The following is a 57,671-nucleotide window of genomic DNA, read 5'->3' on the forward strand; positions in this document are numbered from 1 at the left end:
GTTGCTCGGCTTTCACGAGTTAATTCATGCCATGAATCAATTTCAACCTTTTTTTCCTGATGGATAGTTTGGCTTTCTTGTTACTTCGTATTTCGGAGAGTGACAGAAGAGGGATATAAGTCCTAAGAAACACATTTTAGTGAGATCGCAGCTCATTCGTAGCTTGGATTGACGAAGGAAACGCATAACCAAGCGTCAAATTTCCAAATTCTTGAGAATTCCCGAATCACCAATCAGCAGTTTTGTTGAGAAACTGTGCCATTCTCTCGACAGCAGCTTCCAAAATTTCTGGTTCTTGCACCAGAGCAAAGCGGACATACCCTTCCCCAGCTTTACCAAAACCCGCTCCCGGCAAAGCTGCAACACCAGTCTTTTCTACTAGCTGAATACAAAATTTCATTGAGTTTTGCTGCCAAGGTTCTGGTAACTTTGCCCAAATATACATCGTTGCGGCTGGGGTAGGAACCTGCCAACCAATTCGGTGTAGTGCCTTGATGAACGTATCCCGCCGCTTACGGAAAATATCCACAGAGGCATTAACACCGTCTTGAGGTCCCTGCAAAGCTGCGATCGCACCTTTTAAAATTCCCTGGTACTGGTTAAAGTCAATTGCGGCTTTCACCTGCCGCAATGCCAGAATTAGTTGGGCGTTCCCGATCGCATAACCAATCCGAAATCCACCAAGATTGTAGGATTTGGAAAACGTAAAAAACTCGATTGAGACTTCTTTATCCGGGTCAGCTTGCAAAACTGAGGGGGCAAGTGATTGGGTTTGCTGACTTTCTATGCCATCTTCCGGAAACACCAAGTCAGCATAGGGGAAATCGTGAACGAGAACTAGGTCATGTTCACGGCAAAAGGCAACAGCTTTCTGGAAAAAAGACAAAGGTGCGATCGCTGTCGTGGGGTTGTGAGGATAACTCAACACCATCATCCGCGCTTGGGCAAGCACTGGCGATGGGATGTCCTCCAATACTGGTAAGAACCCATTTTCTTCCAAAAGAGGCATGGGGTAGATCTGACCACCAGCAAGGTAGACACCGCCAGCATGAGAAGGGTAGCCAGGGTCTTGCAATAGCGCAAAATCTCCTGGGTTGAGTACTGCTAGCGGTAAATGCGCGGTACCTTCTTGAGAACCAATTAGAGTTAGCACCTCAGTTTCTGGATCAACTGAGATACCAAATTTTTTTGTGTACCAGTCTGCTGCTGCCTGACGAAAGGCTTGAGTCCCATGAAACAGCAAATAGCCATGAGTACTTTTGTCAGACAAAGATTCTCTGATCGCGGCTAAGACATGCTCAAACGCAGGAAGATCAGAAGACCCTAGTGAAAGGTCGATCAGGTCTTGTCCAGATGCCTTAGCTTTTGCCTTTGCCTGATCCATATCGGCAAAGACATTGGCTTGCAGAGGTTGTAAACGCTTAGCAAACTGCATGGGATTGGTGGAGCTATAGGACTAGTTGAGTTGCACACAGGCGAACTGAGTTGCCTTAAGTGATCTCATTAGTGTGAAACTGTTTCTGGGAAGTTCCAGAAATTATGATGAAACTGAATTAGGAGTGATTACTGGTTAATACAACCAAGGTTCGATTAACTACGAAGAAGCTTCTCCCTACATTGATAAATTCTTAACCATTAGGTTTAGAAAAAAAGTAGGTTTCTTACCGCAAAATTCTAAGCTCAAGCCTCATGAACTCAGGTAAGTTTCCACCAGACTTTCTAATTTCTGCTTGCCAATTGCTCCTTCATGCATCCCCGCAACCTCACCATTTTTAAACAAGATGAGTGCTGGAACGCCTTCAACTTGGTACTTCTTCACGGTTGCAGGATTTGGATCGATTTCCATCTTAGCGACTTTTAAGCGATCGCTATAAGTGTCAGCTACCGAGTTCACGGATGGTGATACCAGGCGACAAGGTCCACACCAAGATGCCCAGAAGTACACGAGTACAGGCTGTTCGGCTTTTAAAACTTCGGTTTCAAACTCAGTATCCGTAATTGAAATAACGCTACTCACGACACCCTCCGTCAACACAACTGCTGCTGATTGGCTCACGCTCTATCTTTATCCAATTGCTTTGGATTTGACAGGAAAGCGAGCAAGTTCTCTTTTCACTTCACATTTATATAGAGTAGATCAGTCTCAGCGTTTGTGATGTCAAGTCCGACAGCAGCAATGAACCAAGAAAGGCTCCAGGGCAGAAGGCAGAAGGCTTTTATGGATTTATCCCGGTGCCGATGGTACGAAGGCTAGCTAACCTCTAACGGTGCGAATTTCTTTCCAAAGCGCTTGATACTCCTCATCTACAGCTTTGCGTAAGGGCTGAAGAAACTCACTTTTGTCGAGAACTGAGTTGTCTGGTAGTAGCACCGGATTCTCTCGAACATCTTGGGGTATGTTAGCCGGATTGAGAGTCGTGACAATCGGGGAGGCGGCGTTGCTGAATAGAGAGATTTCATTGGCTGGTTTAGGTTGCCAGCAAAAATCAATCCACTGCTGGATTAGAGACTGCTGCTCTTGTGTGCCTGTAGTATTAGAGTCAACTGCTGCTGAGGCAGGTTGCACCCATAAATCTGTCCAGAGAGCAGTTCCTGAAAGCGGAACTACGGCATCGATCTGACGATCATTTGATCGCACAGGGATTACATCCGTAGACCAACCCACTGCTACCCAAGTATCTTCCAACGCTAGAGGTTGTAGGTAGTAGTCAGAGCTATAAAACTTGACTTGTTGATGCAACGCCAACAGTTCTTCTTTAAGGTCTTGCACCTGGCTGAGATTGGTGGTGTTGTAAGAACGCCCCAGTTTTTTCAATGTTAGACCAATCACTTCTCGCGGCTGATCCACCATAGAAATGCGATCGCGTAACTCTGGACGCCATAAATCACTCCAATCCTTGGGTGTCCAACCCAACTCTCGAAATTTATCACGACGATAGGCAATCACCGTCGTACCCCAACGGTAGGGTGCGCCCCAAACTTCCCCAGTATTAGAGAGTTGACCTTGCCGATCGCGTTTTACAATCTCCTGCCAAGCTTGCGGCAACTGCTGCCATCCCCTCAACCCTTCCACCTGTAGGGGTTGAATTAATCCTTGCTGAATCGCTGATTCTAGCCAATAATCCCCCAATGTCACTAAATCCGGGACTGAGGTTTTTTTGGAACCCACAAAAGGAATAGACCACTGTGAATTGTCGTCTTTTTTTTCTGCTTGCTGCTTCCAGGCTTTCAGGCGCGTGAATAAATCTTGCAACTGTTCTTCTGGGTCAAACTTGACGGCGGCTGATTGATCTAATGCCTTACGAAACTCAGCCACCAATTGAGCGGGAATAGAATCTTGCAAAAGCCTTACCCTTAAGGACGCTTGCTGCCGACTGTTACACCCAGCTACTAGCTGACCCAAAGCCAAAGCACTAGTACCGTACAAAAAAGATCGTCGTTTCATCATTGCGAGTAGGAAGTAGGGAGGATAGTTATTTGTTGTTGGTTGTTGGTTGAAAATACAAACAACGAATAACTAATAACAAACAACATAAAACCTTTACATTGCTTGACGCCGCTCAACACCAAAACCCACTAGGTCAATCTCCGTTGGGGCACCACCTGATTCTGGACGCTGATAGGTGATAATCGTCCGGAGTCGTAAATCGGGTGCTACGAGGCGCATTTGGTCAACGGCAACTGAGCGCCGATAGTACGTCGTCATTTCTAACGTTTGGCGCGTCGGTAGATAAGTAAAGCGACTCTTCACTGCACCCGCTTCTGAGTATCCCTCATCCCGCAGATAATAGCCCTGAATCACTTCCTCTGTTGCTGGAATCTGTGCCGCCCCAGGCAAAGGGGGAGTCTCTACTGACATTTCCGGCGAGAGGACATAGGTATCGGGGACAAACAGCGCCTTGAGGTTCATCGAGACTTGTTCACCCGTTTCTGAAACTGTCTCAAATGCGATCGCAAACCCTGGACAGGCTGCTTCATTTGACTTAACTTGCGCCATATCAACGTTAATACCACCCAACGAGGATAGTGACAGAATTTGCTGTTTTTGGTCACCTGTTAAGGTTTCCACACGATATTCCGTATAAGAGCGTTCAATTTCACCCTGGAGAATCGAGTGGTAAGTCCTTTCTATTTTCCAGATCCCTGTACAAGCCCTAAAAAAATCTTGAAAATTAAGCATTTTTTAAAAGTGGACAAAATTTCTAGGAGATAAAGAAGATTGAGTTCTAACTTAGTGACTCTTTATACTTTTTGTTACTTCTTAGACAAATCGTAGAGCGCTAACTAGTGTATATCCACTTGGGTGGAAATTGAATCCATTACTACTGAGTCAAAGCGGTAGTTGATGAGTCCATATTAATGACTCAGTCCTTAGACAGGAACCTTTTTAGTGAACTTTTAATCGTTCTGTATTACCTACTTTCAACGTGTTTTACACTACATTAATATGTAAAGCCTCTTTGCTTAGGATGTGAGTGATCAATTCTTAATTGATGAGAAATATAAAGAAATTTAGTGATTTGCTCAAAAATTGGTGAATAGACTAGCCAAAAGAAGAGCAAGTAAGCCTATTGGAGATAGGGTCAATTTTCCCCAATTTAGCATTTAAAACTCAGAAAATAGGTGGATCGTGATTTTATCAAATAGTTAAATGAATCAGCACGGGATGTTCTTTTCCCATTAAAGTGACTAGCATGATAAAGAGAAAAAGTTATTGGAATTGCAAATCATATGGATGCCGTTCAAAAGCAAATCGTCGTTTTAAGTCATAAGATTGATGCGCTCTACCAAATCATCGATCAACTAAGTCGGAAAGTTTCAGACTCGCTGCACGAAATCAAGCAGACGCAACCTCAGTCACCCGAAGGTTCGCTACTAGCTACTAACGCCAGAGCGCACAGCTATCAGAGTCCAAGCTTGCTTGACTCTGTAATGGAACACAAAGATGTTCTGCTTGATCGCAATAGCGAGATAACCAATGGATATCCCAGTAGCGAGAAAGCTCTCACGGCTGATGTTCAAGTCCAACGCTTAACTGCCCAACTGACAGCAGCCTATAATCGCATTGCTGCCCTAGAAGAACAACTGCTAGCCCGGAGAATCCACTCCTAAATTACCGAAACATCACGGGTTTAAAGCCTCGTCAGGCAAGGACGTACAAGTAATACGAGCAAGGATGGGCAGGGCGTTGTCCATTGGGCTAGATAATGTAAGACGGGTTATGCCTGCAATCATTGTTTGAATCCAGAATCCTCACGCCTAAAGATGGGGAGTTCGTCAATCCAGTTCTTGCAAAAGTTTTCTTTTCTAACTCTGACAGACAGCATTCAACTTTGGCAGTAACGCTCTACCAAGCTTTCGATCGCTTGCAGTAATTGAATTTGGCTCCAACGTCGGTAAAGATGGGCAGCAATCGCACATCCTCCTGCACCTACACCCTCTTTGACATATCCCTGCTCATAAGCTTGTAACTGAGGATAACAAGACGTAGCAAAACTCAACTCTGTCGCCAAAAGCGGCACAGTGCCAATTTTTCGTGCTAAACCAACGGTGTCACCCGTAGAGTCTTCTGCAACCCAGCGAGTTGTTCCCACAACGACTTGTTCTGGTTGCAATGCCAAGGAATATTGATTCATTAAGCTTTTCGTCGATGCCAACGCCTCTGCGAGGGCATAGACCGCTAACATTTGCGTCCCACCAGCAAGCAACACACCACAACGACAACTTGCTGCGATCGCCATACCTGCCGCCACAATTTGCATCGGGTCTCCAACTGCTGCTACCAGTTGGAACGGGTCAACAGAAGATGATGAGGTGATGGGGTGATGAGGTGATGGGATGATAGAGGAAAGGTCTCTCCCCATCTCCCTTTCTGCCCATTTCCTCAACCCGATCTGAACAACGTCCCACTTTTGGGCATGATTGCAGTCGGGATGAGAACTGTTAACTTTACCGACTGCATCGATACCCAAGCCAGTGAGGACACTAAGAGCCGTTGTGGTTCCACCTACAACACATTCGCTGATAATTAGATACCCATCAGCAGCAATTGCCAGTTGTTGCCCCCACTTTACTCCTTGCTCAAATAGCTGTTTCACCGTGTTGAGGGGTAGAGCATTGCCTGAAGTAACACACTTCGCAGGAACACCCCCTAAATCAATAGCAGGTACAGCAAGAGGATGGAGTAAACCAGCATTGAAAAGATAAATAGGGATATCCAAAGCCTCAACAACAGCACGGGAAATCAGCACCGGAGAAGCCCCAGCCGTTAACGGTGGTAGGGGATATTGCGGCTTAGAAGTGACACCATTCACTAAGAATTCCGCATCAGCGATCGCAGTATATTCGCGATCGCTCGGTGTCGCACCAGCCGCAGAAATACCAGGAATAAGACCCGTAGCAGTAAATCCTAGAATGCAAGCCAACACAGGTGGGTGTCCCTGATACTGCTGTAACCACCGTTGCCCTTGGGCTAGCTGAGTATAAACTCGAATCATGAAGCTAATTAGCTAAAAGGAGAAACGGCGAGGCAGGGGAGGGTTCAGGGAGCAGGGGAAGAGAAAGTTAGTTTGAATAAAACTCGGTATTAGGGATCAAAAGCCCACATCCCTCTCTTGTGTCACCCATCATAATCCAGCAACACTTGCACCCAGTTCGGCGGACGAGGAATTGGATTGCCCAAGCGATCGAGCATCAGTAAAGCAACAAGATGCACAACGAATAAATAAACAAGATTGTTAATAAAAACCATCACGATCGCAAGTGCCTGAATCAGACTCAGACTAGGTTGATCAAGTAACCCCAGCCTCAAAAATCCCCACTCTGCTAATTGAGTAATCTGAGTTGTCACATAAACCCAGAGGTCTTCACCCAAGAGAATCGAGAGCAACCAAAACCGAAAAAAGAAGCCAAACGTACCCAGCAACGTACCCGTGAAAATAGAAAAGAGCCAGTTAGCACGACGACTCCACATTGCGCCCAACTGGACACCCATCAAGCCATAAGGAATAAAAAAGAGAATGCTACGAGTTGGCCCCATCAGCACCGAAAGTAGCAATCCTGAAACCAATGCCGACATCCAAGAAGCCCGGTTTCCCCAACGGAGGTAGACCAATGCGATCGGGATCGGGAAAAATATCCGCAACACTGGCCCCAAGGGAAAATAAAAATTTATCAGCCAAATCAAGCTGGCAGTACTCGCGAGAAACGCCGTTTCTACCATTGCCAAAGGCGCTTTTGCCCGAAGCGGCACTTCTCGTTTTGGAGTCGTCGGAGAGTAACTCCTTCCAGGAGGCACTGTCCCAACTGATGACCGGGAAAACTCATCCGTTTGGGCTGTTAATGCCGGTGATGAGGTATCTCGACTCGCTTCATCAGTCGAGTCCAAATCATCAATCCAGGGGTCATCTTCTGAATTCAAAGGCTTGTTTTTCCGTTCCTCTAAAGGATCGGGGCGAGAAGCTTGGGCATCATTATAAGAATCGCTCATTCAGATTTATTAAACGCTTGACCAATCTCAATTTAACCGCTCCTCCTAGATTGAAGGTGGGTTAATTACACCTAGAGAACGGTCATTCACGGCTGGAGGTGGTGGCTCAAGCTCTACTTCCTGAATGACTAACACTGAACAAGGAGCATGGTGTACCACATAATTACTCACACTCCCTAGCAACGCTTCCGTCAAGCCTGTACGACCCCGACGCCCAACTACAATTAAATCGGCTCCCCAATCTTTCGCCTCATCACACAGCCGATGACCTGCTTCACCAATTTCGTAAGCCGAAGTCGTTAGCACTCCTTGACGGGCAGCTTCTTCACTGTAGCGATTCAGTACAGATTGCGCCTCCTCAATCTGGTTGTCCATCAAGACTTGTTGAGTTTGGTAGTTATTATTCACAAACCCCATATTCAAGCTGGTATCAAGCGCAACCGGAGGCATTGGTTCACTGACAATCTCAGGAGCAATGGAGTGCAGCAGCTTGAGTGCCGCTTTGTTTGAATGCGCTAGTTCCAGCGCCGCCGAGAATACAGAAGGGCACAACGAGGACTCATCGATCGCTACAAGAATTTTCTGAAAACTCATAAACGTTTAAAGTAGGTAGAGTAGGCAGGAACATCAACGCACAGATGCACTGGTTCCTATAATCCTAGGCTACGCGATAATCCTCTCCAAAGCCGATACATCAGGGATAACCATAATATCGTTTTCCCGTACAATTAGCCCCTTCTTTTCTAACTTGGTCAGCACTCGTGTCACTGTCTCCCGTGCTAGTCCACTCAGGCTACTCAACTCTCGATGAGGTAGGTTAGGAATCTCTGTTCCTTGTTGCTTTAGTTTCCCTTGTCCCTCTGCGAGAAACAACAACGTATCAGCAACTCGCGAGGTACTATCCGACTCTCTAAGACGCAGACGCCGATTCACTTGACGTAGACGCTTTGCCATTAGCTGAGATAGACGGACACCTGCGAGTGGTTCATTATGAATTAACTGGACAAAATCCTGAGCCGGAATACTGCCAATCGTTGTGGGAGTGAGAGTAATGACATCGGTTGAACGAGGAACCTCATCCAGTGCCGCCATTTCACCGAATAATTCTCCTTTCCCTAAAATGTTTAGGGTTACCTCTTTGCCATCAAGGTTGTAGGTGCGAATTTTTGCCCAACCTTCCAAAATAAAGTACACAGAGCCGCCCCAGTCATTTTCCAGCAAAATGACTCGGTTAGCTGGATGGCTGCGAGTGACAACATGAGATGTAGCTTGCTCCACAGTGTTCTCCGGTAACCCAGTAAAAAACGGAGCCGCGCAAATCAACTCATTGACATTTGAGTTCATTTCGTGTGAGTTGTATCGGTCTTCCATGAGATCACGAGCAAATTGTAAACGCAATGGACAAATAAATGCTCATCTGTCCACTAGATTGAGACAGGAAGCGTTTCCTCAACCCATAACCCCTAAAGAGCAATCAGAGCCGCTGAGAACTATAAGGGTTCAGGCACCCCATCAACCTTTCAAGATAAGCGAGAATGGCGGATGCAGTGGTCGTTTCCTCACCCATGACAGGACAACAGCTTTACACATCGGAGGTGCCTTGGATCGCTAATCCTGTCAGAGCTTGAGGCAATTATCGGATAATAGGCACACAGTTATTATGCGCTATCTTGATTAGCCTCCAAAAAATCTGAGTGTAGGATACTGCACCTGCCTCGTTGTGAAGCAGTAATGAGTTTATGATGATGACAATCAAGCTAACTGTATATCAATTTTTCCAAATTCCTCGATTTATTAGTCAGGAATTGGGAAAGGGCTGTATCTTTAACCTGGGAATAGGGGAAATCTATATTCATCGCGTGCCGATGAAATGTTCTGACTAGCTTGGTCGCTCCGGCACTCTATCATTAGAGACCCGGAGATCACACCATATCAACCGTACAGCTCACTTCGTATCTTTGACGTTGTCGCTTTTTGTCAGTGGAAACAGACCAACAGACAAACAACCCAAGTCTATTAGCGAAGGAATGTAACGGACTTGATATCACGCCTGCGTTGTTGTACTTGTTTTCCTCAAGGGTTTCACCGTGACTTTTCAGAAGGATATTCAATCTCTGATTGCTGATATTGACGGCATCCTCCCTAAAGCAGGCTCCCGTCTACCTTGGTCTAAGCCAGGCGACATCGCCCAAGAGCGCCGGGTTTTAGAGAGAGTTCGTAGCTACTTAGTCTCGTTGCAGCAGAATGGGGCAGTACCTGAACAGCGACCAGCTAACCCCGCGTTGCCAGAAGGAGTAAAGGAGATTGTCGAAGCCGTCACTCAAGAAATGGACTTTCTTCGGGCTGACTTGCTGCACCCCTTGCTGGAAGATATGGAAGCGTTACGGCAAGAGCGAGAGTCTTTGATGCACGAAATCCAGCAACTGCAACGAACAAGGCAGCAGCTAGATTCTCCAACCTCGCGTCATCCTGCCCAACCACCAATGACGGCAGATTTTTCTCAAGAATTGATTAGCCGTTGTACTGAAAGCTTGACTTCTCAGATGACTCAGTTGTTCGCGAATCTGGAAGCTCGGTTGGCAAGTCCTGGTTCGGCGATCGCAATGAGTACACCTCAAGGCAAACTGGGGGGCGTACTCCAGTCGCAAGATCGTGTAGAGCAACTGCGACAGATACAAGACCAGTCCGATCAAATGTTGCTCACTCTAGACGCTAATCAACAGAAGATCTTTGAGACACTACAGTGCAATCTTCAGGGCTACCAGAAATCTATGGCTCAGGGATTGGAAAAGATGCATGGATTGAGTGTGCAAGGAGAGCTACTGTTTACCGCATTGGTGAATCGTTTAGCCGAGCAGTTGGGGCGAGAAACCACCACAACCAGTGACACACAACCAGAGACAGTGCTGCAGAGCAATGCTACTGGCCTTAGGGATAGCTCACTAACGCAGTTGCCACCACTCCCCCTGCACCCCCCAGAGACACTTTCCATCGCCCCAGAAAGTGCTACTGATTCATTTAGCAGCCCAGACGCACTGCCAAACCTATCCTCGATATCACCAACATCAGCACCAACGCTTGACCGATCAATTCAGCCGACACCTGAAGAGACTCTCCTAGAAAACCTGAATGATAATTGGGAAATCATCGAAGAACTAGAACTTAACTATCCCACTAACGAGCCAGATGAAGATGATGGTCTAGCAACCTTTATCCAACTAGATATCGAGCCTCCAACCGTACCCGCCTCAGTGGAGTCAGATCTAACAGATGAGAATCTGCCAATATCACCCTCAGCAGAAGAGACAGGAGTTGGTGAAGCTAGCGAACTAACATCTAGTTTCGATAGCCATGGCAGAGAAATTGATGATTTGTATGAAACTCTATTTGGTACAGACTCCTCAGCTAGCCGCTTAAGACCGACAGAAGCAGAGGTTCCCGTAGATACCGACTCCGTTAGTCCTGTCTCCTCTCAGGTTGAAAATGTCCTGTTTGAAGGGCTTACTGACCCAGCCGTTGAACCGACCGAGTCGCAGCCACTGAATTGGTCAAGACCTGATTCGTCAGACTCGTGGGAAGTTTTATTTTTTGAAGACACAGCGACTCAGCCCCCAAGTGAGTCAGAGTTGGCAGAAAACCAATATTCATCAGAACCTGCTAGCTCGTCAACTAACACAAACGGACGGCAAGGTGTTGAAACCATTGCTGCCTTGACTGATTTATTTGACGAGATGGGTTTGATTCACCGGCAACCGACTGTAGAGCCTCACTCAATACCTGAGCAACCCTCGGAACCACCTACTGCTGATAGTGAACCCCCAACAGTCGATGTCGTGGAGGATAACTATATTCCAGCCTTACCCGAAGAGGATTTGCTGGCAATGGATGCCTTAGAAACCGAACTTGACCCAGAAATTTGGTTGAATCAAAACGCACTTCAGCAGCTTCAGCAAGACTTGTCCCGTTTTGAAGGGTCTGAAGGTCAAGATCTTCAAAGCCAAGACGATGAGCGATCGCTTTTTGATTATTCACAAGCGCCACTAATTGCGCCAGAAATCCCTAACTCCCACCAGACAAACTATCGCTTCCTGGCATCGCAGGAGTTATTGGCGGAAGATTGGGAAGACTTTGTGTACCATGACTTATCCGATGAGGATGCTACCTCCCAAAATTTGGCAGACTCTGCTCAAAATGACAGTGGAGAAGAAATTGCAACAAGCACTAGCGATAATGGGATTACACAGCCTTCTCCGTCGGCAGCGCCTGACTCTATTGAATCTGATTTTGACCCAGATTTATTCCCTTCTGAAGCACTAGAGCTAGACCATGAGAATACTCTAAGCGCCAGCTCTGAAGCTCCTGAGGAGATAGGTGTACCTAGAGAGCTAAACGCACTTGAGGATGAAACCTTTGTCGAGATGCTCTGGGATGAGCCAGTAGACAGCACAACCGAGGAAATGATTAGCTCACCCGACTTGGAGTTTGAAACCAACGTTTTCCCGCAAACTCCCCAGGATTTACAAAGGGAGAACCCAGTCAATGACACTCTGAGTGATACTGAAGCAGAACGCGATCGCTCACAATCGAACCCATGGGATTCAGAGTTAATTGCTCCTGATCATGAAGCGTTGGATGAACCAGTAGTGGAAGGGAGTCCAGCCAAGGTACCACCTCAATCCAGTCCAGAGTATCCACCAGCAAATCCTACAGACTTAGGGCTAAATATCCTTAACAATCAAATCTTGAGTGCAGATATGTGGAATGATGCACCCAACAACACTCAAGAGATAGTCTTGCCTCCAGAACCCGTTGAAACTCAAGTCGATCCCTTGCGAGAAGCCTCCTTAGACGCTGGACAACAGGAAGCGGTAGCACAGCCTTCTGGCTCGGAAGACCCTGTAGTGTCTGAAGACATTGTGATGCCAGAAGAGCTTGTTGTGGCGGATAACGAAGCCTTAGCGGAAGTTGAGCTATCAGACAGGCTGGCGCAGGAGGCACAGACATCAAGTGAAACGGAGTTCGATACAACCTTACCTCAACCCAAAACAACAAACCCAGAGCAACCTGACAACCAAAAGGGAGCGGGAAGTGGGGAGTAGGAAGTAGGAGGAGCAGGGGAGCCGGATTATTCTTGCTTCCCCCTTGGCAAGCTACCGTGTACACACGAGCCGGCAGACCTCTCCCCAAACCCCTCTCCGAGGTGGAGAGGGGCTTTGAGATGGCGCCCCTTCCCTGCGAGGGAAGGGGCTAGGGGTTATATAACCTGTGATGGGACTGTTGACTTCAAGCTCTCTCAACAAGTTGACGAACTGCACTAACAATCAAATCGGGTTGCTCTAAGGGAATAAGGTGTCCACTAGTTTCGGCAATGATATATTGGCTATTAGACGAAAGTTTAGTTAAATCTAACTGAAGTTCCTGCCACCTCTGGAATCTTTCATCACTCATTTCTGGAGCTTTTGCACCTTGAACTAACACGAGCAAGGGCAAGTTATTCAATGATGTAACAGCTTGTAATTGCTCAAAGCTTTTTTCTAGGTTGGCATATTCGCTAGATACAGTTGCCCAATAGTGAGGACGATAACAGTAAGATTTGTAAGTATCAAACAAAGCTTGGACGGCTAGCGGATATTTTTGAATTTTTTGTTTAATCTCTTCAAGAATTGGCAACAAGTTGAGTTCCCCGATTAATCGCAACACACCAACTCGACTGGCAACCCTCATAACTTGATAAAGCCATAACTCTCTTTTTATACGTTTCCAGGTTTCGGATGTCATGTAGCTTTCTAGGGAGGAATCCACCAACACCAATCCCACCACATCTTCTGGATATTGACTTGCATATAGCCGCATATTGGCACCACCCAAGGAGTGTCCCACCAAAATGTAAGGAGGCTTAATCCCAGCCTTAGTCAGAAGTGTATGCAATTCATCAACGCTTTGCTGGCTCGTGCGCGGTGTTCTGAGATTGGGATCGCTCCAGCCCAAACCCGCTCGATCGTAAGTACACACACGGGTAAATTCAGCAATTTTTTGCGGAACCAAGCCCCATGTGATTGATGGGGCACCAGCACCAGCATCCATGACAACTGTTGGTGTACCCTGACCGATACAGTTGAGATGTAGACGAAATCCCCCAAGATCAACAAGCTGACCTAGCAGAGGGTATTTATGTCGAACAACAGCTTCACTAACTGTTTGGTAGAAAATTCCCGAAAGTAACCCGACGGAAATAATGCCTAGCCCAAGCCAAATTAACTTTTCCGTAATTGTCATAGTGAAATGTGCCAAGCTTACACGGCTGCACTCAAGTTTAGCTTTCCTACCAGTTGCGGTAACTCTCTCACTACCGTTTGATCAAACAAACCGCAGTGGGTAAGACCGAATAGGCAAGGGGGGACTGAGGGGGTAATTTTTTGACTTTTGCAAGAGACGACCATGAGCCTTTGCTCACGAACCTTGCGATGAAAATAGGTATAGGAACGATTTAGCGTTGTTTCAGCCTCCATTTTCTAGATAGGTCTATTGATAGGGCACAGATAACATCGTGACCCTGTCATCGAGGCTATGCACCTGAGAACTACCCAAAAGTCCCCTCATCGGGTAAATACTTATATATCTGCACACTCAACTTGATTGGAGGTCGCTATCAGAAACGCTGTCTGGTACCTAGGAATTGACTTCGGTAGTACAGGAATTTCAGCTACCCTATTGAACCGCTCGACTGCTGAGCAATACCCCATCTATTGGTCGAACGAACTACCAATGGTGAACCCTCAATCCGCTACTTATCGTTCTGGTGAGGGTGTCTTTCGTTTACCAGCAATGACCTACTCCGGTTCAGCGTGTCGAGATATTTCGCCAGAACAGCTTTACTATGTTCAGATGCCAGCGGCACCGATTGTTGTTGGTTCTTTGGCATCTACCTTAGCGGATAAGCAGCCTGGAATTTTCTTAGAGAATTTTAAACCTTACCTAAATCTTGGCATTCCCTACTATTGCCCTAGGCACTACGGATGGGAGCCAACAGTACAATTGCCAAATCAGCAGCAAGTTTCCCTATACTGGGTGCGACGCACTTTACAAGCCTTGTTCGCAACGCTTCTGCCCAAGGGTGATTCAGTGGATGCTGCAATGAAGGCAGGTGCAGTTGGTCTAGAGTCCGAAACGTTGAGAGATGTCTTGCCGCAGTTAGAGGGAGTTGTTCTAGGCACTCCAGCGGCTTGGTCCGATACTTATCGCTTAAATTTACGGGAAGCTGTCCTGGAATCAGGCTTAGTGAGGCACGCTGAGCAAATTTTCTTCCTAGAAGATGCGATCGCACCTATCCTTGCTAGTTTACACACTCAGTCAAAGGACTCTTCAAAACATCAGTCTCCAAAGGGCGGTACTCTAGTCATCAATGCTGGGGCAACTACAACGGAAATTGCGCTAGTTGATTTACCAGATAACCCGAAGGACTTAACTTACAGCGACTTTACTTTATGTAGTCTGCCGTATGCAGGTCATTTTATCGATCAAGATATTGTTTGCCAGTTGTTGTATCCTCAGCTATCTGAGCCGCAACGCCAGCAGTTATTACAGGAACGTGATTTTGAACTGCCGCTACCGGGTCAACCTGACTTGGAAAAACGCGATCGCTTAAGTGTCCTTCTACAAAATTCTCCTTTAGGGCAAGCGCTTCTGAAAGCGGCTGGATACCTGAAGGTAATTTTGCAACACAAAGAGGAATTTACCTTAAATGTCGGCAGTAGCCAGTGGAGCGTCAAGCGGCTAGATTTAGAAAACCGTGTGGTTCTGCCGTTCACTCAACAGCTTGGGTCAGAACTCAATAAGCTGCTGCTTAAAACAGGCATCTCTGAATATGGCGTTTATCAAGCCTTCTGTGTTGGAGGTACTGGTGTTTTGGCTGCACTGCAAACCTGGGTACGCCAACGGCTTCCACTCGCCACGTTGATTCAGGATAGCGATTCCTCAACAGGAAACTGGGTTGCGGCTGGACTTGCCAGTTTGCCGCTCTATCCTCAAGTCTTAAACCGACTTCAGCAACAGTACAGCGACTATTTCCTCCTTTCAGAACTGCTACGTGCTTTCTCTGAACCTGCACTAGATTCAGGCGAGTATCTCTATAGCCTTGAGGAAATCATGCAGCAATTGGAGCGTCAAGGTCTAAATACAGGTGCTTGTTATGAGCGTCTTATCCGCTTGGTGGAAGGTCAACTCCCTCCTGGTCTGGTGCCTTCAATTGAAAACGCTAGCTGGCTAGCTCCAGCCTCAAAGCAAGATCTACTCTACTCCGCTGATCCAACGAATACAGGAATTTTTGAGCGAGACGATGAGCAGCTCTATTATCCAAATGTTCGGCAGCAACAGCGGCTTCGCCAGTATCTCGATATAGTACTATCTGGAATTCATCAAAAGTTTGAGGAACCGCTGATCGTTAAGTTGGGTGTGGCAGATAGCTCAATTTAGAAAAGCTAACCTATATCACAAAAGCAGCAATATTGTTGTAAAAACCCAAAAAACTTATAAATTCTTTAAAAAAGAGTCTGCTTTTGTAAAGAGTTAGTAAAATAGACTGATTGTGCTAGCCTTCACGTAACGAACGCTCAATACTATTGGCAGAAAAAGATTAGTCGTAATGCTCAGAAGCTGTAACCAATTCTTTTCATTCCGTGTCTCCAACATCAGGGTCTCCTACTCCTCAATCAGTTGATTTACTGATTCTAAATCGTACTTCTCAGGTACCCGTAGGCGATCAACAAATGCATTATTCTGCTAATTGTAGGCGTAAGCGCTTATTGGACATTATTGGAGCATTAATTGGGTTAGTTGTTACTGCAATCATTGCGGTTCCAATTGCGATCGCGATCAAGCTCGATGATCCAGGCCCCGTTCTCTATAGCCAAATCCGCTGTGGTGTGAAGGGCAAGACCTTTCGAGTGTGGAAATTTCGCTCAATGATTGTGAATGCAGAGCAGTTGCAGCATCTAGTTAACAATCAGGCGCAAGGTAATATTTTTAAAAACAAAAATGATCCACGTGTTACTCGTGTAGGTCGTTTTCTGCGTCGCACAAGCTTAGATGAACTGCCTCAGTTCTGGAATGTCCTCAAAGGTGACATGAGCTTGGTCGGTACTCGTCCGCCAACAGTAGAAGAGGTGATGAACTACAAGACGCATCACTGGGAGCGATTGAATACGAAACCAGGAATGACAGGTGAGTGGCAAGCCAATGGACGCTCTAGTATCACAGACTTTGAAGACATCGTGCAGATGGATCTTGCCTATCAGCAAAAATGGTCGGTTATTTACGACCTCAAGTTAATCCTAAAAACGTTAATGGTAGTTGCGAAAAAAGATGGCGCTTTTTGAGGAGTCTAGAGTGTTGTCTGGGAAAGCCGATTTTCAGAAAACTCTAGTTGTTCGATTAAGTTGTCACTCGCAACGGATGACGGACAACAATGCAGCATTGGCGAGTTATAAGCTATGAGTTAAGGCAATAGCACCTTAACTCGTAGCTTTTTTTTATGAATTTACCCAACTCGATTACCTTTTCTCGTCTACTGGCGTTGCCGTTCCTCTTGTACGGTTTGAATAACCCGACTGAGCGATCGCGCTGGATTTGTTTGGTAATATTTCTGATCGCAGCTAGTACAGATTGGTTGGACGGTTATCTCGCTCGTAAGCTGAACCAAATCACCGAGTTGGGTAAGTTTTTAGACCCGTTGGTGGATAAGTTTTTGGTATTAGCACCTCTTTTGTCGTTGATTGAACTTGGACAGGTACCCGCTTGGGGTGTGTTTTTGATTTTGGCGCGGGAGTTAGTGATTGCGGGTTGGCGGGTTAACCCAAAGTTATCAGGGAGTAGTAGTATTAGCGGTGCCAATATATGGGGCAAGCTTAAAACAGTCAGTCAAATTGCTGCGATCGCACTATTAATTGCTCCGACACCTGATTCCTGGGAAACCCCTTCATTAGTGCTTTTCTGGATATCTGTCGCCCTCACTTGGATTTCTGGGGCAATATACCTTTGGCCACAAAAAAGTAATCAACCATCAGCCGTTTAACCGTAACAAAAGGTCAATAACTTATCAGTGATTTCTCGTTCGTTAGAAAGAGGAATCATTGTATAGGAATTTGTAATATGTCTGTACTATGACATAGAAATTTTTGGAGACAAGAGCATGGCTCTTTTTAAAATCGCGGATTTTAACCCAAACTATCAGCAAGACGCTTTTGAGGGTGAAGACATCAAAGGACTTGATGTCTATGCCGGGAGAACAGCAGAGAAAATTGGCACCATTGATGACGTACTCGTTGATGAAACCGGACGGTTCCGGTATCTAGTCATCGACACAGGGTTCTGGATTTTCGGCAAAAAAGTCTTGTTACCAGTAGGACGCTGTCATGTTGATACTGAGGCACACCGCATCTATGCCATAGGCATGGCTCACAAAGAGCAAGCAGAGAAATTACCGGAATACCATGACAGCATGACTGTTGATTACGACTACGAAGAGCGAGTTCGGAAAGTTTATCGCACTCCAGTCGCACAATCATCGGTACCAGTGGCGCTGGAACGACCAGTCGAGGCATCAAGAGTTGTAGGGATGACCTCTCAATCTGCTACACCACGACCTGCTTCTAATCCAGTCCGTCCTGCTGCTTATGACCACAACACCTACACCTATGACCATGAGCCTTCAATGTACCAGATGAATGAGCAGGAACATCAAAGACTCAGGCTCTATGAAGAACGGCTGGTTGCCAATAAACACCGTCGTAAAGCGGGTGAGGTAGCAATTGGCAAGCGGGTTGAAACAGAGCAAGCTAGAGTTTCGATTCCTGTTGAGAAGGAGCGAATTGTCATTGAAAGAACCACTCCTCAAGATGCTGGAAGTGCGGTTATTCCTGGTAATGTTGACTTCCGTGAGGGTGAAGTAGCTCACATGAGTGTCTACGAAGAGACGGCTGATGTTAGAAAGCAAGCCTTTGTGCGTGAGGAAGTCAACATCAGGAAGGAAGTTGAACAGGATACGGTAGATGCAACAGAAGTACTGCGTCGAGAAGAGTTAGATGTCAACTCTCAAGGACGTTCGATTGTCGATCGCTCTAATCAACGTCCCCATAACCGTTAAAGGAGTTCCTGGCAGCTAACTCGCTTGGATAATCTCGTCATCCAGAGAGAAATCGACCTCAAATGTGTCACGACCAGAAGCGAGATAATCGTTTTGAAAGGAATCGTTTAAACCACTCATGAGGTTGAACTCTGGCTGCCAGTTGAGTTGGGTTTTCGCTTTATCCACTGAGGCGAAGAAGTGCTGAACTCTCAAGGGGAAGGCTTTACGTTTGCCAAAATCAAACTGTTTTGGGTCGTAGTGGACTAACTTTAGAGCCTCAGCAGACTTACCAACCGCTTGGGCGCAGGCACGGGCAAGACCATCAAAGGTAACGAAGCGATCGCCTGATACATTATAAATTTGCCCAACTGCGGCTTTGTTTCCCAAAACCTGAGACATTGCCGTTGCTAAATCTTTGCAATGCCCAAACTGGGTAATATGCAGTCCATTGCCAGGGATCGGAATCGGGCGATCGCGTACAATTCGATCAAAAAACCAGGCTTCCAGGTCGTTATAGTTCTGGGGACCATATATATAAGTAGGGCGAATCGATGTCCAGGGTAATCCTAGCTGAGTAAGGTAAGCTTCTGTTTCATGCTTACCTTTGTGGCGGCTTTTTGGGTCAACGGCATCACCTTCGACATGGGGCAGTTGATCGGATTTTAGATAAACACCAGCAGAACTCATGTAGACAAAGTGTTTTACTCCGTCTTTGAAGAGTTCGGCTAGGGGTTGAGTGTCGTTGAGTTCTCGACCATTGTTGTCGAAGACAGCATCAAATTGTTCTTGCGATAATTGGTCTTTGAGTTGAGAAGCGTCAGTGCGATCGCCTTTTATCTGTTTTACACCGTCTACAGGTGCAGGTTTATTGCCGCGATTGAATAGCACCACTTCATGACCTTGTTCTACTAGGATTTTCGTTAAGTAGACCCCAATAAAGCGGGTGCCACCCATGATTAAAATTCGCATGATTTCTGTATTAACGCTTCGTTAGAGCTATATTACCGAGGAAGCGATGCTCTTTTTGCCTCAAAGTCGTAGCTGAGTGACGGCAATGCAACCAGAGAAGCAGACATCTACATCAGTTCCGGGAGTGCGCTTTCGTTTTCCGTATTCCCCAACGTAGTAATAGTTATCCCCTTCAACTCGGTAATTTACAGGTAACGGTTGCGTACAAGGTTGACAAAATACTACTTCTGGGTCTGGTGAACCAGGTTCTAGATGAGGCAAATTGACATTCCAGAAGGTTCCCGGTTCAATTGGGCGAGTCAGTAAGTCAGCCAACACCTTAGCCGTACACCGTGCGGCGACATCCCAGTCTACAATCAGTGGTCTTCTAATCCAGTGGGAAACGGCAATACCTGGAATACCAAGCATTGCAGCTTCACGGACAGCGGCGACAGTGCCTGAAATGTAAACATCAACCCCCATATTGCCGCCAGCGTTGATACCAGAGAGTACCCAAGTTGCCTCAGGACAAAGATGACTTAGGGCAAGACGAGTGCAGTCGGCGGGAGTTCCTGCGATCGCATATTCTGTATCTGAGCGACGCTGAACTTGGATGGGTTTAGTTGTTGTTACCCGATGACCACAGCCTGACCATTCTAGTTGCGGCGCGACAATTATACCTTTGCCATCAATAGCCTTGAGAAGCGATCGGATTCCGGGAGCGTCTATCCCATCGTCGTTAGTGAGAATTAGGGTCATAGATTTTTGTTGAGTAGTATAAAAGGCAACGCTTCCTCTCCTTTTGTCTAATTATTGGCATGGTTGCAGACCACAGCAACGATTTTCAACGCTATCCGGAATCTGTTGGCACTGCTTACAAGGATTGGTGGAGCCTTTACACTCTCACTGATGCTGTCAGTAAGCAACAAGTTGATAGAGAAAAATCATCCTCTGTGTTTGATTTTGGCTTGATGGTGCAGAGGGTGAAGCCTGAGCAACCGGAGAAAGGTGAAGCACAGGAGAAAACGGAGCGTTTGCCAGTTTTGGAGGGATTACAATTGCGATCGCATTACCAGAGCAAAGCATTAAATTTTTTTGCACTCCGGGTAGAGTCCGTAACTGATGAAATATTAAATCTTTATGAGAGTTGCCTAATTCTGGTCTAGAACGTTTAGACCGTGTTAACTTGTAAGCGAGAATGAATTCGGTTGCAGTGTTTGTTTCTAGTCTTGAAAGTTTTTCCCTTTTGGTCAGTACAGGCTTCTCTCCGAAATCTAAATCCTTACACCCTCTGATTTTGGAGACAATAATATGTCAATTTATGTAGGCAACTTATCCTACGATGTCACACAAGAAGACCTCAGCAGTGTTTTTGCAGAATATGGCACAGTAAAGCGGGTTCAGCTACCCAGTGACCGTGAAACAGGCCGTCTACGCGGTTTTGGGTTCGTGGAAATGGAAACAGAGGCAGAAGAAGCAGCGGCTATTGAAGCACTAGATGGTGCGGAATGGATGGGTCGCGACTTGAAAGTTAACAAAGCGAAGCCTCGCGAAGACAGAGGTTCATCTGGTGGTGGACGCGGAAACTTCTCTCGCCGCTACTAAGCGAAAGAGGGTAAACCCTTTTAGTTTCAGCCATTAAATTTCAGGGAAGAAGGCTTAAGTAGAAATGCTTGAGCCTTTTTTCTTGGAAAATTACTTCCTCATCTCCCTTAACTCGCTGCCATTCATCTTAATGTGAATGGCACTGACTTAATGAATGAATTCAACCTCGCCACCTCTCGATCAAACCTTGTGCAGGGGGTTTGGGGGAGGCACTCCGTCCCCCAATGGGGGGTTTGGGGGGAAGCCCCCCAATCAGGGTTTTTCTATGAGCGATTACTTTTCGCTTAAGTCAGTGACATTGACCTTCAGATAATGCACGAACATTCAACCTGCGGCCCTCAGTGCGACTCTTCATAGTTTCTTAGTAGAATCGAGTGGCACTGTGTATCGGATGTGATTGTGCATCAATCTGTTGCAGAAGCAGTTCATTGCATTAATCCTGATTGTCCCCGTCCTTATCCTCAGCCTTGGGGTAACAAGTTTTGTAATGGCTGTGGAGCAGCGTTGTGGCTAAATGACCGCTACGTTCCGCTTCAGCGTTTAGGGTCAGGGGGATTTGCCACTATCTACACCATTTGGGATTCACACAAGAAATCAGAGCGAGTACTAAAGGTATTAGTAGAAACATCGCCCAAGGCATTACAGCTATTTGAGCAAGAAGCCGCTGTTTTGGCACGTTTGAAGCACCCCGGCATTCCGAAAGTTGAGGTCGATAGCTATTTCCTGGTGACATTGCCGAGTCCCAAAGAACGGTTGCTTCCCTGTCTGGTGATGGAAAAAATCCACGGTCAGACCTTGCAGGATGTTCTAGATAAGCATCCTCAGGGGTGTTCAGAGGAATCAGTCCGAGATTGGCTCTACCAAACTGTCGAGATTTTACGGGAATTACATAACTCTGGCATTATTCACCGTGACCTCAAACCCTCAAACTTGATGCTGCGTGAACGAACAGGGCAGCTAGTCGCGATCGATTTTGGAGGGGCAAAACAAATTGGCTTGATGCCCTTGGGTTCTCAGGCTGTTTCAACTCGGCTAATTTCTCCAGGCTATAGTCCCCCAGAACAGATTACAGGTGAAGCGGTAGGGCCTGCGGCGGATTTCTATGCACTGGGTCGAACAATGATTCAGTTGCTGACAGGTCAAGAGTTGGGAAATTTACAAGACCCTGTAACAGGTGAATTTCGTTGGCGTCACTGTGCAGCAGTTAGTCCAGCATTAGCTGACTTACTTGATGACATGGTACGCATCGACCCCCAACAACGACCAGCAACAGCTAATGAGATTCAGCGGCGTTTGGCGATGACTCCAGTCCTCAAGCCGAAGTCTCCTTCAGCAACACCTTTACCTGAAGCAATCGCAATTGCTGTAGATACAACACTAGAAGTAATAGACGGTGCGATCGCCTCTGTTGGTCAAGGGGTTTTGGGAATCGTCGGTTTCGTATTTCGAGTCATCACCGGAACTGTCCTTGCCTGTGTGGATACAACCTGGGAGATGGTGTTAGGTGGTGTTGGCGCAACTGTTGGCGCAGCCGTTGGATTTACGTTAATTAATTGGACACCAATAGGCGATCGCTTTGCAGATTGGCTTTCTCTACAATTACCGCTTATCTTGCCTAATATTCAGGTAACGGCGTGGCAAGAACTACTTTTATTTGCGATCGCGGGTTTAGGTACAGCCGCAGGTTTGACGCTAGCTGGAGGTTTTGGTCAACAACGGCGTCCTATAGTTGCTGGATTAATGGGCATTCTTGGTTATGGCATTGGCTGGTTGATTTGGCAAGCGGCAGTGCCATTTGCTCCCGTAGAGCGGTTACTAGGGATAATTACTGCCGTTGCCGTTGCTCCCCTTGTCTTAGGCTTAGGGTTGCCTAGCCATTACCTCGTTCATGCCATAGTTGCCGCAGCAGGTACAGGTACAGTTCTTGGCGGTTTAGTCTGGTTAAGGTTCTTACCTGCCGATTTTCTCGTTAATCTGTTTTCTCACGCTGATGCGAGTTTGGCAAATTTTATCAACAGTCTTGCTTTTTTCTGCTTGTGGGCTGCCTTATTAGGATTCTGGTTAGGGGTTAGTTATTACCTTTTAGTACCTGTGCTGCGTTGGCTAGGTTGGCGTTGATATTCGCTTTGTTGTTTGTTCTTTGCTAAAGACTACGAATAACAACTAACCAACAACAAATAACACTTTTATATCCAACTCAGGATAGATGTACGCTACGCCACAATAAAAATGGAAATAGGATTAGTTATCGAGGACACCGTGTTCTCAACACAAAGCACTATGAGTACCGAGCTAAATCCAACCTATAGTTATAAAGTTGGTGGGCATTTGCCACTTGATGCTCCTACCTATGTAGTGCGGCAAGCTGATTTTGACCTTTATGAAGGACTGAAAGCTGGAGAGTTTTGTTATGTACTTAATTCCCGGCAGATGGGGAAAAGCAGCTTGCGGGGGCGAACGATGCACAAGCTACAAGCAGAAGGAATTGCCTGTGCAGGGATTGACCTGACGAAGATTGGTAGCCAAGATATTATCCCAGATCAGTGGTATGCAGGGGTGATTAGAAGTCTAGCGAGAGGGTTCACTCCCCTGTGTCCTTCTCTGTTGAGGGGAGATGAAGGAGGGTTCAATTTACGAACTTGGTTAAGCGATCGCGAATATCTGTCTCCTGTTCAGCGCTTAAGCGAGTTTATTGAACAGGTATTACTCACTTCAATTAGCCAAAATATTGTCATTTTTATAGACGAAATTGATAGTACCCTTAGCTTAAATTTCAAAACTGACGACTTCTTTGCATTTATCCGGGCTTGTAATGAATATCAACGCCTGACGTTTGCTCTACTCGGAGTAGCAACACCCTCGGATTTAATCCAAGATAAAAAGCGGACACCCTTTAATATCGGTCGGGCAATTGAATTACAGGGCTTTCAATTAGATGAAGCACAGCCTTTAGCCAAGGGATTAGCGCTAAAAGTTGCCAATCCCCAAGCGGTACTGGAAGCGGTATTAGATTGGACAGGAGGGCAACCGTTTCTTACCCAAAAGCTGTGTAATATCATCTTCCACTCTGATTCAATAATCCCAGGTAGAGAAGCAGAGGGCGTTGCCAATCTCGTACAGTCACGACTCATTGAGAATTGGGAAACTCAGGATGACCCTCCGCATCTGAAGACAATTCGCGATCGCATTCTCCGAATTGGTAAACGCACAGGCCCTTTACTAAAGCTTTATCGGCAAATTTTGCAGCAAGGTTCAATCATTGCTGATGATAGCTCTGAACATTTAGAATTACGCCTTTCTGGGTTGGTCGTCAAGCGACCGGGTTCAGATGAACACCAAGGTCATCCCTGTTTAAGCGTTTACAACCGTATTTATTCGTCTATATTTAACTGGAGTTGGCTGAACAAGGCATTAGCAGATTTTCAGCCAGATTTTTTAGAAGTTGTTGCCAATCAAGAGCAAAAACTTTTGTCCATGCTAGGAGTCATGGATGGTAAAAACTTTGATGATATTCTTTATGAAATTTTGGGTTCAGTAATCCTGAAAGTTGGAGAATTACTCCATGTAGATCAAACGACTATTTTCTTGATTGACGAGGAAAAAAATGAGATATGGTCAATTTTGGCTAAAAACCAAAGTGGTAGTTCTCCAGAAGTTGAAATATCAGCAAATCGAGAGATTGTTGGTCTAGTTGCCACCTTGAAGGAAATGGTTAACATTCCTTTCTACTTCTCAGAAAATCTATCTAGTGTTAGCCAAAACAAAGCTAAAAGAACAGGCTACCATACCTATACTTTACTAGCGCTACCACTGTTGAATGAAAAGGGCAATTTAGTTGCTGTTGTTCAGTTACTCAATAAGCTAAAAATAGATACTAATCCCAACGCTCCACTTTTAGATAGAATTGATAAAAAAGGGTTTACAGAAGCAGATGAAAAGCAGTTTGCTGAATATGCACCTGCGGTTCAACGAATTCTCGAACGATGTCAGTCTTGTTATAAATTAACTCAAAGACTCCAAGCCTCAGAAGCACTGACAGAAGCAACGCGATCGCTTTCTCAGAGTAGCCTAGACTCCGAAGAAATCCTTGGGCGAGTCATGGAAGCGGCAAAGAAGCTAATGAATGCTGACCGCAGCACACTGTGGCTATTAGACCGCGAGGTGGGTGACCTATGGACAAAAATCCCTCAAGCTGATGGTTCAGTCAAAGAAATGCGTGTACCCATAGGTATTGGTTTTGCTGGAAAAGTTGCAGAATCTGGTGAGATTTTGAATATTCCCTTTGACCTTTACGATCATCCTGATTCGGCTAATTCCAAAAAATTTGACCAGGCTACAGGCTATCGAACTTGTAGCTTGCTCTGTATGCCCGTTTGGAGTCCTGATGGTGAATTATTAGGAGTTACTCAACTCGTCAACAAACGGAAACAAGGCGAGTTCCCTGAGTACAACCCAGCAGATTGGCCCACAGCACCAGAATGCTTTAAAGCCAGCTTTGATGCCAATAGTCAAAAATATATGCAAATCTTTAACGCTCAAGCAGGTGTAGCACTGCAAAATGCGAAAAAGTTTGCCACAGTTAAACAAGAAGCAGAAACTCAGCAACAAAACGTCGTCAGCCAAACCCTAGCAATGCTCAATCGGGTGATGGAAAATGATGGCTTTGATGATATTCTCGATGCGACATTACGTTCGATCACGATAAAACTAGGAAAATCTTTAAGTGCAGACCGAACAACGATTTTCTTATTAGATGAAGAGAAAAACGAATTTTGGTCAATTATTGCTGAGGATGAAAATGAAGGTGAAGGTTCCCTAGAGATTCGGATTCCTGCCGACAAAGGGATTGTTGGTGAGGTGGCACTACGCAAACAATTGATTAATATTTCCTTCGATTTCTATGATGATCCACGCTCAGTGACAGCTAAAGAATTTGACAAGAAGAATGGATACCGTACCTATACGATGTTGGCATTGCCACTCTTAAATGAGCAGGGTGGTTTAGTAGCGGTTGTCCAGTTACTCAACAAGTTAAAACGGGGATATAGCCGAATCGCTCCTCTATCAGAAAAAATTGACCAAGAGGGCTTTACACAAACTGATGAAGAACGATTTGCAGAAAATGCCCCATTAATTGAAATGATTCTAGAAAGCTTCCGTTCCTATCACAAAACAGCGAGAGGACAACGAGTAGCCGCAGCACTGATGGCAGCAACACGTTCAGTCAGCCAGAGTAGTTTGGAACTCGAAGAAATTCTCAAACGGGTGATGGAAGCAGCGAAGAAACTAATGAATGCTGACCGCAGCACGTTATGGCTTTTAGATCATGACGCTGCTGAATTGTGGACAAAGATTCCTTTTGAAGATGGTTCATTAGGAGAAGTCCGTGTACAGGTTGGGGAAGGCTATGCAGGTAAAGTTGCCGAATCTCACAAGCCTCTGAATGTTCCCTTTGATCTCTATGGTTACCCAGGTTCTGAGACAGCTAGAAAAACTGATCAAAAGAGTGGTTATCGCACTTATAGCTTGTTGTGTATGCCCGTTTTTAGCCCTGATGGTGAGTTGATTGGTGTCACTCAATTAGTGAATAAGAAGAAACCCGGTGATTTTCCTGAGTACAACCCAGCAGATGGAATAGAAGCGCCAGAACACTTGCAAGTCAGTTTTGATGAAAGTGATCAAAAATATATGCAAATATTCAACAATCAAGCTGGCGTTATTCTTCAGAATGCCGAATTGCTAGCCGCTGTCAAACGACAGGAGGAAACACTGCGAGATCAACTCACTGCAACATAAGCCAGTTTGTAGCAGAAGCCGTCAGCTATCAGCCATCAGCTTTTTTGTTTTCCTAAATATATTGGAACCGCCAACAGTTCGGGCACGACGTGCAATTTCAGGATGATTGTGCTGGAAGAGAGTGACATGATCGGTATCCAGAATATAGCGACTCACGCTGGCTAATTCTCCCCTAGTGTGACTTCATCAGTAGCGACTTCGGCATCTAGTTCACGTCGATAGGCAGCCATATCTTCTACAAACTCATCAAAGAGTGGATCGTCTTTGAACATACGCTATTCTTGTCCTGAGTCTAATCTAACAACTAGGCTCTTCGTCATAGCCATCATCCTCTCGATCTCGTCGTGCACAATGACTTCCAATATCAGGAGCGAGAATGAACTCTTTCTTTAGTTGCGGTTCGCCATACACTTTATTAGGTACATAACCTAAATTTTCAATCCAAGCAACAAATTCATTCACATAGGGCTGATTCGCTGTTGATTTATGCCCCTGTTGTGCATGAATAATGGGTGTAAGTGAAGTAGGTAAGGGAATGGGTTTGTCGCCAAAGTAGTAGAAATGCCGAGACATCAAGACATACACACCACCTAAATCTTGCTCTCGGTTACTCTCATTGTGAACACTTGCTCGTAATGTTGGCGGTGTACCCTGGCTGTAATCGTAGATGCAGTCACCAACACGATGCTCGAACTTCTGGCTGTTCCACTTTGGAATTTTGTAAGGACTATGAACTCGGCAAAACTCGTCGTACTCTTGCTGAGTCATTTTGTCAGTCACCTGCATCGTATACACAATGCAACTAGAGATATTGCCAATTGGTGAATGTGCAGAACCAAGTCCAACAACCCAATCTCCAATATTTGCTGCTCGGCGAATAGCAGGTTTACAAATTGCAAGTGTGCAAAGTTCCCAAAAGGGATTGGGAGCAGCACCATCATCGTAACGTAGACAGTAGGAAAAGAGTTTCATACAGGCAGCTTCCGTCTGGACAAGTAGGGGAAGAAGCAGTTATGAAAATACGATAGAAGCAGTTTACTGTATGTGTATGCCACTGTTTTAACAGAATGTATTGCTGCTACGACATCAAGTGATAAAAGTATTCTAACTGCGTCCCATTACGAAAGTTCCTGGAAAAGCGATTGTGCTGCTGACTCCACAAACTAAAGAAAATACTTGTCTGTTTCGCAGACTGCTGCCGTAAAAGTAGCTGAAGCGATTGGCGATCACACAATTGATTTCCTCCTCTACCACGCTGGAATTTGGGAAGAAAACGCTTTTGAGTCAACGTATTCTTTTGAAAAATCAACACGGAGGAAATGGAGCAGATTACGTTAATAGGAACTAAGAAATAGGAAGAGGACAAGAGAGCAAAATCTCTTTTGTCCTTTTTAGAAGACGTACTACGTCATTACTAAATCTGCTTAGGCTTATCCGAAAGCAACGGGGCTAAAGACAACCCAAAAGACGAGTACAACACCAGCTAAAACCATGCTGTAAGTGACGTTGCGCTTGTGGGTTTTGGAACTGCCTGCAGGTTTCATCAGTTTATCGTCTGTTTCCTCAAAAATACTTAAGTTGCTTCTGGTAGGAGCCGCCGTTCTCAGGCTGACTGCGACCAAAATGACGACAGAAAGAACAAACAGCAGAATTGCAAAGTGCAAGAAATTAATGCTGGCATACATCACCAATGGCTTCCAGGTAATCCAACCTGCTTTTACTCCTAGCTCCGAAATAAATCGGATTGCCCCAAGGATAAAGCCGCTAATTAGAGTGGCTTTCGCATTTGCAACTGAAGAAACGCTACTATCCTGTAATAATAACGACAGTCAATGAATCATCTTTTTATTTTTTTATCTTTGTTAAATTAATTAATAATTGGGGTTCAAGAACGTATTAATCATCCGCTTAATGTAGGACTGATTGGGTTTGGGATGTCGGGACAGGTGTTTCATGCACCGATGATTAATGCGGTTTCTGAGCTAAGGCTAGCAAAGGTTGTAGAGCGACCTAAGGAAGAATCAAAGCGCACCTATCCTTGGGTAGAGGTTGTCAAGGATATCGATGATGTCTTGAATGACAAAGCAATTGATGTGATTGCGATCGCAACTCCTAATTCCTCCCATTTTGAACTTACCAAAAGGGCACTTTTAGCTGGAAAACATACTGTTGTTGATAAACCATTTACTATTACTTCACACGAAGCACAGCAATTAATTGATTTAGCTAATCAGACGAATAAACTCTTAAGTATATTTCAAAACCGGAGATGGGATAGTAGTTTTAAGACACTTCAACAAGTTATAAATCTAAACTTACTAGGAGAACTGGTAGAGTATGAAGCACATTTTGACCGCTTCAAAAATCAAATCAAACAAAATGCTTGGAGAGAAACCAGTGGACTCGGTTCAGGGGTACTATATGACTTGGGTACACATTTAATTGACCAAGCACAAGTCCTCTTTGGTTTACCCAAATGGATTACCGCCGACATCCGAACGCAACGAAAAGGTGGAGTTGCAGATGATAGTTTTGAAGTAATTCTTGACTACAACCACCTGAAAGTTACTTTAAAATCCGGGATGTTGATCAGAGAGACAGGAGCAAGCTTTAGCTTACACGGTACTGAAGGCTCATTTATCAAATATGGTCTTGACCCACAAGAAGATGCCTTGAAGCGTGGCGAGACACCTTTAAATACCCAAAATTGGGGACAAGAACCAGAGGAAGAATGGGGACTACTCAATACGTAGCTAAACGGCTTGCATTACCGTGGGAAAATCGAAACCATTGCAGGTTCCTATCAGTCCTTTTATCAAAATATCTATGATGTTATTGCAAACAGTCAAGAGCTGATAGTCAAGCCGGAAGAAGCAAGAAATACAATCCGCATCATTGAGTTAGCATTCGAGAGCAACAGGCAAAAGCGTTCAATAGCGTTTTCTCTGTAACTTTCAGCAAGCTTTTAACCTTTGTAGCCGCCGATTTAGTTAATCGTGAAATACCGTTCGTTTCTTGGCTATAACTTTGCCGTCTGGATCGAAGTTAATTTGATACTGAATCCAGGCCAGATCGCACAGAAGTGAGCAGCGACCATCATTCCCATAAGACCATGTAGACTGCGACATTAAGTCAGAGTTACCAAAGGATTCAAGATTTCTATGTAAGGGATTGCCTAGTAACTCTAATACCTTAGTTCTCGTCATTCCTGGCGTTATGTTGTTAAAGTCGGTTTCTGAAAATTCTGGAGGAAGTATAGTATCAAGGGTGGGATAGAGGGAAAAGTAGCTTTCTGTATGCGTGTACATATAGGTGCATACATAGAGGATAAGTAGTAATATGCCTGAGCCAAATATCTTAGGGATTAATTTCATAAACGTCCTCCTTTGGCGACTCAAACGGAACTAGAACTTGTAATGGGAAAAGGCGATATGCGATCGCCTTTTCCAAAAATATCTCTTCAAACCATAGCGCAAACCCAAACAATAACTCTTGTAGAGTAGGGTAACGCTCACCTACCCCTGTGTCTTGGTGGTAGGGCAAGAAGGCAATGCACAAGAAAGCCGAAACCCTAATTTTTCTATGTCTTAGCCTGACTTGTGCGCTACAACCTACGACCTAACACCTAACACTTTGATATGGGAATGTAAAACAGCTTACCAAGGACTGCCCACCATCGTAAAGCTTGCCCAATAGTAAGGATGTTTCAAATCTTTGTCTCCCATCCTTACTAATTCTGGTGGTAGAGGTAATGTTTTAGAGGTAGTAACTAGTTGACCTCCTTGGATCTGCACTTGTCCCTTAAGCATCGCGAGTTGAGTCTGTCGTAGTGCCTCCGCCTTAATTGGTGCTTGCCTCAACTGTTCGTACATTTGGGTCATTAGCCCCAATGTTCCTTCATCACTAACAGACCACAAACTCGCTAAAACTGATTTTGCTCCAGCCTGCACCGCTAGCCCTGCAAACCCTAACTCCGCTTCCTCATCTCCCAATGCCGTTTTACAAGCGCTGAGTACTAAGAGTTCTACGGGTGGGTTATTCCAGCCCAATTGAGACAACTGATCCAGACGCAGTTTAGTATCCCACAGTTGAATGTAAGAGTTCTTGGGGGCACCTGAGCGAAAAACAGCATGGGTCGCTAGGTGAATGATGCCATACGGTCGCTGCTTTCGCTGTGCTTTGAGGTTCTGTAAGGTAAAGGCATCATCAAGGAAAGACTCGCCTTTCCACAGAGACGAAGTAATCGTCGATAACTCCACTGGCACAGCCGGTAAAGGCCTTAGATCAGTAAATTTCTCTGCTCCCATTGCCAGAACCTGCGCGTCTTTAATATCCGTGTAGCTGGTGTCGGTGAGGGTCAGGCTAGGTAGTAAACCAACACTGTATTTCTCAATGAGAAACTCTTGACCATCATAGAGGGCAGCTATAGGAAGAGAGCGCAAGCCAACATCCATGACGAAGCCAAGATTTTGGATACCTTGTGCTTTCAACTCAGCTTCAAGAGGGGCAATCATCCATTGATAAAGTTGCTTCCCTGGAAATAGATAGTCATCTTTACTGCGAACATTAGTCACTTCCAAGCGCAACTGATCAGCAACTCTGAGGACTTTAGCACGAGTTGTTCCCTCTACTCGCTTGCGAATTGGTGCGCCCGTAGGAGTCACCAGTACTAATTCCAACTGGTATTCAAAATTGCGGATATTGGAGTTGAGGCTTGCGGACGAGCTACTATTTGCCTCATCCTGGGTAAGCGTCTGAGGCACAAACGTGACATAGATGACAGCTGGTTTAACGCCAGTCGCTTGCTCAATGTTTTGAAGAGTAGTTTGGCTGCTTGACAAAGTTGCGTTTGCCGACGGAGCCTTAAAAGACTTTCCAAAATATTTCTCAAACTGAGAAGTAAAAAAGCGATCGCGCGTTTCCACGATGTCAGACGCATCTTCCGCTGAAGCCACCTCCTGAGCCGCTGGTTGTTGTAATGAATTCGCTAACAGGGAGTTGTTTGTACTGGGGTCATCACCTGGGTCATCGCCTGGGTCGTCTCCAGGATCATCACCTGGGTCATCACCTGGGTCGTCTCCAGGATCATCACCTGGGTCATCACCTGGGTCGTCTCCAGGATCATCACCTGGGTCATCACCTGGGTCATCACCTGGGTCATCACCTGGGTCATCGCCTGGGTCATCGCCTGGGTCATCACCTGGGTCATCACCTGGGTCATCGCCTGGGTCATCGCCTGGGTCATCGCCTGGGTCATCGCCTGGGTCATCACCTGGGTCATCGCCTGGGTCTGGGTCTGTATTATCTGTGATATTAGGAGGCCCTGCCTGATTCCCTGGACCTTGCTCACGTTGATTGATAGTACCAGGAGTAATGGTGCCTGCCGCTGTTAACGTTACAGCCCCCGAATCGCCTGGTCCCTGCTCACTCGTATCAATACCATCGACAGTGATATTGCCTTGAGTGGAAGTTATCGTTACAGAACCCGCATTGCCTGGACCCTGCTCACTTGTATTGATGCTGCCAGTATTGATGTCATTGACGGCGGTCAATCTTACCAAACCCGCATCGCCTTGACCTTGATTAGACGTGTCGATATTTCCCACGTTAATACTGCCTGCTGCATTCATAATTAGCGACGGAGTCGTGGTCAACGTCACAAAATCTGGATCGTCAGCAGGAATTGCCCCTGTCGTGTCTGGCCCAGTGATTGTAATATTTCCTCCTATAATGCTGCCCCCTGAAATAACTTTCAGAGCAACTCCTGTGTAGTCACCCAAATTCACATCAGTAGCTGAGTCAATAATTGGGTCATAAAGGCTGTAAAAGTTGCCAAAGCCACCTGAACGGTTGAGAACCGAGAAGCTACCGCCACTCTTAAAGTGAGCATCGCCAGAGATAATCCCATCACTAACAAGACTTAGGGAATCCCCACTTTGGAACGGTGTCTGTTGATGATTCAGGGCAAGGATATCAACACCTTGAATGCCTTCAACATACAGATTTCCCCCTGTCTTGGCGATGAAGGGATTTGCCACACTATCTCGCACACGCACTGTATCCTGTGCCAGCAGATTCAAATCACCTGTCGTCTGTAGCGTGCTTTCTACTAACGTGAGATTATTCTGAGCCGATAGTGTTGCTGTTTGAGATGTTACCTGATTGGCGACGATATCCCCGTCCTCAATTGGCAAACCCGATCCAGCGAGTTCTGCCTGTCCGGTACCATTGACTACAATACCTGTGTTTTGTCCACTTCCAGTGAGCAATTGAGGTAATGACAAAGGCGTTAAGGGGGCATCTGACGGCGAAATCTCTAAACTCAGCAGGTGTCCGGGTTGGGTGATGCGTAAGAGACTTTCACCGGGAACTGTGGCTACGTTAATCTGTCCACCTGGTGCTGACAAACTACCCGTGCTGACGACAGTACCACCCAATAGGCTTAAGTTCTGACCGTTTGCTACACTCAGTTGACCCGCATTCACAATTGCCCCAGGTGTTCCAGTGGTAGAGAAGTCGAAGGCGCTAGGTGTCCCAACCAATGTCGCGTAATTATTCGGTTCAGTAGCACTAAACCACTGATTACCCAAGCCAATACCAGTTGCTGTAGTTGCGGTGAAAGCGGCTGGCACATCCAGACGCGCATTCTGACCAAAGACAATGCCAGCCGGATTCATTAAGAAAAGATTGGAATTACCCCCAGTGACTTGAATCAATCCGTCAATGACTGAGGGATTACCACTATTAATACGAGTGAGGATATTCTGAATCGTTGGGTTGGAGAGGAAGTTTGCTGTCTGGTTTTGATCTAGACCAAACTGTGTAAAACTATGGAAGAGATTTGCCCCATCTGCCGATGTCTGACCGCCAGTAATGTCATAGCGTGTGCCATCAGGTGATACAACAGTGCCCGTGCCATCAGCCGCAGGAATAATTGGTTGTGCTTGTGCGACAGATGGAAACAGGCACAAAAAAGAAACTAGGAAATAATTATATTTTCGTTTCACTTTTCTGACCTCATTTTCCTTTTCCCCACGGGGAAGCGAACTATCGTTCCCAAACATTTTGCGACCTGCGGTTAGCGGCTTCTGCCTACAGCCACTTTCCTTGAATTTTCTAATGAAAATAAAGACACTGTTCATTTCAACGGATTGCACTGCCAACTTAACTCCAGCCATCGAGTGTAGGAAATCTAGAACCCCGATGAGCCTCAAACTCAATTTAAATCTGTTTGATTACTTCATTAATAATAGATCTCTGCGCTTTGTCTAGAGGTCAGAGGCTACTAACAACAGACGAAACTGCTAGATCTATCAACGGATTAGGTAATCACACTCGATGTCATTTAGTCTTGACGTTTGTCAGACAAATTAAGTGCCCTGAGAATGGAAGCTCATTAAAACTGTTCACCTTACTGTTTTCCTACGAACGCCAATCTAATTTCTGTTTAAGGTAGTGCTGAAACAAGTACCTGTACTCTTGTGTTCTTCCCTGGCACTATCAAGGCAGTCTTGCCCTTTTACAGTATTACGCTGAAGCTTAGAGGTTTCGGGAAATTTACACGCGCTGCCTTACCTAAGAGTCTGAGTACTGTCTTCTAGCAATGCTTTGAAGGTGAATTGTTGGCTTTGTATTAAATAGTATATCGCAAAGCTTATCTTGTAAGGTGTTCTCTGTCGATGCAACGATCTTCTTTAAGATAATTTCCTGTATCAAGAGAGTATTTCATAAAATCTTTTTATTAGTAACTTAATCCAGGATTTATAATAGTAAAATTCAATGTAATCTTAGGAAATTAATAAGGTAATAACCAAACTTATTCCCTAACCTGATATTAGAACAATTGATAATAAATTCTTTGTAAAAGTGCCCTAAACAAAAGGTTTAAAAGGGTACGCTGTTGTGTACCCCTTTCTAAAAGGTGATGCAATATCAAGATGAAATTGAAAGTCTCGACTCACTAATAGCTAAACGCTGCTTCTTGGCGTCCTACTACTTCTGGTGTACCCGCAACTAAACGCAACTGATCACAATGGAATGTTAACCAAGGTTGCTCTAAGCCTAAGCTAGCAAAGGGGCTGCCGACGGGAACTTGTACCTCGCTGCTTACAAGACCGACTTGAGCTTGTAACTCACCCTTGAATAAGAGAATAGAAGCTAATTCTGTGCTGAAAACATCGCCGCTAAACGGCAAGGGTAACCCAAAGTTTTGTGGGTGGTAGCTGAGGCGGCATAGCGTCTGTTCTCCCTGACGAACAATAACGCGCTTGTTATAACCGGAGGTTGTGCGATCGCTATCTTTCCAAGTAAAGTCAGCCATTTGTTTCGGGAGTCCCCAAATTTCTCGTCCCCCCTCAACTGAATCAGCGTTGTCTACATAGATGTGAGAAATCCAACCCCCAACTCTGCTGGTATACCGTACAAGACCAGCCACCACAATCAACTCACTGTACTCCAACACGGAACCGGGACCGTAATTGGATAGATAAACCCCGCCTATAGTCTTGCCAGGAAAGACAGAGACAATCTCAAATTCTTTAGGGATAAGTGGACGTACTCGCTCAATATCAATGAGTTGAACAGTCTGAAGAGCGTAGCCTCGGAGTGTCCAGGGTGCCGATGGATAGGCCATAGCAATTTGGGATTCTAGGTTGGTAGTACTGAGCCAGATGTAATGTACATTTCAGTCCTTTAATCACTTAGCAATTTGTAAGTCGTCGCTTTTTGTCTGTTGTTCAATGGAAGCAACACACTACAGAAACAATCAATTGCTACCGTGACAAAAACTCAGGCTATAAACCGAAGTAATTAACCGAACTTGAATTACAAACGGCACTATACTCCTAAGCTTAATTCCCAACTTTTAAGAGTTCCTATATCCATAGGAGCATAATCTATGACCTGCAACTGCCAGACACCCGCCGTTGGTAGATTGAGGAGTTGCTTAAGTGCAGGTGTAGTATCTACAGAATAGGTTTCTTGGATTTGAGTTCTAGAACCAAGAGTGCGATTTTGTATCAGCACAGTCTGACCTGTGGGTGCTTTCAAGCTCACCTCAATATCTCCTAAAAAAGCGTGTTCAACATTGACTGTGACCTTAATCTCTCGTACAGTTGCTGAGTCATTCACCCGAATCGCACTCATAATCCCTTGGGGGTTGTTGTCAGGAATCCCAACCGCGCTATCGTTACGTCCTGTGATGCGGCGAACACTAGCTTGGGAACTTTGGGCGATTTTCTGCTTAGCCGCTTGTACCGCTTTAAAGGCATTTACCTTGCCATAACCGAACCACTGCGAAAAACCATTTGTATCGTAAGTACCCAGCCGCATTCCTAACTGGGGGTCAGCATCTCGGTCAACAATTTTGTCTGCTGTTTCTTGGAGAAGACGCTTCACATCTTGCGCTGTAAGGTCAGGGTTGGCGGAGAGTACCAATGCTGCGACACCTGCAACGACGGGACAAGCACTGGAGGTGCCGCCAAATGAACTGACAAAGTTTCCGGATTCGTACCCTAGCACTCCTACCAGATCCGCAGTAAAAACACCCAATCCAGGAAGTTGTGCAGTTACTTCTGGTGCCGTACTAATAAAGCCAGTTTTTTCAAACCACATTCCGGGTGGTGCATTGTTGCTGGGCGCACATACCGAGACATTTGTACCCCAGTTGCTATAGGCAGATTTTTTGCTGAGGCTGGTACAAGCAGAAACAGTGATGACATCTGGGTGAATCGTGAAGCCACCCAGCCAGTTTGTCGGACCATTAAGTAAGCCACTCGGCCAACCTCGCTCAAAGATGGTGCCACTGACGGGACGATTGGCATTACCTGCTGCGAAGACAACAACACAGCCTTTCCCTTGGCGCCCTTGGGTTGCAGCACGGGTAAGGGCTGCCCGTTGACGTAAGGAGAGGGGGAAGTAAACGGCGGCGGGTCCCCAACTGCACGAGACGACACTTGCACCATTGGCAATGCAATAGTCAAACAACTGTTCTATGGTGTCATCATCCAAGTAACCAGTGGTGCGGAGAGGCATCAATGCACAGCCAGGGGCAACACCGACAATGCCATTGCCATTTTCTTCAGCAACCGCGATTCCCGCACAAGCGGTTCCATGACTCTCATCCGAAATATCTGGCAGGGGCAAAAAGTCTTGGTTTTTGAAGTCTTTGGGCGCAACAATTTTGCCAGTCCCTTGAAAATCTGGATGGTTCAAGTCAACGGCATCATCAGCAACGGCGACAACAATAGAACGAGTGCCGCGAGTGATGTCCCAAGCTTTTTCAATATCGATGTGAGAATTAGTGGCTAGCGCTGAACCACCGTTGTGGTAGAGATACCACTGTTGAGAATACTGGGAGTCACGGGGGCGGTAGTGAGAGTCTTGGGGAACAACGATGTTGGGTTCAGCCGTTAAGACTTCGGGACGCCCCATTAATCGGTTAGCGATTTTAACCGGATTTTCTGTAGCGTTACTGGTGACTTGGAAGACGAAGGTGTTGGGGATGCCCTCTACGGGTTTCACCGATTGTAAGCCGAATTCGGAGGCGATCGCATTAATTATTCCTTCATCCGTTTCTGGAGTAAATTGAATTGTCAACTGGTCAGTTAGGTAAACCAGTGTCTCAGGATTATTCTTGAGTTGGTAAACATGACTGGCATAGGCGACAGCATCACTATTGCGTGCTGCCTGCATTGCCCTGTCCCGTTGCCGGGGGTCAACTCGAAATTCTTTGAGTAGAGTGCGGGGAATTTCTCGTTGTTCTTCGATGGGTAAGGCTTGTGACAATTGTTCAGCAGCGTCAGAAGTTGTGCTAACTGTAAAGCGATCGCTTACCTTCAAAAGTGCTAGTTCCTCGCCTCCTCTTTGTAACAGTACGCCCACATTTTTTTCCGGGACACCCGTTGTCGAGGGAGAATCTTCTGGTGCAGACTCTGGGAGGCTAGTCATAGGTTATACGGCTCCAAACAAACACTATTTTCCATTCTCAAAGGGTGTCTAGGCTAGTCGGCCTATGAAGGTGTTAGGTCGTAGGTAGTAGATTTTAGGGGAAAAGCGATCTCTTCAATGTTGGTCAGGAAACTTTTTAGTTTCGGTTTCAGTCTAACCTCGCGAGACTTTGGCACTTTCTTTACTGTCAGTACTACAACCGATAGTCCTCTGGCAATGGTAAGATACCGAAGTTTGATACGCTGTTTCTTTATCGATAACCCCAAAATTATTTCATGGTCTCCTCTGGAACTGTCCGTCGCCTAGGCTTTACCTGCCTTGTCTCCTTACCATTCACGGCTGCTTTGGCGCTCCTGCCTCCGGCACAGGCTCAAAATGCTGACCCTGTGTTTCCAGAAGGTGCCGATGAAATGCAGCAAGACTTGACCGATCCCAATGACCTACGACCTTTGACCCAAGATAGCAGCCTTCTAAGTTTACAAGGAGGGCAGCGGTTGATGGCAGAGGCAAGTGGTGCGGTTGATTCACAAAACTATACCTTAGCTGCAACAAAGCTTCAGGAAGCACGTCAAGTCTTCAACCAGTTGTCTAATTTCTACCAACAGCTATCGACCAGTTTTTCGGGAATCGACAACCGGATTTTTGATGCCCAACGTCAAAAAGCCCTGGAAACAGCAGAAATGCGAGATGAAGCAACTTATCAGCTAGCACTGGTGCATCGGGCACAAAACCAGCCTGAGTTAGCTGTACCGTTGTTAATTCAGATTATTCGTTCTCAGAACCCAACACGCGACTTAGGTAAGCGGGCTTACCAGCAGCTATTTGAGTTAGGGTTTGTGGATTCTCCCTATCCTAGACCGCGTGATAGCCAGCCTACTTCTTCCTCGCCTGCGACTCCTGGAAGTTAAATTAGACGTAGAAGGTTTAGGAGAAACGGGAGTATCGAATGATTAACCTAGAGCAAGTTGAGGCAATGATCAAGGCAGAGCTACCAGATGCTCAGGTGCAGGTTCAAGACCTAACGGGTGGTGGTGACCATCTTCAAGCAATCGTTGTTTCTTCGGCATTTGAAGGTAAGTCCCTGGTGAAACAGCACCAGCTTGTTTACGGGGCGCTGCAACAAGCGATGGCAACAGAAGCCATTCATGCCCTAGCTCTTAAAACCTATACACCTGCTGCGTGGAATGCGGCGAGTCAGGTTGTTTAAGCCGCAACCTTTAAAGGTACATTCTCAACCATCGCTAAACTAGAGCTATGGGAAGATACACAAAGGGATTTAACTAAAACGATGACACCAGAACTGAAAGAGCGAATTGACAGCTTAGTAAACCAGAACAAAATTATGGTTTTCATGAAGGGCACAAAGCTGATGCCCCAATGTGGTTTTTCTAATAATGTCGTCCAGATTCTGAATACTCTAGGTATTCCTTTTGAAACAGTGGATATCCTGGCGGATCAGGAACTGCGTCAGGGAATCAAAGAATACTCCAATTGGCCGACAATTCCCCAGGTGTACATTAACGGGGAGTTTGTCGGTGGCTCAGATGTGATGATTGAGCTATATCAAAACGGTGAATTACAGCAACTAGTTGAAGTGGCTCTGGCTTCCTAAAAAACAACGGCTGAGCACAGTCCACTACTCAACCAATAAAGCTTGTGCCAGTAATTCTGTCAAAGCAAGTTGTACTCAAAAAAGCCCGCAAGTGTGGGCTTTTTTCATATCTTCTCAACCAACCAAGATGTATGACCTTAAAGCTGAAATTGCATTTATTCCTACTGATTTAGGAGGACGGAGGATGCCGACCTGTTCCGGCTGGCGTCCGCAATTTCGCTACTGTGATCAAGACGAGCCTGAAGACTGGGATGTCGTTTTCTTCACAGATGAAGATGTTGAATGGGTAACGCCTCGTCAAACGGTTAAAGCCTACTTGTGCTTTCTAAGCCCCCATCGTCAGCTCGGCAAGCTTTATCCTGGTACAGAGTTTCTGTTACGTGAAGGCGCTCGTATTGTCGCAAAAGGGAAAGTTCTTGAAATTTTGGCACTTGAAGAATCGGCTAGAAAACGAGTAGAAAGTCAATCCTACTAAGCGATAGCGGCATTAAAGTTGCGTCTTGATACACTACTTTAACTAAGCCTAAAAAAGCACTAGGCAATTGGTTTATACCCAATTGCCTAGTTTTTGCCTATTTACTAATAACCAGTAACTACAAGTGCTAATAGTAGTCAGTTTCTGGTTCTGGGAGAGGCATCACTTCAAAATTAGAAGGGTCTCGTAGGTAGCGGGTAGCTTCCTCTTCTAAACGGTGGATGCGGTAGGATTCAAGGGCATTTGTGTGCCGGAGGGCTGCTAGGTAGCCATCAATATACAACCGCAGGTCATCGAAGCGATAACCTCTATTCCACATAAAAACTAAAGCATCAGTAAGCTGTTGGTAGTAGCGTATGGTTTCAGTATCTTGAAGCATGGTTTAAAGAGTTTTGAGTTGGTAATTTTAAGTTTTGAGTTGTACGCTGTCAATTGGATGAGTCACACCTACAATGACAAATACTACTCATTGTTATTGTGCCCAAGGTAAGCAGGGAAATCTCCTAGCTTGGGTAAGAAGAATATTTCCCGCTTAGTTGGCAAAATTGTCATAGGACTGATTTTTCGGAAACTAAAGTGTATAGGCAAGAAAGGCGATCGCATGGATCGCCTTTCTCTCAGCTGAGGTAGAGATGCTTGGTTATACGGCATCGCCCAGTTGGGGGTATTTTTTTGAGCAATCGGCGGTTCAGACATCAGCTTACTCAGCAGCAGTCGAATACGTTAATGTTCGTTAAGCTTATTGTACCCCTAGAGCCACTATACGGTTGGAGCCTTCCTCTTACTATCTAGTAGAACAGTTCTGGGGAACTGTTGAACTGGCTATCTTTATATCTTCCCTCGAAGTGAGCTTGCTTCCTCAGTAACAGCTGTTACAAAATCTTGACATTAGCTTTGATAACCTGAGACGCACCGCGTCAAGGAAGTAAGCTGCCGTGGGATTGGTTTCTATTCAAATTGTTGAGGGTAATCCTCATTTGCGATCGCTATTGGGCTGGCACTTACAGCAATCAGGCTACTGGGTGCATCAATCAGCAACACTGCATCAGGCAAGAGACACGTTCTACCATCGTCAACCGACACTGGTTGTTCTTGACTCTGATTTACCTGATGGTGACGGTGTCGAGTTTTGTCGCTGGCTTCAGCAGCAGCGGCAATCGCTGATTTTAATGTTGTCTGCCCGCAACACAGAAAGTGATATCGTTGCCGGACTCAAAGCTGGTGCGGATGATTACTTGACTAAACCGTTTGGGATGCAAGAGTTTATGGCGCGGATTGAGGCACTAATTCGACGTGTCCGCACAACCGCTGCGCCAATTTCTCTTGAATATGGTGACCTTAAAATTGACCTCGTGCAGCGTCGTGTTCGCTTCAAAGACGAGTTTATTGACCTAACACCTCAGGAATTTAGCTTGCTCTATGTGCTGGCACAAGCAGAAGGACTGCCTCTAAGTCGTTCTGAACTCCTACGCCGCGCTTGGCCGGATGCCATTGACAACCCACGCACGATTGACACCCACGTCCTCTCCCTCCGTAAAAAGATTGAAACCGATCCCCGACAACCTAGCTTGATTCAAACCGTTCGCAACGTCGGCTATCGGTTCAACCCCGCCGTAATTCAAGGAAATCAGATTCCATCAGGAGAACTAGCGACTCAAAGAATTAATGCTGGATATCCTGCTGCATCAGTAGCAGCTAGAGTAATTCAGCAGTAAATCAAATGAACTAGCAGCGCCTCAAATGAGCTGGGTAATTCATCCCACCTTAAAAAACTGGGATGAACTGCGACCTTTCTGTAAACTAGAATGGGATGCAAACTGTTTAAGTTTGTGTGAAGTATTCTGGTAACTGCGTTATGACTATGGTATTCACAGCCGCTTTTTTCGCGACTTCTGCTTCGCCAATCGTAGCTCCTGAACGCTCCAGTCAAGTTACCCCCAAGCACTATCCCAACTACAAGGTAATTGTGCTAAACGATGACTTCAACACGTTCCCGCATGTTGCCGAGTGCTTGATGAAGTATATTCCCAACATGACCAGCGATCGCGCTTGGGAACTTACCAATCAGGTACACTACGAAGGTCAAGCGACTGTCTGGGTTGGCCCTCAAGAGCAAGCGGAACTTTATCACCAGCAGCTTAGTCGTGCTGGATTAACAATGGCGCCTCTAGAAGCTGCCTAAATAAACATCATGAGCAACCCCAACGGCGGTAGATTGGTTTGGAATCACTCAACTCACATTCCGGGGCTAATTCCCGTACTCGAACGACTCCTCGGTAACAGTAGTAGCATTCAAACCATTACTCCTGCCGTGATTGGACGTGCTAGAAGTCATTGTCCTCGGTTGGAATTGAAAGTATCTGTACCGATTCGGGGCGGATATAAGATTATTGCCAGGGCTGGAAAGACGTTTCAAGAAGTGTTTATTCTGACTGTCTTGGATAAGGAAGAGCTAGAAAATGCGATCGCAAAAGCCCTAAAACGCTAAGAAGTTCTCAAAAAAACTCATAGCAGAAAGCCGTCAGCTTGTCGCGTATCAGCTTTTTTGTTTCCCTTGTTCTGTCTAGATTTGGCATACCTCCCGCTGCACCTCATCTCTCCAGGAAACCGCTATAGCCACTAGCTATCGGTAAAACTAATAGAGAAAAAATGCGAACAAAGCTTTGTACAACTCCCTAGGACTTGTGCGTAATCCCCTATTCACAAGTTTTTCACAATTTCTACTTAGTATTCAAAAATCAGGGTTTTAATAGGTGTTAGGTATTCGGTGGTAGAGGAGAGGTATTTTCATTGCAATGTTTGTGTACTCCTGTTCATGGGTGTCTTCTTGCTAAGTTAATGTGCAATAAAACTGTATAAATCTTGATAGTGAGTTGTTAGTTTTTAGGCGTTAGTAATAAAAAATGTTGCTCAACTCCTCCTTTGACTTTTCAGCAACCAATATTTCCCTAATAACCAATAACCAACAATTAACGGCTAACAACCAACACACTTAGCATTTAGAATCGGTGTCTTCACAAGCACCAATACTCACCCAGCTACTCGAACCATCAGTCCAATGTTCTTTTTTCCAAATTGGGGCATTATGTTTTAACGTGTCAATCGCATACTTGCAAGCTTCAAACGCTTCGGAACGATGAGGACACCCAACAGCTAGCAAGACACTAATTTCTCCAACCTGTAAGCGACCAATACGATGATGAATCACCACACGATTCACATCAGACCATTTCTGTCGAATCTCAGCAGCAATTGAAGTAAAAACCTGTACTGCCATCGGTTCATACGCCTGATACTCCAGGGCAACAACTGGCTTACCGTCAGTTTGCTTGCGTACTGTGCCACTCATGACAACGATAGCCCCATTCGCTGGAGCATCGGCGAGGGCATAAATTTCCGTCAGGGATAACGGCGCAAAGGTAATCGCAAAACTATCTCCAGCATACTGTTGAGCTGAAGCGCTAAGAGACTTGATTAATCCTAAATTCATCGCAACTTCTGTGTTGTTAATTAAAAAGCCTAAACCCATTGTGTTTGATCTAGTGCCATTGGTGTTTCCTCAATTAGTGCTGAAATACACTAAAGAAGAAGCCTCTTTTTCACATTCCGATGAGACTAGCAACAATTAACTACGGAAAAACTTTTCAGCATAATGAAAGCAGTACTGCCTAATAATGAAATGGATGGGTTTGAGGTGACGTACCAGGATAAGATTCTTGAGCCTGGTGCTAAAGAGGCGTTGGATGATTTCACGCTGTTAGCCGCACAAATTTGTGAAGCGCCAACCGCCTTGATCACGCTGCTTGACCAAAATCGGCAACAGATTCACTCACAATACGGTTTAACACTTACACAGACGGCTAAGGAAATTGCTTTTTGCGCCCATGTTGCTCTACAAGCTGACGTATTCATCGTTCCAGATGCTCTTGTTGATGAACGGTTTGCGGCTGATCCTTTAGTTATTTCTGACCCTTACATTCGATTTTATGCAGGTGTACCCCTGATTACATCTCAAGGATATACAGTGGGAACACTTAGTATTATTGACTATGTACCACGGGAACTGACTCCTGGGCAGTCGGCAAGGCTACAAACCTTAGTCCGTCAAGTCATTAGGCAACTGGAACTAAGACAGAATTTAGTAAATCTAGAACACACAGCGCGAGAGAGTGAGCGGTTAGAACGGAAGCTGCGCCATCGAGAGTTAGAACTCCTTGATGTCTTTGAAAATGGCCCAAGTGGTTTACACTGTCTGGATGCGAACGGGATTATCCTGTGGGCGAATCAATCTGAACTCGATCTTCTTGGTTACACTCACGAAGAGTATGTTGGTTATCCTGCGGCGAACTTCTACGCTGACAAGGCAGTAATTGAGGATATCCTCAAAAGGCTAGCAGCAAACGAAACACTACATAACTACGAAGCACGGATGCTATGCAAGGATGGCTCAAGCCGCTATGTACTCATCAACTCCAATGTGCTGTGGGAAGATGGCAAGTTTAGCCATACACGTTGCTTTACTCGTGACATCACTGAGCGCAAATTGGCTGAGGAGGCGCTACGGCAGACTGAAGAGCGCTTCCGCAACTTAGTTGAAACGAGTAGTGATTGGGTGTGGGAAGTGGATGAAAATGCCGTCTATACCTATGCCAGCCCCAAAGTACGTGATGTGTTGGGTTATGAACCCGAAGAAGTCATTGGCAAGACTCCTTTTGATTGGATGCCTGCCGAAGAAGCTCGTCGTGTCGCTGATATTTTTGCTCCCATTGCCGCTCAAGCCTTGCCCTTTTCCTGTTTGGAAAACCTCAACATTCATAAAGATGGGCATTTAGTTGTTCTTGAAACCAGCGGCATTCCTTTCTTCAATGCTGAAGGGAAATTCCGGGGTTATCGAGGGATGGATCGAGATATCACAAGGCGAAAATCCGTAGAGGCAGAACTTCGTGATTTAGGAGCGGCACTGGAAAATGCGGTTGAGGGAATTTCTCGTTTAGATGCCCAAGGGCGCTACATCGCTGTCAACAAATCCTATGCCAATACTCACGGCTATGAGCCGGAAGAAATGATCGGGATGGAGTGGCAGTTAACAGTACATCCTGAAGACGTGGATAAGCTGACAGCAGCTTACCAACAGATGTTGGTCTCAGGCAAGGTGGACACTGAAGCCAGAGGGATACGCAAAGGAGGTGCAGTTTTTTATAAGCAAGTGGTGATGATTGCGGCTTACGACGGACAAAAGCAATTTATCGGTCATCACTGCTTTATGAAAGATATTAGCGATCGCAAACGAACGGAGCAGAAAATCCATGAACAAGCGGCACTACTCGATGTTGCCACTGAAGCGATTTTTGTCCACAGTCTAGACAACAAAATTCTATTTTGGAATAAAGGTGCTGAGCGTCTTTATGGCTGGAAGAGAGAGGAGGTTGTGGGAAAAAATGCCTGGAGGCTCTTGTACCAGAACAGCCAGTCCCAACAGGAAATTCAAAAGACTCTGCTTGAGAGAGGTGAGTGGCAGGGTGAGCTACATAAAGTTACGAAAGATAACAGAGATATTATTGTTGAAAGTTGTCTGACCTTAGTACGGGATGCCCAAAATCAACCAAAATCAATTCTCGTTGTCAATACCGATATAACAGAAAAAAAACAACTGGAAGCACAATTTCTCCGTACTCAACGAATGGAGAGTATTGGTACATTAGCAGGTGGTATTGCCCATGATTTAAACAATGTGCTTGCTCCAATTTTGATGGCGGTTCAACTGTTGCAACTAAAACTAACAGATGAGCGTTCCCAGCAGTGGTTAGATATTCTAGAAACGAGCGCTCGGCGAGGAGCAGATTTAGTTAAGCAGGTTGTCTCCTTTGCAAGAGGGATGGATGGCGATCGCACAATAGTCCAAGTCAGGCATATTCTCTCGGAAATTCGGCAAATTGCTAGAGAGACATTTCCCAAATCAATTGAAATGTATGTTGATGTGTCACAAGATTTATGGGCGGTTTCTGGTGATGCAACCCAACTACATCAAGTGTTTATGAATCTTTGCGTCAACGCCCGTGATGCCCTCCCTGATGGCGGTACGCTTAGTATTTCTGCGGAAAATCTGCTTATTGATGAAGATTATGCGCGGATGAATATTGAGGCAAAAATTGGTGCTTATGTTGTGGTGACTGTTTCCGATACAGGAATCGGTATTCCTAAGGAAATATTGGATCGAATTTTTGAGCCATTTTTTACAACTAAAGAAATAGGAAAAGGCACTGGGCTTGGGCTTTCCACAGTAATGGGTATCATCAAAAGCCATGGGGGTTTTATCAATGTGTATAGTGAAATCGGTCAAGGTACAGAATTTAAGATCTACTTACCAGCCTTAGAAGAGACAGAAGCGCGGTCGTTTGAAGAACTCGAACCACCCGCAGGACAAGGAGAACTTATTCTTGTTGTTGATGATGAAGTATCAATTCGGACGATTACTAAAACGGCATTAGAAAACCATCATTATCGAGTATTGACAGCTAGTGATGGCATAGAAGCGATCGCTTTATACGCTCAGCACAAAAAATCTATCAATGCTGTCTTGATTGACATAATGATGCCTGAAATGGATGGCTCAACGACTATTCGTACTTTACGGAAAATGGAGCCACAGGTCAAAATTATTGCCGTTAGTGGATTAGTCTCTACTGATAAGTTGACACAACTAGCAATACTTGAAGTTAATACTTTCTTATCAAAACCCTATACAACAATAGACTTGCTAAAAAGCCTACATACTGTTCTCAACTCTCACGTCTAGAAACTATTATCTATAGCACTCGCCCAGGCAATTAGGACTCTTGCCAAATGCTAAAAGCTTGACAAGTCAATGTGCATCTCTTCTGCATAAAAGCCCTCTGCCTTTTGTTATAAAGCTCAGAGTCGTGTTTGTAGTCGCTCATTGCTAGTACTCGGTGTTGGATTGTAGTGGAGTAATCCGTCAAGAGTTTTCAGTAATTCCTGTGTTGTAAAAGGTTTGGACAAAAATGTTTTAACGCCTGTACCGATAACAGCGGCAAGCTTATCACTTGAGGCGAGTCCACTGATAGCAATAATCTTGACTTGAGGGTTAATCTTACGCAACGTGCGGATAGTTGTTAGACCATCCATAGATGGCATCATCATATCTGTTAGTACAACACTAATTTCGTCACGATGTTCAGCATATAGAGCGACTGCCTCAATTCCATCACAAGCCGTCATCACCTTGTAGTTGTAAGCTTCTAGTGAAGTTTTAGTAATTTCGCGAATCGCCACTTCATCATCGACAACGAGAATTAATTCTTCATGTCCTATCGGTAATTCTGTATCTTCCAATACCTCTGTTTCTGTTGACTCTATAGCAGGTATGTACACCTTAAATTCGGTACCTTTTCCGATAATGCTGGATACATTAATAAAACCGTTGTGGCTTTTAATAATACCCATTACTGTTGAAAGACCAAGCCCTGTACCTTTCCCCAGTTCTTTAGTTGTAAAAAATGGCTCAAAAATGCGATCTAAGATTTCAGGCGGAATGCCGATTCCTGTATCTGTAACAGTAACAACAATGTAAGAACCGACTTGAGCATCAAGATGCATCTGAGCATAGCTTCGATCAATCAATTGGTTTTCCGCACAGATGCTCAACCTTCCACCATCAGGCATCGCATCACGAGCGTTTACACAAAGGTTCATGAGAACCTGATGCAGTTGTGTGGCATCTCCGGAAACCGTCCAAAGGGTTTGGGGAATATCAGTGCGAATTTCAATGGATTTTGGAAATGTTTCCTTAATAATCTGCCTAATTTCTGATATTAAGTGCTTGACTTGTAAGATTGTAAACTTGCCTTCTAATCCTTTGGCAAATGACAGCACTTGCTTCACTAAATTCGCGCCGCGTTTAGCATTTGCTACTAGTACAGGAAGCAATCGCTGATATCGCTCCTCCTGAGGTTCTGCCTCAAGCAGTTGAGCCGTCATCAGAATTGGAGTCAGTACATTATTCAAGTCGTGGGCAATGCCGCTAGCCAGTGTACCAATGCTCTCCATCCGCTGAGCGCGGAGAAACTGAGCTTCGAGTTGTTTTTTCTGTGTAATATCAGTGTTGACAACAAGGATGGATTTGGGTTGACTCTCCTCATCGCGTACCAGTGTCCAACGGCTCTCGACGATGACTTCCTTGTCATCTTTGGTAAGTTGATGCAACTCTCCTTGCCACTCACCGTTCTGGACAAGACTTTTTTGGACTTGTTTTAGCTTAGCTTGCTGTTCCCCATCCAATAGATCCACGGCATTCTTCCCGACAGCTTCAAGCGCCTTCCATCCGTATAGGCGCTCAGCACCTTTATTCCAAAAGAGGATTTGGTTGTCTAAATCTCTAACCAGAATAGCGTCTGTTGCGACATCCAGCAGTGCCGCTTGTTCGCTGATTTTCTGTTCTGCGCGTTTGCGCTCGATCGCATAACGAATCGAACGCTCCAAGAGGGGTGCACCGAGTTTGTCTTTTTCTAGGTAATCTGCTGCACCAGCATTCATTGCCTCAATGTCTACTTCGTGGTCACCCTGACCTGTAAGTAGGATGACTGGTGCTTTGCAGCCATTTGCCACCGCTTCTTGTAGGAGTTCTAGTCCAGTGCGTTCTCCTAGGCGGTAGTCGAAGAGATAGACATCATGCTGATTTTTGGCGATCGCTTTTAATGCCGCATCATAACTTGCGACCCAGTCCACCTCAAATCGTATGCCCTCAATTTCAGTAAACCAACCCTGCGTCAGGATATAGTCATCTTCATCATCGTCCACTAAAAGGACTTTAACGGGGTCGTTGTTCATGGTTTTCTCCAACCCGTTCCATCGGCAATTCAACAATTTCAAACCAGTATTTCCCAATCGTCTTGATCACATCGACTAACGATGCGAAGGTCACTGGCTTTGTAATGAACGAGTTTGCGCCCAAGTCATAGCTACGATATATATCTTCTTCTGCTTTTGAGGTTGTTAGCACCACAACAGGAATTTGCCGAAGATTCGGGTCGGACTTGATCAACGTCAGTGCCTCACGACCGTCTTTTTTCGGCATATTTAGATCCAAGAGGATTAGACCTGGACGTGGAGAATCGCTCTCTCGAACATACTTTCCACGTCGATACAGATAATCCATCAACTCCTCGCCATCCTTAACGAAGTACAGCTCATTAGCTAATCGGCTCTCAGCCAACGCCTCACGAGCTAACAGACAGTCGTCGTCATCGTCGTCCGCCATCAAGATTGTGACAACTGTTGGGTTGCCCTTCACTCTATGTTTTCTCCTGTGCGTTGCTTTAGAGGTAGTGTGACAATAAAGGTTGCTCCCTCTCCTGCTGTGCTTTTTGCTGTAATAGTGCCGCCATGACGCTCTGCGATTTTACGGCAGATTGCTAGACCCATCCCTGTACCTTCGTATTCGCTGCGACCGTGCAGACGTTGAAAAACGTTGAAGATGCGATCGAGATACTTTTCGTCAAACCCAATACCATTATCCTCTACTATAATTTGACAAAGTTCGGGAACTGGAGAACCCTCTATCGGCTGATTTCCTTCTGGGGTAACAAGCTGTCGGCTATAAATCTTGACGACTTGTGGCTCTCCATCTCGGTGAAATTTCAGCGCGTTGCTGATCAGGTTCTGGAGTAATTGACGCATTTGTAGCGTATCGGCATGAATTGTTGGCAATTCACCCACTTCTACATGCGCTCCTGTCTGCTGGATACGCACTTCTAAATCAGATAAGACTTCTTGCGTCACTTGGGTAAGATTCACTGGAATGAAAGGCTGGGCTTTTGTCGTAATTCGAGACAGTATCAGTAAGTCATCAATGAGAGCCTGCATTCGTCCTGCGGCGTTCTGCATCCGATCCAGGTAGTCACGTCCCTGATCAGCCAGTGTCTCACCGTATTTATCTTTGAGTCGGTTGCCAAAGGCTTGAATTTTACGCAGGGGTTCTTGCAAGTCGTGTGAGGCAACAGAAGCAAACTGTTGGAGTTCCGCATTAGAACGAGCGAGTTCTTGCGAGTAGCGGGTTTCTTGTTCTAAGAGTTGCGATTGCGCTAAGGCGATACCGATTTGATCGGCTAGCTGTCCCAGGAGTTCTGTTTCAAAGCTTGACCATTGCCGAGGATTGGCACATTGATGAGTAATCAGCAAACCCCAGAGCTTTTCTTTCAAGAAAATCGGTACGGATAGCTTCGCTTTCACATCAAAGTGACCCATAAATTCAATTAGGCAAGCGGGTACCTTTGCCGTTTTTATATCCGCAATCGTGTAAACTCGCCCTCGTTTATACCTCTGTAAGTAATCTGTGTCAAAACAGTCCTCAGTAATATCTCTGCCTAAAACCGACGGCCAATTGGGATGTACGGCTTCTGTGACGATTTTGCCGAGTCCATTAGCACGAAGCTCAAAGATCAAAACACGATCAGTCTGGAAAATCCTTTGGACTTCAGTAACCGTGGTTTGGAGAATTTCCTGGATGTGCAAAGACTGGCGAATTTTTAGCGTCACTTCAGCAAACAACTGCGATCGCAAATTCTGTCGCTGCAATTCTTCTTGGGCAAGCTTACGCTCGGTAATGTCCATATTGATGCCAGTCATGCGTACCGCTTTGCCGATTTTGTTGTGATAAAGTTGACCTTTACTGGCTACCCAATGAACACTACCATCAGGCCAGACAACACGGTATTCTAAATCGTAGTTGGCTCCCTCGTCCAAAGCCGCTCGCAGGCTTTCAATGACCAATTCCCGATCTTCAGGGTAAACGCTGCGAAGGAAGCTTTGATGAGTGCCGCCGAAAGACCTTGGGGCAAGACCAAAGTTTGATTCCGTGGTCACTGAGAAAGTAACTTTCCCACTTGAGACATCCCAATCCCAACTGCCCATCTTTGCCGCTTCTAAGGCGAGTCTCAGACGTTCCTCACTCAATTGCGCCCGCTCTGTCTGCTGTCGGAGTTCCCGCATTGACTGACTCGCTTGGAGAAGACGACGCACACGTTGACGCAGGACTGCCCAGTGGATCGGTTTCGTAATGTAATCTGTAGCACCCGCCTTAAACGCTTGATCGACCGATTCTTGGTCTTCCAGGGCTGTAATCATTAACACAGGTGTGCGTAAGGCTAAGCCAGCCTCATCTAGAGACACTTGACCATTGCTATCCCAACCAGGGCAGGAAAGGGCTTGTAACTGGTGGCAGCAGGTAAAGCCATCCATTACTGGCATCAAAGCATCGAGCAAAACCACATCCGGGCATAAACGCAGGTATGATGCGATCGCTTCCTCTCCATCACTCGCCTCGGCAACTTGATATCCAGCTTGTTCCATCGCTCGACGAAGCTGAATCCGCATGAACTTGTCATCGTCTACCACGAGGATGAGGGGGCTATCGTTTTGAGCATCGGTGATGTTCATTGCTGACCTTGTTGTCGTACTATTTGCAAAGCGTCCAGGACTCTTTCTAACTCGGCTTCCAGTTGTTGTAACTTGTCTTCTCCATAATCACTAATTCCAGACCGACTCATTTCCTCTATCTTGCGACAGAAATTGGCAAGCGTTGTTGCACCAAGCGTCAAACTGCTGGATTTAAGGGTATGTGCAGCTTGTCGTAACTGCATTGCATCAGCTTGAGCTATGGCGGATGCGATCGCGTCCATAAGTTTGGGTGCATCTTCAAGGTAGCAATCAATCATCTCAGCCAAAACCGAGTCAGCGTCTGAACCCACCATTTCTCGGAATGCTTGCAGTACATTTGTATCAATGGAGAAGTCGGAAGAAGGAGAGGACAAGGGGGATTTTTCCTCCATGTCTCCCCTGTCCTCTTCACTACCCCCTGTCTCTGGCTGCCACTTACTCAGCGTCTTGCTTAATACTTCAATCCGGATTGGTTTGCTGATGTAGTCATCCATACCTGCCTCAAGGCACTCCTCGCGATCGCCTTGCATGGCATTCGCCGTCATTGCAATAATTCGAGGGCGTTTTTCTTGCGGCAATTCCTGGCAAATGCGCCGAGTTGTTTCCAAACCATCCAGTTTTGGCATCTGCACATCCATCAGTACCAGATCATAGGATTGGCGATGTAGAGCTTCTAGCACCTCTAGTCCGTTGGTAGCCAAATCAGCTTGATAGCCCAGTTGTTTTAGGAGGTTTAATGCCACTTTCTGATTCACCCGATTGTCCTCTGCCAAAAGAATCCGCAACGGGAACTGGGATGCGAGTTGAGGAATTGACTGAACTGTAGTCGAGCGGGACGGCTTGACTTGAATCGGCTGTCCACTGAAAACCCGACTGACAACATTGAACAGATGCGATTGTTTGATCGGCTTGGTTAGGAAGGCAGCGAAATCGACAGGCGCAACATGATAACTAGGGTCTGGTCTACCAATAGAAGTCAACATAATTAAGGGCAATTTTTGGTAACCAGGCTGCTTGCGGATTTCTGCGGCAAGAGTCAGACCATCCATTTTGGGCATCTGCATATCCAGAATTGCCATATCAAACACTTCCCCTTGCTGTAGACAATCAAGGGCTTCAAACCCTGATTGTGTAAGCTTCGTCAGCATTCCCCAAGACTGGGCTTGTAGCGCTAAAATCTTACGATTAGTCGCGTTGTCATCCACAATCAGCACTCGCTTGCCTTCTAACTGAGGTGGTCGATTGTCAAGGTTAATAATCGGTGCATTGGCATCACAGGGAGCGACTACAGTGAAATAAAACGTGGAACCACGATCAACTTCACTTTCAACCCACATCCGACCCCCCATCATCTCACTTAGTTGCTTACCGATCGCTAAACCGAGTCCAGTTCCTCCATATTGACGAGTAATCGAAGAATCAACTTGGCTAAAAGACTTGAATAGGCGATCTAGTCGATCTGAGGGAATGCCGCAGCCTGTATCCTTGACAGCAAATTGAATTTCATAATCAAGTTGAGGAGTGGAGAGTTCAGAAGCGGGATTTGTGCTGCAATTATTCTCCTTGTCCTCTTGCCCATTCCCTAGTTTTCGAGATGCCACCGAAACAACCACTTCTCCTTTCTCTGTGAACTTGACAGCATTACTCAGCAAATTCACTAAGATTTGGCGCAATCGGGTCACGTCTCCCACAATTGTGGCTGGGGTTTCGGGATGAATTAGGTATGCCAGTTCAATGTCTTTTTCTGCGGCTTTGAAAGCCAGTAAATCTAGGGATTCTTCAATACAAGTTCGTAGGTTAAAGGTCTGTGATTCGAGTTCTAGCTTGCCGGATTCAATTTTGGAGAGGTCAAGGATGTCATTGATCAGTGCCAGTAAAGCATCGCTACTACTTTGAGTTGTTTCTACGAAATCATACTGCTGGGGCGTTAGTTCTGTATTGAGCAACAAACCCGTCATGCCAATAATTGCATTCATTGGCGTGCGGATTTCATGGCTCATATTGGCGAGAAATTGACTCTTGATGCGGGTTGCCTCTTCAGCGGCGGCTTTTGCCTTTTCCAGTTCAAGATTTGCCTGAGATACTTCCTGTGTGCGCTCAAACAGCGATTGTTGAGCGAAGTAGCGTTCAGTAATATCGTCAATAACCCAGAGACGACCGGGTACATCACGCACACGAGTCACTGTGCTAGAGAGACTTAGGACTTTCGGCTGAGGTTGGCTGAAAATCCAGTTCCAGTTGCGAATTTCTGGCTGAGGCTGGGAAAAAAACTGGGCTGCCTGTGCGGCGATTTCGGCTTGGTTATCTGCACTAGTGCGTAAGATTGCCATGCCTTGGGCGAGTAGGTGTGGCTCGATCGCACCTGGGGTTAAGTCGAGTTGTAGTGCTGCGGCTTGGTTAACCCAACCTTGTTCACCACTTTCATCAACAAATACGACACCTTGATGAATGGTTTCTAACATTGCCCCAAAGCGTGCCTGGAGTTTATCAAGACGTAGAGTCGTGTCGCTAAATTGCAGCAGGGTACGTAATTCACCCAGTAGCGACTCGATAAATTGTTGTAGGTAGGATGAGATTTCAGTCGGCTGATGCCAGATTAGCAGGATTGCGCCCTGTACTCCCTCTTGTTTTCCTTGACGAAGCGGGTCAAGGGGAGGTTGCAGTGGCAAAATCGCCAGGGATTTAGTACCTTGGGCTAGTAAAACATGGGAAGCGTTAGGGGTGGCGGGGTAATTGGTATGGTAGAGGCAGCGATTTTGTGCGATCGCTTCTTCAAAGAGGGTCGGCGTGGTGAGTTGATCGGGGAGTGCTTTAGGAGGCAAACACACCAATGCCTCAGCGGTTACCTCATCCAGTCTGCGTAACGCGATCGCAGCATCAGCACAGGCATACTCACGGAGTAAGGTAAGGGCTTGTGTGATTAGTGTAGAAGGCGTATCGGCAATGTCTGCTTCAGTAAGTTTTGCTAGCACCTCTTGGGAAGCCAATCGCCACTCAATTCCCCGTAAGAACCTGCCGAGTAGGAGTCCGAACCCGGTGACACTGCCCAGTTGAAATGCCTGACGCACGAGCGTTTCCTCACTTCCAGGTAGTAGGCTCGTTAGCACCAGGCAAAGTCCTGCTAATGAGGCTCCGACCACCACTGATAGGGGTAACAGGGTGCAGATTGTCAATAGCGCTAGAGCAACAAACCGCTCTGGTACCCAGCCATCAAACACACCTAGGCTAATACTGAGAAAGAGTGTGAGTCCTAGTAAGCCTTTGCCAAAGGTTGGTAACTGGTCAGGAGGATGTCGCCATCGTGAAACTAGGCGCTGTAGCATTAAGCGACAAGACATGAAGCGATCGCACTCGTAACAACATCGGGTGCGCTGATATGAGGAAGGTGTCCCTTAGCATCAATGTTAAGGAGCTTACTAGAGGGAATTTTATCTGCCATATATTGACCGACTTCAGGTGGCACAGCAATATCATCACTTGCCTGTAAAATCACAGTTGGTACAGTCAGTCGTGGCAATTCAGCTCGGTGATCGGATTGGAAAATCATCTTCGCAACGGCTTGTGCAATATCAGGACGGATAGCGGTAAGGGTATTGGCAAACTCCCTCGCCAATTCTGGTCTATCCTGGGTAGCCATCGCAATCGGAGCAAAGCCACTTGCCCAAGCATAGTAGTTAGATGACATGGATTCATAAAGCGCATCCAGGTCAGATTGCTCAAAGCCTCCGTAATAACCTGCATCATTGAGGTAACGGGGAGAGGCATCGATAAAAAATAGTTGACTAAAGCAGTCAGGCTCAACTAACGCAGCGAGTAAGCTAACCATTCCACTAACTGAGTGACCCACAAGAATGGTCTTGGTTAGCTTTAACTCAGCGCACAAATCCAGCAAATCCTCAGCATAGCTGTAGAGACTGCTGTAACGGCGTGGACTATAGGCAGAAAAATCTGACTTACCCGCCCCCACATGGTCAAAGAGTACGATACGGAAATCTGAGGAAAAGCTAGCGACTTGAGGTCGCCAAGCGGTTTGATCTGAGCCAAAGCCGTGAGCAAATATGATCGTCTGGCTGCCGTTCCCCAGGACTTTAACATTATTGCGCTGAACAATACTATTTCCCATAAGTGGGTATTCCTGATTGCATCACCTAAGTCAAGGATGGCACAAGTTTGAGACAGATTGAATAGTGCTCAACCCCTCACCCAAAAGCCAGGGTATAAGCCTCAAGGCTTTATTGATATATTAACTAGCAACATACCGCTTATTTATACTTATTAAAGCTTCCTTGTATAAATAACTTTCCAGCTCTCTACATCCTCTCGGTTTTGGACTGTATCTGAAGTTGCAATAGCTTGTACTTCATCAAAAAAAACTTCAGTCTTTTGTAAATTCACCCTAGTCATTAAACCTTGCTTGATTAGCTCATTCAAATGTTTGTAAATTAAGCTCAAATGGGGATTAAGAGCGAATTCAGAAGGCTTTTGTGAGCTGTTTTGTAACGTTTCTGATATCTGGCTCAGAATTGAACTAGGGTGGAATTGCACGAAAAAAGACTTAGTATACTCCTCTGTATACAGAAGCTTATCTACTCTTAGGTTAAAACCTTGAACTTGCTGTGTTGCTTTTTCAAGTAGGGCAGTTGGAGATTCTTCCGGCGCATATTCGCCTGAGTAAATAGTGACATGAGGAGTGAAAGCTGGAGCATCATACTCTTGTGCAAGAATATTGATAATTTCCTGAAAATATGCCCTATCCTCGTCTGAGGGAATAAGCCAGAATGATACTTTAGTTTTCAACTTAAAACTCCTTAATAATCGTTTTTACGGGAAGATTGGAGTGTTTTAATCAAGACTTAGAAGAGGTGTTAGGGGTTAGGTTGTGGTGGTAGGGGAGAGAGATTTTCATTGCAATGTTTGTGTGCGTGAATGCATGAGGTTTAATCCATCAATTATTCGGGTAAGCAAGGTTCATTCACTGGTAGCCTTCAGAGATGGAACTGAGCCATCAAGCAAGGCGCTATTTGTCGGTGTAACGGTAACAAGCTGAGCATCTTCATCAATGCCAACCTTGGCTAAGTCAAATTGCTCGATTACCCAAGCATTGGTTGTTAGGTGCAAGCTAATTTCGGTAGCTCGGTATTGGCTTGATTCTGATGCCAAGGCGGCTGGTAGCAGTAACTGATCTGCCAGATGCAACTCTACAGGTGCGCCGTTGGCGTGAAACTCTAGCAACTCCTCCGTCGCCATCTCAGCAACTCGCTCTGCTGGTACTCCCAGTTTTCCCACAGCGCCGAAGCCAGCTCGACTATGCTCGTACTCAGCCGTGAGAACAATTCCCGCTCCTGGTGCAATTCCCCGTCCTCGCAGTGGCTGTACATGAGCTTTGAGCTGTGCTTCCCGCAATAGGTTTTCTGCTCGACTCGCCATTCGTTGAGGGATATGGGAGGGAAGTTGCGTCACGACAGCTAAGCCCCGTACCTGCTGTAATTCTCCCCGCTCTAGCAATTGAATACCCTGTAGAGGCGAAGCGTTCCTGCCGATTATCCGCAATTCCACCTCACCATTGCCTTGAGGATACCAACCCCAAGCGTGTAGCTGTACTTCTGCCTGCACACCCATCTGGTTCAGGATGGGGAGATACACTTGCTCAATGTAGGTAATGGGTGGACTCCAAGGCACATGCGTTCCGCCCTTAAGCGTCACTACCGAGTCACCCGTTGCTAGTGCCAGGGGCAATAGGATTGTCTGCAAAATCAGAGTAATCGCACCTGCGGAACCTGCGCCTGTAGTCTGAGCAACGTCAAAGGTATAGTGTCCCGCTTGAACAGGACAACGGGGAATAAATTCTAGTGTTGTTGAACGGACGGCATCCCCTTTAAGCTGAGCCTGACAGATGCTGGCGGCTGCTCGCACAGCCGTCAAGTGTTGAATTGATAGTCCCGGATTTTCACGCCCTGCCCGAATCCGCTCAAGGCGAATGGGTTGACCAGTAATGGCAGCTAAGCTTAGGGAAGTCCGCAAGATCTGACCACCACCCTCGCCGTGGGAGCCGTCGATGTGAAGCATATTGGCTAATGTGTGTCTTTAATTAAATCTGGATTCAGCACGCGCTTGTCCACTGTAAGGGTATCGTCACATCAAGACAAAGAGCATACGCCTTAGGAGGGGAGAATTAGTAAAGGGGCGATCGCTTCCATCCTCCTCGAAGTCTACTCACCTAAAG

48 protein-coding genes, 2 pseudogenes and 1 CRISPR repeat array are annotated in these 57,671 nt (G+C 45.8%); of the genes and pseudogenes, 20 read left to right on the top strand and 30 right to left on the bottom strand.

The genetic code is table 11. From position 1 onward, the window contains the following. Positions 1 to 226: 226 nt before the first annotated feature. The 4 genes from H6F98_RS07160 to H6F98_RS07175 form a co-directional block, all read right to left on the bottom strand. Entirely contained in the window at positions 227 to 1,435 is a 1,209-nt protein-coding gene (locus tag H6F98_RS07160; RefSeq protein WP_192217984.1) for an LL-diaminopimelate aminotransferase, read from the bottom strand. 252 nt (positions 1,436 to 1,687) lie between these two features. Next, complete coding sequence (gene trxA / locus H6F98_RS07165; protein WP_192218039.1) at positions 1,688 to 2,017, bottom strand: thioredoxin; 330 nt, start codon at positions 2,015 to 2,017, stop codon at positions 1,688 to 1,690. A 237-nt stretch (positions 2,018 to 2,254) separates the two neighbouring features. Beyond that, positions 2,255 to 3,448, bottom strand: coding sequence for an extracellular solute-binding protein (locus tag H6F98_RS07170; RefSeq protein WP_313929809.1), 1,194 nt, complete (start codon positions 3,446 to 3,448; stop codon positions 2,255 to 2,257). Positions 3,449 to 3,541: 93 nt separating this feature from the next. Further along, a complete protein-coding gene (locus H6F98_RS07175; protein ID WP_192217985.1) occupies positions 3,542 to 4,180 on the bottom strand; it encodes a phycobiliprotein lyase in 639 nt (212 codons plus the stop codon). Positions 4,181 to 4,731: 551 nt separating this feature from the next. Between H6F98_RS07175 and H6F98_RS07180 the strand changes: the two genes are divergently transcribed. After that, positions 4,732 to 5,112: a hypothetical protein gene (locus H6F98_RS07180; protein ID WP_192217986.1), complete on the top strand. Its 381-nt coding sequence runs from the start codon at positions 4,732 to 4,734 to the stop codon at positions 5,110 to 5,112. Between the two features lie 215 nt (positions 5,113 to 5,327). On the opposite strand, the gene cobT is transcribed toward H6F98_RS07180, so the two are convergent. The 4 genes from cobT to H6F98_RS07200 all read right to left on the bottom strand — a co-directional run bounded on the left by cobT (position 5,328) and on the right by H6F98_RS07200 (position 8,860). Next, positions 5,328 to 6,497: a nicotinate mononucleotide-dependent phosphoribosyltransferase CobT gene (gene cobT / locus H6F98_RS07185; protein ID WP_192217987.1), complete on the bottom strand. Its 1,170-nt coding sequence runs from the start codon at positions 6,495 to 6,497 to the stop codon at positions 5,328 to 5,330. A 122-nt stretch (positions 6,498 to 6,619) separates the two neighbouring features. Then, positions 6,620 to 7,489 carry a DUF2232 domain-containing protein gene (locus H6F98_RS07190; RefSeq protein ID WP_242058429.1) on the bottom strand — a complete coding sequence of 290 codons (870 nt, stop codon included), beginning with the start codon at positions 7,487 to 7,489 and terminating at the stop codon, positions 6,620 to 6,622. Positions 7,490 to 7,534: 45 nt separating this feature from the next. Next, positions 7,535 to 8,083 carry a universal stress protein gene (locus H6F98_RS07195; RefSeq protein ID WP_192217988.1) on the bottom strand — a complete coding sequence of 183 codons (549 nt, stop codon included), beginning with the start codon at positions 8,081 to 8,083 and terminating at the stop codon, positions 7,535 to 7,537. A gap of 69 nt (positions 8,084 to 8,152) precedes the next feature. Further along, a complete protein-coding gene (locus H6F98_RS07200; protein ID WP_192217989.1) occupies positions 8,153 to 8,860 on the bottom strand; it encodes a Crp/Fnr family transcriptional regulator in 708 nt (235 codons plus the stop codon). Positions 8,861 to 9,576: 716 nt separating this feature from the next. Between H6F98_RS07200 and H6F98_RS07205 the strand changes: the two genes are divergently transcribed. Next, positions 9,577 to 12,588 carry a hypothetical protein gene (locus tag H6F98_RS07205; protein WP_192217990.1) on the top strand — a complete coding sequence of 1,004 codons (3,012 nt, stop codon included), beginning with the start codon at positions 9,577 to 9,579 and terminating at the stop codon, positions 12,586 to 12,588. Positions 12,589 to 12,772: 184 nt separating this feature from the next. On the opposite strand, the gene H6F98_RS07210 is transcribed toward H6F98_RS07205, so the two are convergent. After that, entirely contained in the window at positions 12,773 to 13,765 is a 993-nt protein-coding gene (locus H6F98_RS07210) for an alpha/beta fold hydrolase (RefSeq protein WP_192217991.1), read from the bottom strand. Positions 13,766 to 14,125: 360 nt separating this feature from the next. Between H6F98_RS07210 and H6F98_RS07215 the strand changes: the two genes are divergently transcribed. The 4 genes from H6F98_RS07215 to H6F98_RS07230 all read left to right on the top strand — a co-directional run bounded on the left by H6F98_RS07215 (position 14,126) and on the right by H6F98_RS07230 (position 18,629). Further along, positions 14,126 to 15,961 (top strand): hypothetical protein, encoded by a 1,836-nt coding sequence (locus tag H6F98_RS07215; protein ID WP_192217992.1) that lies wholly within the window; start codon positions 14,126 to 14,128, stop codon positions 15,959 to 15,961. Positions 15,962 to 16,254: 293 nt separating this feature from the next. Then, positions 16,255 to 16,863 (top strand): sugar transferase, encoded by a 609-nt coding sequence (locus tag H6F98_RS07220; RefSeq protein ID WP_192218042.1) that lies wholly within the window; start codon positions 16,255 to 16,257, stop codon positions 16,861 to 16,863. 155 nt (positions 16,864 to 17,018) lie between these two features. Beyond that, positions 17,019 to 17,558, top strand: a complete 540-nt coding sequence (pgsA, locus tag H6F98_RS07225) for a CDP-diacylglycerol--glycerol-3-phosphate 3-phosphatidyltransferase (RefSeq protein ID WP_192217993.1) — start codon at positions 17,019 to 17,021, stop codon at positions 17,556 to 17,558. A 117-nt stretch (positions 17,559 to 17,675) separates the two neighbouring features. Further along, on the top strand, positions 17,676 to 18,629 hold the full coding sequence (locus H6F98_RS07230) for a DUF2382 domain-containing protein (RefSeq protein WP_192217994.1): 954 nt from the start codon (positions 17,676 to 17,678) through the stop codon (positions 18,627 to 18,629). Between the two features lie 15 nt (positions 18,630 to 18,644). On the opposite strand, the gene H6F98_RS07235 is transcribed toward H6F98_RS07230, so the two are convergent. Continuing rightward, entirely contained in the window at positions 18,645 to 19,580 is a 936-nt protein-coding gene (locus H6F98_RS07235) for an NAD-dependent epimerase/dehydratase family protein (RefSeq protein ID WP_192217995.1), read from the bottom strand. A 60-nt stretch (positions 19,581 to 19,640) separates the two neighbouring features. Next, positions 19,641 to 20,318, bottom strand: coding sequence for a 5'/3'-nucleotidase SurE (surE, locus tag H6F98_RS07240; protein WP_192217996.1), 678 nt, complete (start codon positions 20,316 to 20,318; stop codon positions 19,641 to 19,643). Between the two features lie 59 nt (positions 20,319 to 20,377). Between surE and H6F98_RS07245 the strand changes: the two genes are divergently transcribed. The 4 genes from H6F98_RS07245 to H6F98_RS07260 all read left to right on the top strand — a co-directional run bounded on the left by H6F98_RS07245 (position 20,378) and on the right by H6F98_RS07260 (position 26,960). Further along, positions 20,378 to 20,725, top strand: coding sequence for a hypothetical protein (locus H6F98_RS07245; protein ID WP_192217997.1), 348 nt, complete (start codon positions 20,378 to 20,380; stop codon positions 20,723 to 20,725). 145 nt (positions 20,726 to 20,870) lie between these two features. Further along, complete coding sequence (locus tag H6F98_RS07250) at positions 20,871 to 21,164, top strand: RNA-binding protein (protein ID WP_192217998.1); 294 nt, start codon at positions 20,871 to 20,873, stop codon at positions 21,162 to 21,164. Between the two features lie 399 nt (positions 21,165 to 21,563). Beyond that, entirely contained in the window at positions 21,564 to 23,282 is a 1,719-nt protein-coding gene (locus tag H6F98_RS07255) for a protein kinase domain-containing protein (protein ID WP_192217999.1), read from the top strand. Between the two features lie 162 nt (positions 23,283 to 23,444). After that, positions 23,445 to 26,960: a GAF domain-containing protein gene (locus H6F98_RS07260; protein ID WP_192218000.1), complete on the top strand. Its 3,516-nt coding sequence runs from the start codon at positions 23,445 to 23,447 to the stop codon at positions 26,958 to 26,960. A 21-nt stretch (positions 26,961 to 26,981) separates the two neighbouring features. On the opposite strand, the gene H6F98_RS33970 is transcribed toward H6F98_RS07260, so the two are convergent. The 3 genes from H6F98_RS33970 to H6F98_RS07270 all read right to left on the bottom strand — a co-directional run bounded on the left by H6F98_RS33970 (position 26,982) and on the right by H6F98_RS07270 (position 28,645). Continuing rightward, the gene (locus tag H6F98_RS33970) at positions 26,982 to 27,116 is read right to left on the bottom strand and encodes a hypothetical protein (RefSeq protein ID WP_277927533.1); all 135 of its coding nucleotides are present in this window, start codon (positions 27,114 to 27,116) and stop codon (positions 26,982 to 26,984) included. 141 nt (positions 27,117 to 27,257) lie between these two features. Further along, entirely contained in the window at positions 27,258 to 27,932 is a 675-nt protein-coding gene (locus H6F98_RS07265; protein ID WP_192218001.1) for a hypothetical protein, read from the bottom strand. Between the two features lie 458 nt (positions 27,933 to 28,390). Next, positions 28,391 to 28,645 (bottom strand): hypothetical protein, encoded by a 255-nt coding sequence (locus tag H6F98_RS07270; RefSeq protein WP_192218002.1) that lies wholly within the window; start codon positions 28,643 to 28,645, stop codon positions 28,391 to 28,393. A gap of 234 nt (positions 28,646 to 28,879) precedes the next feature. Between H6F98_RS07270 and H6F98_RS07275 the strand changes: the two are divergent. Then, positions 28,880 to 29,911 (top strand): annotated as a pseudogene (locus H6F98_RS07275) (oxidoreductase). Positions 29,912 to 29,950: 39 nt separating this feature from the next. On the opposite strand, the gene H6F98_RS34580 reads toward H6F98_RS07275, so the two are convergent. The 3 genes from H6F98_RS34580 to H6F98_RS33400 all read right to left on the bottom strand — a co-directional run bounded on the left by H6F98_RS34580 (position 29,951) and on the right by H6F98_RS33400 (position 31,915). Then, positions 29,951 to 30,166: a hypothetical protein gene (locus tag H6F98_RS34580; protein ID WP_192218003.1), complete on the bottom strand. Its 216-nt coding sequence runs from the start codon at positions 30,164 to 30,166 to the stop codon at positions 29,951 to 29,953. Positions 30,167 to 30,317: 151 nt separating this feature from the next. Beyond that, complete coding sequence (locus tag H6F98_RS07285; protein ID WP_192218004.1) at positions 30,318 to 30,503, bottom strand: hypothetical protein; 186 nt, start codon at positions 30,501 to 30,503, stop codon at positions 30,318 to 30,320. Positions 30,504 to 30,616: 113 nt separating this feature from the next. After that, positions 30,617 to 31,915, bottom strand: a complete 1,299-nt coding sequence (locus tag H6F98_RS33400) for a CHAT domain-containing protein (protein ID WP_313929811.1) — start codon at positions 31,913 to 31,915, stop codon at positions 30,617 to 30,619. Positions 31,916 to 31,970: 55 nt separating this feature from the next. Then, positions 31,971 to 32,251: a CRISPR direct-repeat array (repeat unit 29 nt; unit sequence GGGTCATCACCTGGGTCATCGCCTGGGTC). Positions 32,252 to 32,419: 168 nt separating this feature from the next. Here H6F98_RS33400 and H6F98_RS07295 point away from each other — a divergent pair. Next, positions 32,420 to 32,596 carry a hypothetical protein gene (locus H6F98_RS07295; RefSeq protein WP_192218005.1) on the top strand — a complete coding sequence of 59 codons (177 nt, stop codon included), beginning with the start codon at positions 32,420 to 32,422 and terminating at the stop codon, positions 32,594 to 32,596. A gap of 741 nt (positions 32,597 to 33,337) precedes the next feature. Here the strand turns inward: H6F98_RS07295 and H6F98_RS34400 are convergent. From H6F98_RS34400 to H6F98_RS07310, 3 genes and pseudogenes are all read right to left on the bottom strand, one after another. After that, positions 33,338 to 34,138, bottom strand: a pseudogene (locus H6F98_RS34400) (filamentous hemagglutinin N-terminal domain-containing protein); the annotation flags it as partial. Positions 34,139 to 34,920: 782 nt separating this feature from the next. Further along, the gene (locus tag H6F98_RS07305; RefSeq protein ID WP_192218006.1) at positions 34,921 to 35,592 is read right to left on the bottom strand and encodes an acetoacetate decarboxylase family protein; all 672 of its coding nucleotides are present in this window, start codon (positions 35,590 to 35,592) and stop codon (positions 34,921 to 34,923) included. A gap of 203 nt (positions 35,593 to 35,795) precedes the next feature. Further along, the gene (locus tag H6F98_RS07310; protein ID WP_192218007.1) at positions 35,796 to 37,907 is read right to left on the bottom strand and encodes a S8 family serine peptidase; all 2,112 of its coding nucleotides are present in this window, start codon (positions 37,905 to 37,907) and stop codon (positions 35,796 to 35,798) included. A gap of 275 nt (positions 37,908 to 38,182) precedes the next feature. Between H6F98_RS07310 and H6F98_RS07315 the strand changes: the two genes are divergently transcribed. The 4 genes from H6F98_RS07315 (at position 38,183) to H6F98_RS07330 (ending at position 39,994) form a co-directional block, all read left to right on the top strand. Next, complete coding sequence (locus H6F98_RS07315; protein ID WP_192218008.1) at positions 38,183 to 38,815, top strand: hypothetical protein; 633 nt, start codon at positions 38,183 to 38,185, stop codon at positions 38,813 to 38,815. Between the two features lie 38 nt (positions 38,816 to 38,853). Next, positions 38,854 to 39,114 (top strand): BolA family protein, encoded by a 261-nt coding sequence (locus tag H6F98_RS07320; protein WP_192218009.1) that lies wholly within the window; start codon positions 38,854 to 38,856, stop codon positions 39,112 to 39,114. A gap of 81 nt (positions 39,115 to 39,195) precedes the next feature. Next, positions 39,196 to 39,519 (top strand): Grx4 family monothiol glutaredoxin, encoded by a 324-nt coding sequence (grxD, locus tag H6F98_RS07325; RefSeq protein WP_192218010.1) that lies wholly within the window; start codon positions 39,196 to 39,198, stop codon positions 39,517 to 39,519. 127 nt (positions 39,520 to 39,646) lie between these two features. After that, on the top strand, positions 39,647 to 39,994 hold the full coding sequence (locus H6F98_RS07330; RefSeq protein WP_192218011.1) for an elongation factor Tu: 348 nt from the start codon (positions 39,647 to 39,649) through the stop codon (positions 39,992 to 39,994). A 127-nt stretch (positions 39,995 to 40,121) separates the two neighbouring features. Here the strand turns inward: H6F98_RS07330 and H6F98_RS07335 are convergent, their stop codons facing one another. Both H6F98_RS07335 and H6F98_RS33085 read right to left on the bottom strand, forming a co-directional pair. Then, positions 40,122 to 40,373 carry a DUF6761 family protein gene (locus tag H6F98_RS07335; protein WP_192218012.1) on the bottom strand — a complete coding sequence of 84 codons (252 nt, stop codon included), beginning with the start codon at positions 40,371 to 40,373 and terminating at the stop codon, positions 40,122 to 40,124. Between the two features lie 83 nt (positions 40,374 to 40,456). Then, positions 40,457 to 40,690, bottom strand: coding sequence for a hypothetical protein (locus tag H6F98_RS33085; RefSeq protein ID WP_206759644.1), 234 nt, complete (start codon positions 40,688 to 40,690; stop codon positions 40,457 to 40,459). Between the two features lie 239 nt (positions 40,691 to 40,929). On the opposite strand from H6F98_RS33085, the gene H6F98_RS07340 reads away from it, so the two are divergent. The 3 genes from H6F98_RS07340 (at position 40,930) to H6F98_RS07350 (ending at position 42,482) form a co-directional block, all read left to right on the top strand. After that, positions 40,930 to 41,709, top strand: a complete 780-nt coding sequence (locus H6F98_RS07340) for a response regulator (RefSeq protein ID WP_192218013.1) — start codon at positions 40,930 to 40,932, stop codon at positions 41,707 to 41,709. A gap of 146 nt (positions 41,710 to 41,855) precedes the next feature. After that, the gene (gene clpS, locus H6F98_RS07345; RefSeq protein WP_396810964.1) at positions 41,856 to 42,176 is read left to right on the top strand and encodes an ATP-dependent Clp protease adapter ClpS; all 321 of its coding nucleotides are present in this window, start codon (positions 41,856 to 41,858) and stop codon (positions 42,174 to 42,176) included. A gap of 9 nt (positions 42,177 to 42,185) precedes the next feature. Further along, positions 42,186 to 42,482, top strand: coding sequence for a DUF2103 domain-containing protein (locus H6F98_RS07350; RefSeq protein ID WP_192218015.1), 297 nt, complete (start codon positions 42,186 to 42,188; stop codon positions 42,480 to 42,482). 504 nt (positions 42,483 to 42,986) lie between these two features. Here H6F98_RS07350 and H6F98_RS07355 read toward each other — a convergent pair. Further along, positions 42,987 to 43,484: a molybdenum cofactor biosynthesis protein MoaE gene (locus H6F98_RS07355; RefSeq protein ID WP_192218044.1), complete on the bottom strand. Its 498-nt coding sequence runs from the start codon at positions 43,482 to 43,484 to the stop codon at positions 42,987 to 42,989. Positions 43,485 to 43,646: 162 nt separating this feature from the next. Between H6F98_RS07355 and H6F98_RS34405 the strand changes: the two genes are divergently transcribed. Then, on the top strand, positions 43,647 to 46,790 hold the full coding sequence (locus tag H6F98_RS34405) for a PAS domain S-box protein (RefSeq protein WP_192218016.1): 3,144 nt from the start codon (positions 43,647 to 43,649) through the stop codon (positions 46,788 to 46,790). Positions 46,791 to 46,906: 116 nt separating this feature from the next. Here the strand turns inward: H6F98_RS34405 and H6F98_RS07365 are convergent, their stop codons facing one another. The 7 genes from H6F98_RS07365 to rtcA form a co-directional block, all read right to left on the bottom strand. Beyond that, positions 46,907 to 48,841, bottom strand: coding sequence for a hybrid sensor histidine kinase/response regulator (locus tag H6F98_RS07365; protein ID WP_192218017.1), 1,935 nt, complete (start codon positions 48,839 to 48,841; stop codon positions 46,907 to 46,909). Then, positions 48,822 to 49,304 carry a response regulator gene (locus H6F98_RS07370; RefSeq protein ID WP_396810944.1) on the bottom strand — a complete coding sequence of 161 codons (483 nt, stop codon included), beginning with the start codon at positions 49,302 to 49,304 and terminating at the stop codon, positions 48,822 to 48,824. The genes H6F98_RS07365 and H6F98_RS07370 overlap by 20 nt, the downstream gene beginning before the upstream one ends. After that, positions 49,301 to 51,448, bottom strand: coding sequence for an ATP-binding protein (locus H6F98_RS07375; RefSeq protein ID WP_192218018.1), 2,148 nt, complete (start codon positions 51,446 to 51,448; stop codon positions 49,301 to 49,303). Before H6F98_RS07375 ends, H6F98_RS07370 begins: the two co-directional genes overlap by 4 nt. Beyond that, positions 51,445 to 54,786 (bottom strand): response regulator, encoded by a 3,342-nt coding sequence (locus tag H6F98_RS07380; RefSeq protein ID WP_242058431.1) that lies wholly within the window; start codon positions 54,784 to 54,786, stop codon positions 51,445 to 51,447. Before H6F98_RS07380 ends, H6F98_RS07375 begins: the two co-directional genes overlap by 4 nt. Beyond that, positions 54,771 to 55,571 carry an alpha/beta fold hydrolase gene (locus H6F98_RS07385; RefSeq protein WP_192218019.1) on the bottom strand — a complete coding sequence of 267 codons (801 nt, stop codon included), beginning with the start codon at positions 55,569 to 55,571 and terminating at the stop codon, positions 54,771 to 54,773. Before H6F98_RS07385 ends, H6F98_RS07380 begins: the two co-directional genes overlap by 16 nt. Before the next feature lie 152 nt (positions 55,572 to 55,723). After that, entirely contained in the window at positions 55,724 to 56,245 is a 522-nt protein-coding gene (locus tag H6F98_RS07390) for a cyclic phosphodiesterase-like protein (protein ID WP_192218020.1), read from the bottom strand. Between the two features lie 171 nt (positions 56,246 to 56,416). Then, positions 56,417 to 57,514, bottom strand: coding sequence for an RNA 3'-terminal phosphate cyclase (gene rtcA, locus H6F98_RS07395; protein ID WP_192218021.1), 1,098 nt, complete (start codon positions 57,512 to 57,514; stop codon positions 56,417 to 56,419). Positions 57,515 to 57,671 lie beyond the last annotated feature (157 nt).

Origin of the sequence: Microcoleus sp. FACHB-SPT15 (assembly GCF_014849525.1) — a bacterium.
In the GTDB taxonomy this organism is placed as follows: domain Bacteria; phylum Cyanobacteriota; class Cyanobacteriia; order Cyanobacteriales; family Coleofasciculaceae; genus Symplocastrum; species Symplocastrum torsivum.

Excerpts from the sequence above, each read along its gene's own strand:
- H6F98_RS07160 (WP_192217984.1), bottom strand. The coding sequence starts at position 1,435 with ATGCAGTTTGCTAAGCGTTTACAACCTCTGCAAGCCAATGTCTTTGCC.
- H6F98_RS07170 (WP_313929809.1), bottom strand. The coding sequence starts at position 3,448 with ATGATGAAACGACGATCTTTTTTGTACGGTACTAGTGCTTTGGCTTTG.
- H6F98_RS07175 (WP_192217985.1), bottom strand. The coding sequence starts at position 4,180 with ATGCTTAATTTTCAAGATTTTTTTAGGGCTTGTACAGGGATCTGGAAA.
- H6F98_RS07180 (WP_192217986.1), top strand. The coding sequence starts at position 4,732 with ATGGATGCCGTTCAAAAGCAAATCGTCGTTTTAAGTCATAAGATTGAT.
- cobT (WP_192217987.1), bottom strand. The coding sequence starts at position 6,497 with ATGATTCGAGTTTATACTCAGCTAGCCCAAGGGCAACGGTGGTTACAG.
- H6F98_RS07190 (WP_242058429.1), bottom strand. The coding sequence starts at position 7,489 with ATGAGCGATTCTTATAATGATGCCCAAGCTTCTCGCCCCGATCCTTTA.
- H6F98_RS07195 (WP_192217988.1), bottom strand. The coding sequence starts at position 8,083 with ATGAGTTTTCAGAAAATTCTTGTAGCGATCGATGAGTCCTCGTTGTGC.
- H6F98_RS07200 (WP_192217989.1), bottom strand. The coding sequence starts at position 8,860 with ATGGAAGACCGATACAACTCACACGAAATGAACTCAAATGTCAATGAG.
- H6F98_RS07210 (WP_192217991.1), bottom strand. The coding sequence starts at position 13,765 with ATGACAATTACGGAAAAGTTAATTTGGCTTGGGCTAGGCATTATTTCC.
- H6F98_RS07220 (WP_192218042.1), top strand. The coding sequence starts at position 16,255 with ATGCATTATTCTGCTAATTGTAGGCGTAAGCGCTTATTGGACATTATT.
- pgsA (WP_192217993.1), top strand. The coding sequence starts at position 17,019 with ATGAATTTACCCAACTCGATTACCTTTTCTCGTCTACTGGCGTTGCCG.
- H6F98_RS07230 (WP_192217994.1), top strand. The coding sequence starts at position 17,676 with ATGGCTCTTTTTAAAATCGCGGATTTTAACCCAAACTATCAGCAAGAC.
- H6F98_RS07235 (WP_192217995.1), bottom strand. The coding sequence starts at position 19,580 with ATGCGAATTTTAATCATGGGTGGCACCCGCTTTATTGGGGTCTACTTA.
- surE (WP_192217996.1), bottom strand. The coding sequence starts at position 20,318 with ATGACCCTAATTCTCACTAACGACGATGGGATAGACGCTCCCGGAATC.
- H6F98_RS07245 (WP_192217997.1), top strand. The coding sequence starts at position 20,378 with ATGGTTGCAGACCACAGCAACGATTTTCAACGCTATCCGGAATCTGTT.
- H6F98_RS07250 (WP_192217998.1), top strand. The coding sequence starts at position 20,871 with ATGTCAATTTATGTAGGCAACTTATCCTACGATGTCACACAAGAAGAC.
- H6F98_RS07260 (WP_192218000.1), top strand. The coding sequence starts at position 23,445 with ATGAGTACCGAGCTAAATCCAACCTATAGTTATAAAGTTGGTGGGCAT.
- H6F98_RS07265 (WP_192218001.1), bottom strand. The coding sequence starts at position 27,932 with ATGAAACTCTTTTCCTACTGTCTACGTTACGATGATGGTGCTGCTCCC.
- H6F98_RS07270 (WP_192218002.1), bottom strand. The coding sequence starts at position 28,645 with ATGTATGCCAGCATTAATTTCTTGCACTTTGCAATTCTGCTGTTTGTT.
- H6F98_RS34580 (WP_192218003.1), bottom strand. The coding sequence starts at position 30,166 with ATGACGAGAACTAAGGTATTAGAGTTACTAGGCAATCCCTTACATAGA.
- H6F98_RS07305 (WP_192218006.1), bottom strand. The coding sequence starts at position 35,592 with ATGGCCTATCCATCGGCACCCTGGACACTCCGAGGCTACGCTCTTCAG.
- H6F98_RS07310 (WP_192218007.1), bottom strand. The coding sequence starts at position 37,907 with ATGACTAGCCTCCCAGAGTCTGCACCAGAAGATTCTCCCTCGACAACG.
- H6F98_RS07315 (WP_192218008.1), top strand. The coding sequence starts at position 38,183 with ATGGTCTCCTCTGGAACTGTCCGTCGCCTAGGCTTTACCTGCCTTGTC.
- H6F98_RS07320 (WP_192218009.1), top strand. The coding sequence starts at position 38,854 with ATGATTAACCTAGAGCAAGTTGAGGCAATGATCAAGGCAGAGCTACCA.
- grxD (WP_192218010.1), top strand. The coding sequence starts at position 39,196 with ATGACACCAGAACTGAAAGAGCGAATTGACAGCTTAGTAAACCAGAAC.
- H6F98_RS07330 (WP_192218011.1), top strand. The coding sequence starts at position 39,647 with ATGTATGACCTTAAAGCTGAAATTGCATTTATTCCTACTGATTTAGGA.
- H6F98_RS07335 (WP_192218012.1), bottom strand. The coding sequence starts at position 40,373 with ATGCTTCAAGATACTGAAACCATACGCTACTACCAACAGCTTACTGAT.
- H6F98_RS33085 (WP_206759644.1), bottom strand. The coding sequence starts at position 40,690 with ATGTCTGAACCGCCGATTGCTCAAAAAAATACCCCCAACTGGGCGATG.
- clpS (WP_396810964.1), top strand. The coding sequence starts at position 41,856 with ATGGTATTCACAGCCGCTTTTTTCGCGACTTCTGCTTCGCCAATCGTA.
- H6F98_RS07350 (WP_192218015.1), top strand. The coding sequence starts at position 42,186 with ATGAGCAACCCCAACGGCGGTAGATTGGTTTGGAATCACTCAACTCAC.
- H6F98_RS07355 (WP_192218044.1), bottom strand. The coding sequence starts at position 43,484 with ATGAATTTAGGATTAATCAAGTCTCTTAGCGCTTCAGCTCAACAGTAT.
- H6F98_RS34405 (WP_192218016.1), top strand. The coding sequence starts at position 43,647 with ATGAAAGCAGTACTGCCTAATAATGAAATGGATGGGTTTGAGGTGACG.
- H6F98_RS07365 (WP_192218017.1), bottom strand. The coding sequence starts at position 48,841 with ATGAACAACGACCCCGTTAAAGTCCTTTTAGTGGACGATGATGAAGAT.
- H6F98_RS07375 (WP_192218018.1), bottom strand. The coding sequence starts at position 51,448 with ATGAACATCACCGATGCTCAAAACGATAGCCCCCTCATCCTCGTGGTA.
- H6F98_RS07380 (WP_242058431.1), bottom strand. The coding sequence starts at position 54,786 with ATGTCTTGTCGCTTAATGCTACAGCGCCTAGTTTCACGATGGCGACAT.
- H6F98_RS07385 (WP_192218019.1), bottom strand. The coding sequence starts at position 55,571 with ATGGGAAATAGTATTGTTCAGCGCAATAATGTTAAAGTCCTGGGGAAC.
- rtcA (WP_192218021.1), bottom strand. The coding sequence starts at position 57,514 with ATGCTTCACATCGACGGCTCCCACGGCGAGGGTGGTGGTCAGATCTTG.